51 protein-coding genes, 1 pseudogene and 1 riboswitch (1 of these 53 only partly in view) are annotated in these 57,410 nt (G+C 70.1%); of the genes and pseudogenes, 32 read left to right on the top strand and 20 right to left on the bottom strand.

Annotated elements, in window-relative coordinates; all coding sequences use genetic code 11:
- Positions 1-86 precede the first annotated feature (86 nt).
- From ACGFNV_RS17840 to ACGFNV_RS17855, 4 genes are all read left to right on the top strand, one after another.
- Entirely contained in the window at positions 87-1,436 is a 1,350-nt protein-coding gene (locus tag ACGFNV_RS17840; RefSeq protein WP_393623499.1) for a M16 family metallopeptidase, read from the top strand.
- Positions 1,433-2,821: a M16 family metallopeptidase gene (locus tag ACGFNV_RS17845; RefSeq protein WP_393623501.1), complete on the top strand. Its 1,389-nt coding sequence runs from the start codon at positions 1,433-1,435 to the stop codon at positions 2,819-2,821. The genes ACGFNV_RS17840 and ACGFNV_RS17845 overlap by 4 nt, the downstream gene beginning before the upstream one ends.
- Before the next feature lie 202 nt (positions 2,822-3,023).
- Positions 3,024-3,190: riboswitch (cyclic di-AMP (ydaO/yuaA leader) on the top strand.
- Positions 3,191-3,204: 14 nt separating this feature from the next.
- A complete protein-coding gene (locus tag ACGFNV_RS17850) occupies positions 3,205-3,978 on the top strand; it encodes a M23 family metallopeptidase (protein ID WP_393623502.1) in 774 nt (257 codons plus the stop codon).
- Positions 3,979-4,166: 188 nt separating this feature from the next.
- Positions 4,167-4,859, top strand: a complete 693-nt coding sequence (locus ACGFNV_RS17855) for a GntR family transcriptional regulator (protein ID WP_393623504.1) — start codon at positions 4,167-4,169, stop codon at positions 4,857-4,859.
- Positions 4,860-5,052: 193 nt separating this feature from the next.
- On the opposite strand, the gene ACGFNV_RS17860 is transcribed toward ACGFNV_RS17855, so the two are convergent.
- Complete coding sequence (locus ACGFNV_RS17860) at positions 5,053-5,334, bottom strand: HPr family phosphocarrier protein (RefSeq protein WP_016432192.1); 282 nt, start codon at positions 5,332-5,334, stop codon at positions 5,053-5,055.
- Positions 5,335-5,511: 177 nt separating this feature from the next.
- Between ACGFNV_RS17860 and ACGFNV_RS17865 the strand changes: the two genes are divergently transcribed.
- From ACGFNV_RS17865 to ACGFNV_RS17880, 4 genes are read left to right on the top strand one after another with little or no spacing between them, the layout of a single operon-like run.
- Positions 5,512-8,346, top strand: coding sequence for a GNAT family N-acetyltransferase (locus tag ACGFNV_RS17865; RefSeq protein ID WP_393623505.1), 2,835 nt, complete (start codon positions 5,512-5,514; stop codon positions 8,344-8,346).
- 42 nt (positions 8,347-8,388) lie between these two features.
- On the top strand, positions 8,389-8,985 hold the full coding sequence (locus tag ACGFNV_RS17870) for a DUF5998 family protein (protein WP_393623507.1): 597 nt from the start codon (positions 8,389-8,391) through the stop codon (positions 8,983-8,985).
- Entirely contained in the window at positions 8,985-10,181 is a 1,197-nt protein-coding gene (locus tag ACGFNV_RS17875) for an alkaline phosphatase family protein (RefSeq protein WP_393623508.1), read from the top strand. Before ACGFNV_RS17870 ends, ACGFNV_RS17875 begins: the two co-directional genes overlap by 1 nt.
- Before the next feature lie 49 nt (positions 10,182-10,230).
- On the top strand, positions 10,231-10,881 hold the full coding sequence (locus tag ACGFNV_RS17880; RefSeq protein WP_393623509.1) for a thymidine kinase: 651 nt from the start codon (positions 10,231-10,233) through the stop codon (positions 10,879-10,881).
- Positions 10,882-10,915: 34 nt separating this feature from the next.
- Here ACGFNV_RS17880 and ACGFNV_RS17885 read toward each other — a convergent pair whose 3' ends face one another.
- Positions 10,916-11,719 (bottom strand): VOC family protein, encoded by an 804-nt coding sequence (locus tag ACGFNV_RS17885; protein ID WP_393623511.1) that lies wholly within the window; start codon positions 11,717-11,719, stop codon positions 10,916-10,918.
- A gap of 295 nt (positions 11,720-12,014) precedes the next feature.
- Between ACGFNV_RS17885 and ACGFNV_RS17890 the strand changes: the two genes are divergently transcribed.
- On the top strand, positions 12,015-12,866 hold the full coding sequence (locus ACGFNV_RS17890; protein ID WP_393623512.1) for a sulfurtransferase: 852 nt from the start codon (positions 12,015-12,017) through the stop codon (positions 12,864-12,866).
- A gap of 65 nt (positions 12,867-12,931) precedes the next feature.
- Here the strand turns inward: ACGFNV_RS17890 and sepH are convergent, their stop codons facing one another.
- The 3 genes from sepH to ACGFNV_RS17905 all read right to left on the bottom strand — a co-directional run bounded on the left by sepH (position 12,932) and on the right by ACGFNV_RS17905 (position 16,960).
- On the bottom strand, positions 12,932-13,963 hold the full coding sequence (gene sepH / locus ACGFNV_RS17895) for a septation protein SepH (protein ID WP_393623514.1): 1,032 nt from the start codon (positions 13,961-13,963) through the stop codon (positions 12,932-12,934).
- Positions 13,964-14,442: 479 nt separating this feature from the next.
- A complete protein-coding gene (locus ACGFNV_RS17900; RefSeq protein ID WP_393623516.1) occupies positions 14,443-15,762 on the bottom strand; it encodes a D-arabinono-1,4-lactone oxidase in 1,320 nt (439 codons plus the stop codon).
- Positions 15,722-16,960, bottom strand: a complete 1,239-nt coding sequence (locus tag ACGFNV_RS17905; protein WP_393623517.1) for an MFS transporter — start codon at positions 16,958-16,960, stop codon at positions 15,722-15,724. The genes ACGFNV_RS17900 and ACGFNV_RS17905 overlap by 41 nt, the downstream gene beginning before the upstream one ends.
- Positions 16,961-17,178: 218 nt before the next feature.
- On the opposite strand from ACGFNV_RS17905, the gene ACGFNV_RS17910 reads away from it, so the two are divergent.
- A complete protein-coding gene (locus ACGFNV_RS17910; protein WP_393623518.1) occupies positions 17,179-18,306 on the top strand; it encodes a ferrochelatase in 1,128 nt (375 codons plus the stop codon).
- A gap of 8 nt (positions 18,307-18,314) precedes the next feature.
- Positions 18,315-19,130 carry an inositol monophosphatase family protein gene (locus ACGFNV_RS17915; protein WP_393623519.1) on the top strand — a complete coding sequence of 272 codons (816 nt, stop codon included), beginning with the start codon at positions 18,315-18,317 and terminating at the stop codon, positions 19,128-19,130.
- Positions 19,131-19,301: 171 nt separating this feature from the next.
- On the opposite strand, the gene ACGFNV_RS17920 is transcribed toward ACGFNV_RS17915, so the two are convergent.
- Positions 19,302-19,475 (bottom strand): hypothetical protein, encoded by a 174-nt coding sequence (locus tag ACGFNV_RS17920; protein ID WP_393623521.1) that lies wholly within the window; start codon positions 19,473-19,475, stop codon positions 19,302-19,304.
- Between the two features lie 415 nt (positions 19,476-19,890).
- On the opposite strand from ACGFNV_RS17920, the gene ACGFNV_RS17925 reads away from it, so the two are divergent.
- The 4 genes from ACGFNV_RS17925 to ACGFNV_RS17940 all read left to right on the top strand — a co-directional run bounded on the left by ACGFNV_RS17925 (position 19,891) and on the right by ACGFNV_RS17940 (position 23,445).
- Complete coding sequence (locus ACGFNV_RS17925) at positions 19,891-20,544, top strand: response regulator transcription factor (RefSeq protein ID WP_007385219.1); 654 nt, start codon at positions 19,891-19,893, stop codon at positions 20,542-20,544.
- A 6-nt stretch (positions 20,545-20,550) separates the two neighbouring features.
- Entirely contained in the window at positions 20,551-21,783 is a 1,233-nt protein-coding gene (locus ACGFNV_RS17930; RefSeq protein WP_393623523.1) for a sensor histidine kinase, read from the top strand.
- Between the two features lie 395 nt (positions 21,784-22,178).
- Positions 22,179-22,475 carry a DUF4193 domain-containing protein gene (locus ACGFNV_RS17935; RefSeq protein ID WP_003993510.1) on the top strand — a complete coding sequence of 99 codons (297 nt, stop codon included), beginning with the start codon at positions 22,179-22,181 and terminating at the stop codon, positions 22,473-22,475.
- Positions 22,476-22,488: 13 nt separating this feature from the next.
- Positions 22,489-23,445 carry a hypothetical protein gene (locus ACGFNV_RS17940; RefSeq protein ID WP_393623524.1) on the top strand — a complete coding sequence of 319 codons (957 nt, stop codon included), beginning with the start codon at positions 22,489-22,491 and terminating at the stop codon, positions 23,443-23,445.
- Positions 23,446-23,461: 16 nt separating this feature from the next.
- On the opposite strand, the gene ACGFNV_RS17945 is transcribed toward ACGFNV_RS17940, so the two are convergent.
- Positions 23,462-23,926, bottom strand: coding sequence for a DUF3093 domain-containing protein (locus ACGFNV_RS17945; RefSeq protein ID WP_393623525.1), 465 nt, complete (start codon positions 23,924-23,926; stop codon positions 23,462-23,464).
- Positions 23,927-23,984: 58 nt separating this feature from the next.
- Between ACGFNV_RS17945 and ACGFNV_RS17950 the strand changes: the two genes are divergently transcribed.
- From ACGFNV_RS17950 to ACGFNV_RS17980, 7 genes are all read left to right on the top strand, one after another.
- Complete coding sequence (locus ACGFNV_RS17950; RefSeq protein WP_393623527.1) at positions 23,985-24,569, top strand: PaaI family thioesterase; 585 nt, start codon at positions 23,985-23,987, stop codon at positions 24,567-24,569.
- A gap of 5 nt (positions 24,570-24,574) precedes the next feature.
- Positions 24,575-25,135 (top strand): dUTP diphosphatase, encoded by a 561-nt coding sequence (gene dut / locus ACGFNV_RS17955; protein ID WP_393624058.1) that lies wholly within the window; start codon positions 24,575-24,577, stop codon positions 25,133-25,135.
- Position 25,136: 1 nt separating this feature from the next.
- Entirely contained in the window at positions 25,137-25,901 is a 765-nt protein-coding gene (locus tag ACGFNV_RS17960) for a DUF3710 domain-containing protein (RefSeq protein WP_133933496.1), read from the top strand.
- 422 nt (positions 25,902-26,323) lie between these two features.
- Positions 26,324-28,897 carry an ATP-binding protein gene (locus ACGFNV_RS17965; protein ID WP_393623529.1) on the top strand — a complete coding sequence of 858 codons (2,574 nt, stop codon included), beginning with the start codon at positions 26,324-26,326 and terminating at the stop codon, positions 28,895-28,897.
- Positions 28,894-29,577 (top strand): response regulator, encoded by a 684-nt coding sequence (locus ACGFNV_RS17970; RefSeq protein ID WP_393623530.1) that lies wholly within the window; start codon positions 28,894-28,896, stop codon positions 29,575-29,577. The genes ACGFNV_RS17965 and ACGFNV_RS17970 overlap by 4 nt, the downstream gene beginning before the upstream one ends.
- A gap of 66 nt (positions 29,578-29,643) precedes the next feature.
- Positions 29,644-30,042 carry an OB-fold nucleic acid binding domain-containing protein gene (locus ACGFNV_RS17975; protein ID WP_133933493.1) on the top strand — a complete coding sequence of 133 codons (399 nt, stop codon included), beginning with the start codon at positions 29,644-29,646 and terminating at the stop codon, positions 30,040-30,042.
- Between the two features lie 3 nt (positions 30,043-30,045).
- On the top strand, positions 30,046-30,786 hold the full coding sequence (locus ACGFNV_RS17980; protein ID WP_393623532.1) for a DUF3159 domain-containing protein: 741 nt from the start codon (positions 30,046-30,048) through the stop codon (positions 30,784-30,786).
- A gap of 183 nt (positions 30,787-30,969) precedes the next feature.
- On the opposite strand, the gene ACGFNV_RS17985 is transcribed toward ACGFNV_RS17980, so the two are convergent.
- The 3 genes from ACGFNV_RS17985 to ACGFNV_RS17995 form a co-directional block, all read right to left on the bottom strand.
- Positions 30,970-31,647, bottom strand: coding sequence for a potassium channel family protein (locus ACGFNV_RS17985; RefSeq protein ID WP_393623533.1), 678 nt, complete (start codon positions 31,645-31,647; stop codon positions 30,970-30,972).
- Positions 31,647-32,315, bottom strand: a complete 669-nt coding sequence (locus ACGFNV_RS17990) for a TrkA family potassium uptake protein (protein ID WP_133933490.1) — start codon at positions 32,313-32,315, stop codon at positions 31,647-31,649. Before ACGFNV_RS17990 ends, ACGFNV_RS17985 begins: the two co-directional genes overlap by 1 nt.
- A 222-nt stretch (positions 32,316-32,537) precedes the next feature.
- Positions 32,538-33,368: a class I SAM-dependent methyltransferase gene (locus ACGFNV_RS17995; protein ID WP_393623535.1), complete on the bottom strand. Its 831-nt coding sequence runs from the start codon at positions 33,366-33,368 to the stop codon at positions 32,538-32,540.
- A 314-nt stretch (positions 33,369-33,682) separates the two neighbouring features.
- Here ACGFNV_RS17995 and ACGFNV_RS18000 point away from each other — a divergent pair, with 314 nt between their 5' ends.
- Together ACGFNV_RS18000 and ACGFNV_RS18005 are read left to right on the top strand one after the other, a co-directional pair.
- On the top strand, positions 33,683-35,728 hold the full coding sequence (locus tag ACGFNV_RS18000; protein WP_393623536.1) for an APC family permease: 2,046 nt from the start codon (positions 33,683-33,685) through the stop codon (positions 35,726-35,728).
- A gap of 73 nt (positions 35,729-35,801) precedes the next feature.
- Positions 35,802-37,145 carry a class I SAM-dependent RNA methyltransferase gene (locus ACGFNV_RS18005; protein WP_393623537.1) on the top strand — a complete coding sequence of 448 codons (1,344 nt, stop codon included), beginning with the start codon at positions 35,802-35,804 and terminating at the stop codon, positions 37,143-37,145.
- A gap of 560 nt (positions 37,146-37,705) precedes the next feature.
- On the opposite strand, the gene ACGFNV_RS18010 is transcribed toward ACGFNV_RS18005, so the two are convergent.
- Positions 37,706-39,286 (bottom strand): SpoIIE family protein phosphatase, encoded by a 1,581-nt coding sequence (locus ACGFNV_RS18010; protein WP_393623539.1) that lies wholly within the window; start codon positions 39,284-39,286, stop codon positions 37,706-37,708.
- Entirely contained in the window at positions 39,283-39,813 is a 531-nt protein-coding gene (locus tag ACGFNV_RS18015; RefSeq protein ID WP_393623540.1) for a methanogen output domain 1-containing protein, read from the bottom strand. Before ACGFNV_RS18015 ends, ACGFNV_RS18010 begins: the two co-directional genes overlap by 4 nt.
- A 268-nt stretch (positions 39,814-40,081) precedes the next feature.
- Here ACGFNV_RS18015 and ACGFNV_RS18020 point away from each other — a divergent pair, with 268 nt between their 5' ends.
- The 5 genes and pseudogenes from ACGFNV_RS18020 to ACGFNV_RS18040 form a co-directional block, all read left to right on the top strand.
- On the top strand, positions 40,082-40,486 hold the full coding sequence (locus ACGFNV_RS18020) for an ATP-binding protein (RefSeq protein ID WP_393623542.1): 405 nt from the start codon (positions 40,082-40,084) through the stop codon (positions 40,484-40,486).
- A 227-nt stretch (positions 40,487-40,713) separates the two neighbouring features.
- Positions 40,714-41,070 (top strand): STAS domain-containing protein, encoded by a 357-nt coding sequence (locus tag ACGFNV_RS18025; RefSeq protein WP_393623544.1) that lies wholly within the window; start codon positions 40,714-40,716, stop codon positions 41,068-41,070.
- On the top strand, positions 41,070-42,002 hold the full coding sequence (locus tag ACGFNV_RS18030; RefSeq protein ID WP_393623545.1) for an anti-sigma factor RsbA family regulatory protein: 933 nt from the start codon (positions 41,070-41,072) through the stop codon (positions 42,000-42,002). Before ACGFNV_RS18025 ends, ACGFNV_RS18030 begins: the two co-directional genes overlap by 1 nt.
- Positions 42,003-42,127: 125 nt before the next feature.
- Complete coding sequence (locus ACGFNV_RS18035) at positions 42,128-42,976, top strand: RNA polymerase sigma factor SigF (RefSeq protein WP_393623547.1); 849 nt, start codon at positions 42,128-42,130, stop codon at positions 42,974-42,976.
- 181 nt (positions 42,977-43,157) lie between these two features.
- Positions 43,158-43,786 (top strand): annotated as a pseudogene (locus ACGFNV_RS18040) (alpha/beta fold hydrolase); the annotation flags it as partial.
- Positions 43,787-43,884: 98 nt separating this feature from the next.
- Here the strand turns inward: ACGFNV_RS18040 and ACGFNV_RS18045 are convergent.
- The 3 genes from ACGFNV_RS18045 to ACGFNV_RS18055 form a co-directional block, all read right to left on the bottom strand.
- Positions 43,885-44,172 (bottom strand): hypothetical protein, encoded by a 288-nt coding sequence (locus ACGFNV_RS18045; RefSeq protein ID WP_393623548.1) that lies wholly within the window; start codon positions 44,170-44,172, stop codon positions 43,885-43,887.
- Between the two features lie 306 nt (positions 44,173-44,478).
- Positions 44,479-44,847, bottom strand: a complete 369-nt coding sequence (locus tag ACGFNV_RS18050; protein WP_030895169.1) for a hypothetical protein — start codon at positions 44,845-44,847, stop codon at positions 44,479-44,481.
- Positions 44,848-45,250: 403 nt separating this feature from the next.
- A complete protein-coding gene (locus ACGFNV_RS18055; RefSeq protein WP_393623550.1) occupies positions 45,251-46,480 on the bottom strand; it encodes a flavin-containing monooxygenase in 1,230 nt (409 codons plus the stop codon).
- A 195-nt stretch (positions 46,481-46,675) separates the two neighbouring features.
- On the opposite strand from ACGFNV_RS18055, the gene ACGFNV_RS18060 reads away from it, so the two are divergent.
- Both ACGFNV_RS18060 and ACGFNV_RS18065 read left to right on the top strand, forming a co-directional pair.
- Positions 46,676-47,311, top strand: a complete 636-nt coding sequence (locus ACGFNV_RS18060; RefSeq protein WP_393623552.1) for an ABC transporter ATP-binding protein — start codon at positions 46,676-46,678, stop codon at positions 47,309-47,311.
- Entirely contained in the window at positions 47,308-48,099 is a 792-nt protein-coding gene (locus ACGFNV_RS18065) for a hypothetical protein (RefSeq protein WP_393623554.1), read from the top strand. The genes ACGFNV_RS18060 and ACGFNV_RS18065 overlap by 4 nt, the downstream gene beginning before the upstream one ends.
- A gap of 335 nt (positions 48,100-48,434) precedes the next feature.
- On the opposite strand, the gene ACGFNV_RS18070 is transcribed toward ACGFNV_RS18065, so the two are convergent.
- From ACGFNV_RS18070 to ACGFNV_RS18080, 3 genes are all read right to left on the bottom strand, one after another.
- Entirely contained in the window at positions 48,435-50,201 is a 1,767-nt protein-coding gene (locus ACGFNV_RS18070; RefSeq protein WP_393623556.1) for a SpoIIE family protein phosphatase, read from the bottom strand.
- Positions 50,202-50,935: 734 nt separating this feature from the next.
- A complete protein-coding gene (locus tag ACGFNV_RS18075) occupies positions 50,936-53,497 on the bottom strand; it encodes a GH32 C-terminal domain-containing protein (protein ID WP_393623557.1) in 2,562 nt (853 codons plus the stop codon).
- Positions 53,498-53,671: 174 nt separating this feature from the next.
- Positions 53,672-54,043, bottom strand: a complete 372-nt coding sequence (locus ACGFNV_RS18080; RefSeq protein ID WP_393623558.1) for a hypothetical protein — start codon at positions 54,041-54,043, stop codon at positions 53,672-53,674.
- A 356-nt stretch (positions 54,044-54,399) separates the two neighbouring features.
- On the opposite strand from ACGFNV_RS18080, the gene ACGFNV_RS18085 reads away from it, so the two are divergent.
- Complete coding sequence (locus ACGFNV_RS18085) at positions 54,400-55,734, top strand: glycoside hydrolase family 68 protein (RefSeq protein WP_393623560.1); 1,335 nt, start codon at positions 54,400-54,402, stop codon at positions 55,732-55,734.
- A gap of 840 nt (positions 55,735-56,574) precedes the next feature.
- Here ACGFNV_RS18085 and ACGFNV_RS18090 read toward each other — a convergent pair.
- Entirely contained in the window at positions 56,575-56,934 is a 360-nt protein-coding gene (locus tag ACGFNV_RS18090) for a hypothetical protein (RefSeq protein ID WP_393623561.1), read from the bottom strand.
- A 352-nt stretch (positions 56,935-57,286) separates the two neighbouring features.
- A protein-coding gene (locus tag ACGFNV_RS18095) for an NUDIX hydrolase (protein WP_393623562.1) crosses the window boundary here: on the bottom strand, positions 57,287-57,410 show its 3' portion. It continues 584 nt past the right edge of the window; the window shows 124 of its 708 coding nt (coding positions 585-708); its start codon lies off the right edge, out of view; the stop codon is at positions 57,287-57,289.

A 57,410-nucleotide genomic window follows, 5' to 3' on the forward strand; every position in this document is an offset into this window, starting at 1 on the left:
CGACCCGCCGCACGCTTGCATAAAGTGGCAGGACCAGCAGGAAATCCGCGGTTGGAACGACCGCTCCCGCGATCGAAGGGATGTACATGCCCATGGGTCACACGGCCACAGCCCAGGCAGGCTCCGGCGGCCTGACAGCGACCGAGCACCGCCTGGCCAACGGCCTGCGCGTGGTGCTCTCAGAGGACCACCTGACCCCCGTCGCAGCGGTGTGCCTCTGGTACGACGTCGGTTCGCGCCACGAAGTCAAGGGGCGCACCGGCCTGGCTCACCTTTTCGAGCACCTCATGTTCCAGGGCTCCGGCCAGGTGAAGGGCAACGGCCACTTCGAGCTGGTGCAGGGCGCCGGCGGCTCGCTCAACGGAACCACGAGCTTCGAGCGCACCAACTACTTCGAGACCATGCCCGCCCACCAGCTGGAGCTCGCGCTCTGGCTGGAGGCCGACCGCATGGGCTCCCTGCTCGCCGCCCTGGACGACGAGTCGATGGAGAACCAGCGGGACGTCGTCAAGAACGAGCGCCGCCAGCGCTACGACAACGTCCCCTACGGCACGGCCTTCGAGAAGCTCACCGCCCTCGCCTACCCGGACGGTCACCCCTACCACCACACGCCCATCGGCTCGATGGCCGACCTGGACGCGGCGACCCTGGAGGACGCGCGCGCGTTCTTCCGTACGTACTACGCGCCCAACAACGCGGTTCTGTCCGTGGTCGGCGACATCGACCCGGAGCAGACCCTCGCGTGGATCGAGAAGTACTTCGGCTCGATCCAGGGCCATGACGGCAAGCCCGCGCCCCGCGACGGCACGCTGCCCGACGTCATCGGCGCGCAGCTGCGCGAGGTCGTCGAGGAAGAGGTCCCCGCGCGCGCCCTGATGGCCGCCTACCGGCTGCCGCACGACGGCACACGCGCGTGCGACGCGGCCGACCTGGCGCTCACCGTCCTCGGCGGCGGCGAGTCCTCCCGCCTCTACAACCGGCTCGTACGGCGCGACCGTACGGCCGTGGCGGCCGGCTTCGGCCTGCTGAGGCTGGCCGGGGCGCCGTCCCTGGGCTGGCTGGACGTGAAGACCTCCGGTGACGTCGAGGTGCCGGTCATCGAGGCCGCCATCGACGAGGAGCTCGCCCGGTTCGCCGAGGAGGGCCCCACAGCCGAGGAAATGGAACGCGCCCAGGCCCAGTTGGAGCGTGAGTGGCTGGACCGCCTCGGCACGGTCGCGGGCCGCGCCGACGAACTCTGCCGCTACGCGGTGCTGTTCGGCGACCCGCAGCTCGCCCTGACCGCCGTCCAGCGCGTGCTGGAGGTGACACCGGAGGAGGTCCGGGAGGTCGCCAAGGCCCGCCTGCGCCCCGACAACCGCGCGGTGCTCGTCTACGAGCCGACCGCCGCCGAAGCCCCCGCCGACCAGGACGAGAACGAGGAGGCGGCCCAGTGACCGAGCTCGCCACGATGGACTTCCACCCCCAGCCCCAGGCGGGCGACGCCAAGCCGTGGGCCTTCCCGGCCCCCGAGCGCGGCACCCTCGACAACGGCCTCACGGTCCTGCGCTGCCATCGCCCCGGCCAGCAGGTCGTCGCCGTGGAGGTGCTCCTGGACGCGCCCCTGGACGCCGAACCGGCCGGTCTGGACGGCGTCGCCACCATCACGGCCCGTGCCTTCTCCGAGGGCACCGACAAGCACTCCGCCGAGGAGTTCGCCGCCGAGCTGGAGCGCTGCGGCGCCACCCTCGACGCACACGCCGACCACCCCGGCGTACGCCTCAGCCTCGAAGTCCCGGCCTCGCGCCTGGAGAAGGCCCTCGGGCTGCTCGCCGACGCCCTCAGGGCGCCCGCGTTCGCGGACAGCGAGGTCGAACGGCTCGTCCGCAACCGCCTCGACGAGATCCCGCACGAGCTGGCCAACCCCTCCCGCCGTGCCGCCAAGGAGCTCTCCAAGGAGCTCTTCCCGGCCACCGCGCGCATGTCCCGCCCGCGCCAGGGCACCGAGGACACGGTCCAGAACATCGACTCCGCGGCCGTACGCGCCTTCTACGAGAAGCACGTCCGTCCCGCCACGGCCACCGCCGTGGTCGTCGGCGACCTCACCGGCGTCGACCTGGACGCGCTCCTCGGCGACACCCTGGGCGCCTGGACGGGCTCCTCGGCCCAGCCGCGGCCCGTGCCGGCGGTGACGGCCGACGACACCGGCCGTGTCGTCATCGTGGACCGCCCCGGCGCCGTCCAGACGCAGCTGCTCATCGGGCGCATCGGCCCCGACCGGCACGCGCGCGTGTGGCCCGCGCAGGTGCTCGGCACCTACTGCCTCGGCGGCACCCTCACCTCCCGTCTGGACCGCGTGCTGCGCGAGGAGAAGGGCTACACCTACGGTGTGCGGGCGTTCGGGCAGGTGCTGCGCTCGGCCCCCGACGGCTCGGGCGCCGCGATGCTCGCCATCAGCGGTTCCGTCGACACCCCGAACACCGGCCCCGCCCTGCAGGACCTCTGGACGGTACTGCGCACGCTCGCGGCGGAGGGTCTCACCGACGCCGAGCGCGATGTCGCCGTGCAGAACCTCGTCGGGGTGGCGCCGCTGAAGTACGAGACCGCCGCGGCTGTCGCCAGCACGCTGGCAGACCAGGTCGAGCAGCACCTGCCGGACGACTACCAGGCGACGCTGTACCAGCAGTTGGCCGCGACCGGCACCGTGGAGGCCACCGCGGCCGCCGTGAGCGCCTTCCCGGTGGACCGCCTGGTCACCGTCCTCGTCGGTGACGCCGCGCAGATCAAGGAGCCCGTCGAGGCCCTCGGTATCGGCACCGTCACGGTGGTGTCCGCCGAGTAGCGGCACACGAGCAGCGGCACACGGAGGGGCCCCTGGAGACGAAAAGGTCTCCAGGGGCCCCTGATGTCCGAATTGAGGGAAAGGTTGCCTGTCTGGCCTGTGGGATGCGCTACAAAAGCCGTGATCCGTTTGAGGATTGAAAGTGGTCCCGCTTAGCGTCGTCCGGGCTGTTCGTCGGGCAGTGCGCCGCAACCGCGGCACCGGACAGTCATCGCCGAGTCCCCGTACGGCGCGAGCCAGGGGAGCCGGGGACCCAACTAGGCAGTCCCTGGGGTGAATCGGACGCCCGCGCGTGTCGCGAGGGGGCCCGTAGGAGACCTTCCTGCTCCGAACCCGTCAGCTAACCCGGTAGGCGAGAAGGAAGGAAAGGACCGCTCATCTTCATGGCGTTCACCTGCGCCACCGGGAAGCACCGTCGTCCCAGCCGCATAAAGCGCACCACCGCCCGCGCCGCGGGCGTCGCCGCGCTCACCACCACCGGCGTCATCGGCACCCTGAGCGCACCGGCGCTCGCCGCCGACACCGCCGTCGAGCAGACCGGCCTCATGCCCGTCGTCACCGTCGGCCACTCGGTCGCCGACCGGGTCGACGCCCAGGCCGCCGCCCAGAAGGAGGCCGCCCAGCTGAAGGCGGCCGAGGAGGCCGCGCGCAAGAAGGCAGCCGCGGAGGCCAAGAAGGCGCGCGAGGAGGCCGAGCAGGCCCGCGCGGCCAAGGCCCGCGCCGTGCGCGCCGCCGAGCGCAAGCGCCTCAACGCCTTCGTGGCGCCGATCTCCGGCTCCTACATCTCCACCGGCTACAAGTCCGGCGGCTCTCTGTGGTCGTCCGGCAGCCACACCGGCGTCGACTTCCACGCCGCGAGCGGCACCACGGTGCACGCGGTCGGCTCCGGCACCGTCGTGCAGACGGGCTGGGGCGGCGCCTATGGCAACCAGATCGTGATCAAGATGAGTGACGGCACGTACACGCAGTACGGCCATCTGTCGTCCATCGGTGTCTCGGTGGGCCAGCAGGTCACCCCGGGCCAGCAGATCGGCCTCTCCGGCGCGACCGGGAACACGACCGGTCCGCACCTGCACTTCGAGGCCCGTACGACTCCGGAGTACGGCTCGGACATCGATCCGGTCGCCTACCTCCGCCAGCACGGCGTGAACGTCTGACGACACCTCGCAGGACATACCGCGGCCCCGGCTCCCCGAGCCGGGGCTTTCGCGCTTTCACGGGCCCCGCTGTCCAAAAAATATCCATGGATTCCGGACCGCCATCGGAAATTCCGGCTCATTGCCATAGAGTCACTGACCACACGTCCATCGTCGACGTTTCACGGGGATTAAGGCGGAGGTCGGTCATGCGTATTCCGGCGCATTCGGTATGCACGGCCATCCGGGACGACATCGTCGCGGGTGTCTACGAGCGCGGCAGCCGGCTCACCGAGGAACTCCTCGCGCGCCGCTACGGCGTCTCGCGCGTCCCCGTGCGGGAAGCCCTGCGCACGCTGGAGGCCGAGGGCTTCGTGGTGACCCGGCGGCACGCGGGCGCGTGCGTGGCCGAACCCACCGAGCAGGAGGCCGCCGACCTGCTGGAGATGCGCATGCTCCTGGAGCCGCTCGGCGCCTCCCGGGCCGCCCAACGGCGCTCCGAGGCCCATCTGAAGGTGTTGCGCGGGCTCGTCAGGATCGGCCAGGAGCGGGCCAGGCGGGGCAGCAGCGAGGATCTGCGCTCCTTGGGGAGCTGGTTCCACGAGACGCTCGCCCAGGCCTCCGGCAGCCATGCGATGACCTCCACGCTGACCCAGCTGCGTCACAAGATCGCCTGGATGTACGCGGTGGACGCCCCGGCCGACCCGGTGGAGTCCTGGGCGGAGCACGGCGCGATCGTGGACGCGGTGGCCCGCGGCGACGGCGAGCGTGCGCGGACGATCACGGCGCTGCACGCCGAGCGCACGACCGCCGCGCACCGGATGCGCTTTTCCGGCGGGGAGCGACCGGAGCGTGTGAGGACTTCGCAACCTCCCGTAAACATGTCGGGCCAGCGGCATTAACACGGGGGCCGTATACAAAGGGGAGATATTCGGTGGAGACGTATTTCCGCTGCCCTTTTTCGTGCGCGCCGAGAATTCCCGGTCGTGCGTCTCAGGTGTGCCCGCTGCAATTCTCCCGAAAGTGCCGTGAGAAACGGCGAAGCCGCGCCGCCCGGAAGGGGCGACGCGGCTTCGCGCGTGCTGCGAGCGACGCTCACACGGTCTCGGGCAGCTCCTCGAGGCCCTCGGAGACCAGCTTCGCCAGACGGTCGAGCGCGGCGTCCGCGCCCTCGGCGTCGGAGGCGAGGACGATCTCCTCGCCGCCCTGGGCGCCCAGGCCGAGAACGGCCAGCATGGAGGCCGCGTTGACGGGGTTGCCGTCGGCCTTGGCGATCGTCACCGGGATACCTGCGGCCGTGGCGGCCCGGACGAAGATGGATGCGGGGCGGGCGTGGAGGCCCTCGGCCCAGCCGACGTTGACGCGGCGCTCAGCCATGTGATGCTGCCCTTCGGTGCTCAGGTTGTCTAGACCAGTGTTCCACACGTGAAGCGTGGCAGGAACGGTCCTGCGTCCCGTTCCCCATGTGGTCGTCGAACCTCGGCCTCGATCCGACTTCCGTCCTCCACAGACTGCCTCGCGCCCTCGTCAGGCGCTAGCCGTACTCTGGGCCCCATGCAGAGCGCGTCGGACCGGCACGAGTACCCCGCCCACTGGGAGGCCGACGTGGTGCTGCGCGACGGCGGCACCGCACGCATCCGCCCCATCACCGTTGATGACGCCGAGCGCCTGGTCAGCTTCTACGAGCAGGTCTCGGACGAGTCGAAGTACTACCGCTTCTTCGCGCCCTACCCGCGCCTGTCCGCCAAGGACGTCCACCGCTTCACGCACCACGACTTTGTGGACCGGGTGGGACTCGCGGCCACGGTCGGCGGCGAGTTCATCGCCACCGTACGCTATGACCGCATCGGCGCCGACGGCATGCCCGCCTCGGCCCCGGCCGACGAGGCCGAGGTCGCCTTCCTGGTCCAGGACGCCCACCAGGGACGCGGCGTCGCCTCAGCCCTCCTCGAACACATCGGAGCGGTCGCGCGCGAGCGCGGCATCCGCCGCTTCGCCGCCGAGGTGCTGCCCGCCAACACCAAGATGATCAAGGTGTTCACGGACGCCGGGTACACCCAGAAGCGCAGCTTCGAGGACGGCGTCGTACGCCTGGAGTTCGACCTCGAACCCACCGAACGCTCACTCGCCGTGCAGTACGCGCGCGAACACCGCGCCGAGGCGCGGTCCGTGCAGCGGCTGCTGACGCCCGGCTCCGTCGCCGTCGTCGGCGTCGGCCGCGCGCCCGGCGGTGTGGGCCGCAGCGTCCTCGGCAACATCCGGGACGCCGGGTTCACCGGACGCCTGCACGCCGTGAACAAGGCGTTCCCCGAAGAGCTGAAGGAACTCGACGGGGTGCCCGCCCACCGCTCGGTGCGGGACATCGAAGGACCCGTCGACCTCGCGGTCGTCGCCGTCCCCGCCGACCATGTGCCCGAGGTCGTCGCCGAGTGCGGTGAGCACGGCGTCCAGGGGCTCGTCGTGGTCTCCGCCGGATACGCCGAGAGCGGCCCCGAAGGGCGCGAGCGCCAACGCCAACTCGTCCGGCACGCACGCGCGTACGGCATGCGCATCATCGGGCCGAACGCCTTCGGGATCATCAACACCTCCCAGGACGTACGGCTGAACGCGTCCCTCGCCCCCGAGATGCCCCGCCCCGGGCGCATCGGACTGTTCGCCCAGTCCGGCGCCATCGGCATCGCACTGCTCTCCCGGCTCCACCGCCGCGGGGGAGGCGTCACCGGCGTCACCGGCGTGTCCACCTTCGTCTCGTCCGGCAACCGCGCGGACGTCTCCGGCAACGATGTCCTCCAGTACTGGTACGACGACGCCGACACCGATGTCGTCCTCATGTACCTGGAGTCCATCGGCAACCCGCGCAAGTTCACCCGCCTCGCACGCCGTACGGCGGCCGCCAAGCCGCTGGTCGTCGTGCAGGGCTCCGGTTCCGCTCCCCAGGGGCACACCGTACGGGCGACGCGGTTGCCGCACGCCACGGTGTCCGCGCTGCTCCGGCAGGCCGGGGTGATCCGGGTGGACACCATCACCGAGCTGGTCGACACCGGCCTGCTCCTCGCACGCCAGCCGCTGCCGACGGGGCCGCGCGTGGCGATCCTCGGGAACTCCGAGTCCCTGGGGCAGCTGACGTACGACGCGTGTCTCTCCGAGGGGCTCCGGCCGCTGCCGCCGTTGGACCTGACGACGGGTGCGTCGGCGGAGGACTTCCGGGTGGCGCTGGCGCGGGCCTTGGCCGACGAGGCGTGCGACGCGGTGATCGTGACGGCGATCCCGGCGATCGGGGAGGCGTCGCCGGGAGACGCGGAGCTGGCGGAGGCACTGCGCACCGCCGCCTCCTCGGCGCCCGCCAAGCCGGTTCTGGTGGTGCACGTCGAGCTGGGCGGGCTCGCGGAGGCCTTGTCGGCCGCTGCCAGTACCGCACCACAGGCCGGTTCGAACGCATCCGGTGTCGTGGGCGGTGCCCATCCGTTCCGCGCCTTGGACCGATGGGCCACCCCGGCACCGGAACCATCGGCCACCCCGGCCGACTCCCGTCTCATCCCCGCCTACCCCGCCGCCGAACGCGCCGTCCGTGCGCTCGCCGAAGGCGTGAAGTACGCCCAGTGGCGACGCGATGCCGCCCAGCCCGGGAAGGTGCCCGAGTACGAGGACGTCGACGAGAAGGGAGCCGCCGAGCTGATCGGCGGGCTGCTCGCGCGCGGGCAGGGCCTCACGCTCGGCACGGAGGCGACCTGCGAGCTGCTGCGGATGTACGGCGTCCATGTGCACCGCGCGGTGGCCGCGCCCACCGCCGAGGACGCCGTCGCCGCCGCGCGCACCCTCGGCTACCCCGTGGCCCTCAAGGCCACCGCCCCGCACCTGCGCCACCGCGCGGACCTGGGCGGCGTACGGCTGGACCTCGCCGACGAGGAGCAACTGCGGCGGGCGTACTCCGAGTTGACCGGCCTGTTCGGAAAGCCGGAGGAGCTGCGGCCGGTCGTGCAGGGGATGGCCCCGCGCGGGGTGGACACGGTCGTCCGCGCGGTCATCGACCCGGCGGCCGGCGCGGTGGTCTCCTTCGGGCTCGCCGGCGCGGCCTCCCAGCTGCTCGGGGACATGGCGCACCGGCTCGTGCCCGTCACCGACCGGGACGCGACCTCGCTGGTCCGCTCGATCCGGACGGCGCCGCTCCTGTTCGGCTGGCGCGGCTCGACGCCCGTCGACACGCCCGCGCTGGAGGAGCTGCTGCTGCGCGTGTCGCGGCTGGTCGACGACCATCCGGAGGTCGTCGCGGTCACCCTGGAACCGGTCGTCGTCGCCCCGCGCGGTCTGAGCGTGCTCGGCGCCTCCGTACGCCTGGCGCCACCCCCGGCCCGCGACGACCTCGGCCCCCGGACACTTCCCGTGTACTGAGCGGCGACGAGCGGTCCCTCGCAGTCAGTGCACCCCCGTAGGATGGAGGACATGGCCAAGACCAGTACGACGACCCAGGGGCTGCGAGCGGCGATCGAGCGCAGCGGCTACTACCCGGCCCTCGTGGCCGAGGCGGTGGAGACCGCCGTGGGCGGCGAGCCCATCCGGTCGTACCTGGTCCACCAGGAGACGACGTTCGACCAGAACGAGGTGCGGCGGCACGTGACCGTGCTGGTCCTCACCGGCAACCGCTTCATCGTCAGCCACACCGACGAGCAGGCCGCCGACAGCACCTCCCCGACGCCGTACGCCACCACGTCCACGGAGTCCGTGAAGCTCGGCCGGATCTCCTCGGTCGTCGTCAGCCGTGTGGTCGCCAACCCGGAGTCGTACACGCCGGGCACGCTGCCCCGCGAGGTCGTGCTGACCATCGGCTGGGGCGCCGTCTCGCGCATCGACCTGGAACCCGCCGCCTGCGGCGACCCCAACTGCGACGCCGACCACGGCTACACGGGCAACTCGACCGCGGACGACCTCAGCCTCCGGGTCAGCGAGGCCGGGGACGGCCCCGAGACGGTGCGCCAGGCCCTCGCCTTCGCACAGTCGCTCTCCGAGGCGACCGCGGACCAAACCCGCTGATGGTCCAGTCCGCCCCCTGGGACCACCCGGAACCTCTCGCCCTCGGCTCCGCGCCGCTCCCCGAGTACGGCAGCGGCTCGCTCGCCGACCTGCTGCCCACGCTGGCCGCGGGCATGGGCGTACCGGCGATGAAGGCCGCCATCCAGGAGCTCACCCCCGCCGACCGGAACTGCGTGTTCCTGATCGACGGACTGGGCTGGGAGCAGCTGAAGGCGCACCCGGACGAGGCCCCCTTCATGACCTCGCTCCTCGCGAGCTCCCGTGGCGGCACCGGCCGCCCGCTCACCGCCGGCTACCCGGCCACCACCGCGACCTCCCTCGCCTCCGTCGGCACCGGCCTTCCCCCGGGCGCGCACGGCCTGCCCGGATACACGGTCCGCGACCCGGCCACCGGCGAGCTGATGAACCAGCTGCGCTGGCAGCCCTGGACGTCGCCGCGCGTCTGGCAGCCGTACCCCACCGTCTTCCAACTGGCCCACGAGGCGGGCATCCACGCCGCCCAGGTGTCGTCCCCCACCTTCGAGAACACCCCGCTCACCAAGGTCGCGCTCAGTGGCGGAACGTTCCTGGGACGGCTGGCCGGTGAGCAGCGCATGGACCTCGCGGCCGAACAACTGGCCGCCGGTGACCGCTCCCTCGTCTACACCTACTACGCCGAACTCGACGGCGCCGCCCACCGCTACGGCATGGAGTCGGACACCTGGCGCGGCCAGCTCATGTACGTCGACCGGCTCGTCCAGCGCCTGGCCGAGCAGCTGCCGCCGCGCACCGCGCTCTACGTCACCGCCGACCACGGCATGGTCGACGTGCCCTTCGACGAGCAGCACCGCATCGACTTCGACGAGGACTGGGAGCTGCGCGCCGGAGTCGCCCTGCTGGGCGGCGAGGGCCGCGCCCGCCACGTCTACGCGGTCCCGGGCGCCGAGAACGACGTCGTGACCTGCTGGCGCGAGGTGCTCGGTGAGCAGTTCTGGGTGGCCTCACGCGACGAGGCGATCGCGGCGGGCTGGTTCGGCCCGCCCGACCGTTTCGACGAACGCGTGTACGCCCGTATCGGCGACGTGGTCGCGGCCGCCCACGACGACGTCCTGCTCATCGCCTCCGAGCGGGAGCCCAAGGAGTCGGCGATGGTCGGCAACCACGGTTCCATGACCCCTGCCGAGCAACTGGTTCCCCTGCTCGAAGTACGCTCCTGACATACACGCCGCCTCACGCCCCCTTCGCCCGAAAGGTGCTCAACTCGCCATGCCCGAGCTGGTCTTCTTCTCCGGAACCATGGACTGCGGGAAGTCGACGCTGGCTCTCCAGATCGAGCACAACCGCTCAGCACGGGGCCTGCAGGGCGTGATCCTCACCCGCGACGACCGCGCGGGCGAGGGCAAACTTTCCTCGCGCCTCGGCCTGGTCACCGACGCGGTCGAGGTCGAGGACGGACAGGACCTCTACGCCTACATCGTCGACCACCTCTCCCACGGCGGCCGCGCCGACTATGTGATCGCGGACGAGGCGCAGTTCCTGGTGCCGGAGCAGATCGACCAGCTCGCGCGCGTGGTCGACGATCTCAGCATCGACGTGTACGCCTTCGGCATCACGACCGACTTCCGCTCCAAGCTGTTCCCCGGCTCCCAGCGGCTCGTGGAACTCGCCGACCGGGTCGAAGTGCTCCAGGTCGAGGCCCTGTGCTGGTGCGGCGCCCGCGCCACCCACAACGCCCGCACGGTCGGGGGCGTCATGGTCGTCGAGGGCGCTCAGGTCGTCGTCGGTGACGTCAACCAGGCGGACGCCATCGGTTACGAGGTGCTGTGCCGTCGGCATCACAGGCGCCGTATGACGGCCGCCTCGGCCCGCGCGGCGGCCCTGTCGCCGGACGTGCTGCCGGTGTCCTCGGTCTCCTAGAGGAGCGCCCCCGCCGGCGACGTCGCCCACGGCGTCAGTGGGGCCCCTGGATCAGGGAGAAGCGGGCGCCCTCCGGGTCGGCCACGGTGGCCACGCGACCGTGGGCGCTGTCGTGGGCACCCTGGAGGACATACCCGCCCAGGTCGACGAGCCGGTCCAGTGCCTCGTCGGTGTCGGCCACTTCGAAGTACGTCAGCCAGTGCGGCCCCCGGTCCCGGGGCAGGGCGTGGCCCACGCCGTGGACACCGGCGACCGGGCGGCCGTCGACATGCAGGGTGACGTAGTCGAAGTCGGCGGAGACCACCGGCTCCTCCTCGTAGCCGAACACCGTCTTGTAGAACTTGGTGACACTCACGGTCTCGAAGGTCAGCAGTTCGTTCCAGGCGGGCGTCCCGGGCACGCCGGTGACGCGGGTGCCACCGTGTGCTCCCGCCTGCCAGATGCCGAAGACGGCGCCCGAGGGGTCGGAGCCGATCGCGAGGCGCCCCGCCTCGGCGGCGTCCAGCGGTCCGACCCCGACGGTGCCGCCGCACAGCCGTACCGTTTCCGCCGTCAGGTCCACGTCGTCGGAGGCGAGGTAGGGCGTCCAGGCGATGGGCAGATGCCGGTCGGGGGGAAGCTGCCCGATGCCGGCCACCTCCCGGCCTTCGAGCAGGGCTCTTGCGTAGGGCCCGAGTTGTTGGGGGCCGGGCTCGAACTCCCAGCCGAACAGCTCACGGTAGAACTCCTGGGTCGCGGCCAGCCCGTGCACCATCAGACTCACCCAGCAGGGCGTGCCGGGCATGTACCGAGCGTGCGCTTCGCCGTTCAGGCCGGCCGACCCCCGTGCCTCGGTCATCGTCACTCTCTTCTCGGCCCCTCGCGGTGGCCGCGTTCTCGCTTCCGCTCTCCGAACCCGTGCCGATGCTTGCACCACCGGTGGTGCCGTGCGCTCGGGCGCGCCGCCGGTACGCCGACCCCTGACCGTGGAGTGCCCTGTGCGCGGTTCCCGGTCCGTTTCCGCGCTTGCCGACGGGTGTCGATCGGCTGTACCGCACGTGCCCGACACGGTACGCCCCGTGATCGGGCCTGTCCGGCGGAGCAGAGTAACCGGACCCGGACGATGCGGCCACCCCGTGCGCGAGGATGGGGCCATGAACGCCATCATCTCCGCATCCGAACTCGAGGGCGCCCTGGCGGGGGAGAACCCACCGGTGCTGCTCGACGTCCGCTGGCAGCTCAGTGTGGCCAAGGCGGCCGGGGAGCCGCCCTTCGACGGCCGGGCCGAGTACGAGGCCGGGCACATCCCCGGAGCCGTCTACGTGGACCTGGACCGCGAACTGGCCGGGCCGCCCGGCGAGCGGGGCCGCCATCCCCTGCCCGACGTGGCGCAGTTCGGCGCGGCCATGCGCCGGGCCGGTGTGTCGGCCGCGACGCCGGTCGTCGTGTACGACGGCGGGCAGGGCTGGGCGGCGGCCCGCGCGTGGTGGATGCTGCGCTGGACGGGTCACCCGGACGTGCGGGTCCTCGACGGCGGGTTGCCGTCCTGGCAGGAACAGTTGTCGGTGGAGGTGCCCACGCCCGCCGAGGGCGACTTCGAGCCGGTGCCCGCGCCCGCGGACCTGCTCGACGCCGATGACGCGGCGGCGCTGGCCCGCGCCGGAGTGCTCCTCGACGCGCGCGCGGGGGAGCGGTACCGCGGTGAGGTGGAGCCGATCGACCGGATCGGCGGCCACATTCCGGGGGCCGTCTCGGCGCCCACCACCGAGAACGTGGGGGCGGACGGCCGGTTCCTGCCCGCCGAGGAGCTGAGGGCGCGCTTCAAGGCGCTGGGGGCCGGTGACGGCACCGAGGTGGGTGTCTACTGCGGTTCGGGCGTCTCAGGGGCGCACGAAGTGCTGGCGCTGGCCGTGGCCGGGGTGCCGGCGGCGCTCTACGTCGGCTCCTGGTCGGAATGGTCCTCGGACCCCTCCCGACCGGTCGCCGTGGGACCCGATCCCCAGTAGCGCGGGAACGCACACGGACCGGGCCCGCGCTGCTTCGACGCGGGCCCGTCACCTCGTACGGTCGGCTACTCCTGCTTCTTGCGCCGGGTGCCGAACACGATCTCGTCCCAGCTCGGGACCGCGGCCCGGCGACCGGGGCGGACGCCGTCAGCCTCGGCCTGGCGGTCGGTGGAGCCGACCAGCCGGTCGCGGTGGCTGCCGACCGAGCGGGGCATGAGCACGTCCGCGTAGGCGGAACCGGCGGAGGCGGCCGGAGCCGGGGGCTCCTCCTCGGCGGCGGCCGGCTCGTCGGGCGGTTCCTCCGAGGTCTCCACCGGGCGCTCCGGGACGACCAGGTCGCCCCTGAAGCTGGGTACGGCTTCCAGCAGGCTGGTCAGCGAGTCCCGTTCACCCGTGCTCTCCTCGGCCGGCTCGGACGCCTGCGCCGGCAGACTGGGCCGGTCGGGAGCGCGCTCGAGCGTGCGGTCGCGCGGCAGCCGGGCGATACGCGGTACGAACGGAAAGCTGGGCTCGGGTGCGGCGAGGTCGTCGGACTCGCCGATCAGCGAGCGTGCCTCGTCGTCGACGGCCTGGACGAGTCTGCGTGGCGGGTCGTACGTCCAGCTGGCCGAGTGCGGTTCGCCCGCGACCAGGTAGACCAGCAGGACCTCCCAGGTGCCGTCGTCGCGGCGCCAGGAGTCCCACTGCACGGTGTCCTTGTCGGCGCCGCGCAGCAACAGTCGCTCCTGGACGGCCTCGCCGAGTTGGGGTCCGGCGTTCTCGCCGGGGCGGCGGACGGGTGTCTTGCGGGCCCGCTCGGCCATGAACGCCCGCTCGGCCAGCACGGGGCCCTCGAAGCGGCGTACACGATCGACGGGGATGCCGGCCATCTGGGCGACTTCTTCCGCCGTCGCACCAGCACGTATCCGCGCCTGGATGTCTCGGGGGCGGAGATGGCTCTCCACCTCGATCTCGATCTGGCCGAGGCGGGGACGGTCGCCGCGGACGGCGGCGCGCAGACGCTCGTCGATCGGAAGCGTGTACTCCGTGCTGTCCGCAGCCTTCAGCACCAGCCGTGTGCCGTCATTCGAGACGGCCACGACACGCAGTTCGGGCATGGGGACCTCCCGGGTGGTGCCTGCCGACGTCACGTGCGTCGCTGCTTCCGCTAGTCGAGTGTGGCCTGCCCGGGTGCAGCCTGCCACAACCTTGCCGAGTTGCCCGGCGTGTCGGGCGCGGGCCCTCGATCGCCGTTATGGCACGGTTACCTATCCGCAACGCTAAGTGACCAACTCCGTCACCCTGTGCAACGGGCCCCCCTCCCGGCGATCCAGCAAGGCCCGGGACACCCTGGTGGGAGACCGGGCCCAGGGCTCGCAACAGTACTCCATTTGGGCCACGTGCGTGGATTGGCGCGCCGCTCAACTTCGCACGAGACATGGGACCTGGCCGTCTGTCACGCGATTTTCGGGATCTTGAAAGTGGCGTACTTCACGCAATCGGCGGAAAGGGAGCGAATGTTGCGCCCCGGGGTGCTTCCTCACGCCCCCTCTGCTTCCCGCGCCCCCTCGAACCATGCGCGCCCCTCCTGGCTCTTCTACGCCCCCAAAACCCTGCGCAAGTAGTCGTTCTGGAACCGCCGGTCGGGGTCGAGCCGGTCCCGCAGTGCCGTGAACTCGCCGAAGCGCGGATACACCCCCGCGAAGTACTCCGCGTCCCGCGTGTGCACCTTGCCCCAGTGCGGCCGGCCCTCGTGCGCGGTGAAGATGCGCTCCGCCGCCGTGAAGTACCCCTGGTAAGGCGTGCCCTTGACCATGTGGACGGCGATGTAGGCGCTGTCGCGGCCCGAGGCCGTGGACAAGGTGATGTCGTCGGCGGGGGCGGTGCGCACCTCGACCGGGAAGCTGACCCGCAGGGGGGAGCGGTCGACCATGTCCTTCAACTCGCGCAACGCCTCGGTCACGGCCTCGCGCGGGACGGCGTACTCCATCTCCACGAACCGCACCCGGCGCGGAGAGGTGAACACCTTGTAGGGAATGTCGGTGTAGGTACGCGCGGACAGGGCCTTGCTGGAGATCTGGGCGATCGTCGGGATGGTGCCGGGCACTGCCCGGCCGACCCACTGGGCCACCTGGAAGACGCCGTTGGAGAGGAACTCGTCCTCGAACCAGCCCTGGAACTGCGGCACCGGCTTCTCCGGGCCCGCGCTGCGGTTGTTGCGCTTGGTGTTGGTGCTGCCGGTGTGCGGGAACCAGTAGAACTCGAAGTGCTCGTTCTCCGCCCAGAGTTCGTCGAAGTCGGCGAGGACCTTGTCGAACGGCATCGGCTCCTCGCGGGCCGTGAGCAGGAAGATCGGCTCCACGGCGAACGTGAGCGCGGTGACGATACCGAGGGCGCCCAGGCCGATCCGGGCGGCCGCGAAGACCTCGGGGTTCTCCTTCTCGGAGCAGGAGAGCACCGACCCGTCGGCCGTGACCAGTTCCAGCCCCTTGATCTGCGCGGCGATGGAGCCGGACTCGCGGCCCGTGCCGTGCGTGCCGGTGCTGGTAGCGCCGGAGACCGTCTGCTCCATGATGTCGCCCATGTTCGTGAGCGACAGGCCCTCCCGCGCGAGCGCCACATTGAGCCTCTTGAGCGGGGTACCGGCCTCGACCGTGACGGTCATCGCCTCCCGGTCGATGTCGCGTATGCCCGTCAACAGTTGAGGGCGGATCAACAGGCCGTCGGTGGCGGCGATCGACGTGAAGGAGTGCCCGGTTCCGACCGCCTTGACCTTGAGACCGTCCTCGGCGGCCCTGCGTACCGCCGCGGCCAGCTCCTCGACCGAGGCGGGCGTGGCCTCCCGCGCGGGGCGCGCGGAGACATTGCCTCCCCAGTTACGCCACGTGCCGTTCCTGCCGCTCGCTGTGCTGCTCAACGGTGCCTCCCCGACGCGGAGCCGGCCTGCTGAGCCGGCGGTACCCCAGGAAACCGACCGCGACCGCGACGGCTCCGGACACCGCCGGAACCCCGTACCCGGCCCGCGCACCGGCCGCGTCGATCACCCAGCCGGCCATGGAGGACCCGAGCGCGACCCCGACCGCGAGCCCGGTGCTCACCCAGGTCATGCCCTCGGTCAGTTGTGCGCGTGGTACGTGCTCCTCGATGAGGGACATGGTCGTGATCATCGTGGGTGCGATGGACAGTCCCGCAACGAAGAGCGCCACGGCCAGAAACGGCAAGTTTCCGACCAGTAGGAGGGGGATCATACTCACGGCCATCATGAAGACGCCCAGCAGCCAGCGACGTTCGGGCGCCCCCTTGAAGTGCATCAGCCCGAAGACGATGCCCGCGACGCACGATCCCGCCGCGTAGAGCGCGAGGACCACGCTCGCGGCGCCCTTGTGGCCCTGCTCGTCGGCGAAGGCGACGGTGACCACGTCGACGGCCCCGAAGATCGCCCCGGTCGCCACGAACGCGGCCACCAGGACCTGCAGCCCGACCGAACGCAGCGCCGAGCCGCCCCCACGGTGCTCGCGCGGATGCGGCGCGGGCTCGGTGGCACGCTGCGCGGTCAGCCAGAAGACACCGACGGCGAGGAAGCACGCCGCCAGCAGCGGCCCCGCCTCGGGGAACCAGGCCGTCGACAGACCGATGGAGATGATCGGCCCGAAGATGAAGCACACCTCGTCCACCACGGACTCGAAGGAGTACGCGGTGTGCAACTGGGGGGTGCCCCGGTACAGCGCGGCCCAGCGCGCGCGGATCATCGCCCCGAGGCTCGGCACGGAGCCGACGCCGGCGGCGCAGACGAACAGCACCCAGTCCGGCCAGCGGTGGTGCGCGGCGAGCAGCAGCACGGCCGCCGAGGTGAGCGCGACCAGGGTCGCGGGACGCAGCACCCTGCGCTGCCCGTACTGGTCCACCAGCCGTGAGATCTGCGGCCCGAGCACCGCGGCGGCCAGCGCGATGGTCGCCGACAGCGCGCCCGCGAGCCCGTAGCGTCCGGTCAGCTGGGAGATCATCGTGACCACGCCGATGCCCATCATCGACAGCGGCATCCGGCCGATGAGCCCCGCAGCGGAGAATCCCTTGGAGCCGGGCGCGGCGAACAGGGCGATGTAGGGGCTGGGCACGTGGCTCTCCGATGGGTCCGGTCACGCGCGCGACAGGCTCGGCGGGGCGTGAACGAAGGTGGCTCGTAAGGTCCGTACGCGACGGATACGGCTTACGAGAGTTAGGCAACCCTAACTCATGGGCGCCAGGCCGGTACGGCTACCGAGCAAACGGGCCGGTACCCGACTGGTCACCCCGCCGTTTCCCGGCTGTCGGTGCCGGGTGGCAGGATCGACTCATGCCAGACGCGCTCGATGCCACCCCCTACGACGCCCTGCTCCTGCTCTCCTTCGGCGGCCCGGAAGGCCCGGACGACGTGGTCCCCTTCCTGGAGAACGTGACGCGAGGGCGCGGCATCCCCAAGGAACGCCTCAAGGAAGTCGGTCAGCACTACTTCCTGTTCGGCGGGATCAGTCCCATCAATGACCAGAACCGTGCCCTGCTGGACGTCCTGCGCAAGGACTTCGCCGGCCACGGCCTGAATCTGCCGATCTACTGGGGCAACCGCAACTGGGCCCCGTACCTGACCGACACCCTGCGCGAGATGGTCGCCGACGGCCGCCGCCGCGTCCTCGTCCTCGCCACCAGCGCCTACGCCTCGTACTCAGGCTGCCGCCAGTACCGCGAGAACCTCGCCGACGCACTGGCCGCCCTCGATGCCGAGGGCCTCGACCTGCCGAAGGTCGACAAGCTGCGCCACTACTTCAACCACCCGGGCTTCCTCGAGCCCATGATCGACGGCGTGATCGAGTCCCTCGCCGACCTCCCCGAGGAGATCCGGGACGGCGCCCACATCGCCTTCACGACCCACTCCATCCCCACGGCTTCCGCCGACACCTCAGGCCCGCTCGAGGACCACGGCGACGGCGGCGCGTACGTCAGGCAGCACCTGGACGTGGCACAGCTCGTCGCCGACGCCGTCCGCGAGCGCACCGGCGTCGACCACCCCTGGCAACTCGTCTACCAGTCCCGCTCCGGCGCCCCCCACATCCCCTGGCTGGAGCCCGACATCTGCGACCACCTCGAGGAGCGCCACGCCGCCGGAGTCCCCGCCCTCGTCATGGCCCCCATCGGCTTCGTCTCCGACCACATGGAGGTCCTCTACGACCTGGACACGGAGGCCACCGCCAAGGCAGCGGAACTGGGGCTGCCGGTGCGCCGCTCGGCCACGGTGGGTGCCGACCCCCGCTTCGCCGCCGCGATCCGCGAGCTGGTCCTGGAGCGCGCCGCGGTCGAGAGCGGCCGCCAGGCCACGCCCTGCGCCCTGGGCGCCCTGGGCGCGAGCCACGACCTCTGCCCGGTGGGCTGCTGCCCGGCCCGCGCCCCCCGCCCCGCCGCCGCGGGTGCCGACAGCCCCTACGCCTGAGGAGCCCCGTGACCGACTCCCCGCACTCGGACCTGCTCAAGCTCGCGCACGAGGCCGCCCGCCGGGCCGGCGAACTGCTGCGCGACGGCCGCCCGGCCGACCTCGCGGTCGCCGCGACCAAGTCGAGCCCCATCGACGTGGTCACCGAGATGGACATCGCCGCTGAGCGGCTGATCACCGGTCTCATCGCCGACCACCGTCCCGACGACGGCTTCCTGGGTGAGGAGGGCGCCGCCACCGAGGGCACCACCGGCATCCGCTGGGTGATCGACCCCCTCGACGGCACCGTGAACTACCTCTACGGGCTCCCCACCTGGTCCGTCTCCATCGCGGCCGAGGAGCACGGCGAGACCGTCGTCGGCGTGGTCGTCATCCCGATGCGCGGCGAGACGTACCACGCCGTGCGCGGCGGCGGAGCCTGGGCCACCGGCGCCTGGGAGGGCGAGCGCAGGCTGGCCTGCCGCCCGGCCGCGCCCCTGGAGCAGGCACTGGTCTCCACGGGCTTCAACTACGTCACCGAGGTCCGCGCCCACCAGGCGGAGGTCGCCCACAAGCTGATCCCCCTCCTGCGTGACATCCGCCGAGGCGGCTCGGCCGCGGTCGACCTGTGCGACGTCGCCGCGGGCCGCCTGGACGGCTACTACGAACGGGGCCTGCATCCGTGGGACCTCGCCGCGGGTGACCTCATCGCCCGGGAAGCGGGCGCCCTGACCGGTGGACGCCCCGGAGAGCGCCCGTCACGCGACCTTGCAGTCGCGGGCACCCCCGGCGTCTTCGAGCCCCTCCAGCGCCTCCTGGAGGACTTCGGGGCCTGGCACGACTGAGGGGTGTGACGCGGGGCCCACTGGCCGACGGGGGCGCGCGCCGGCACGGGGGACTTCCCAGGCCACCGCCGACCCGGGGCGAGCACAGCGGGGCAGAGCGCCCCGCAGGCGACCGGGCAAACAGCGGGGCCCCGGCGCTGGATTCGCCGGGGCCCCGTTGTGCTGCGCCGATCAGACGCTGAACGCGCCGACTTCCACACCGTGGTCGGCGGCGAGGCGGCGCAGGTCGTCGAGCTCGCCCTGCTCCACTTCGACGAGGAAGTCGTCGCCCTCGTCGAGAGCCCGCGTCAGGTCGGACTCGGTCGCCCTTATGCGCTGCAGAAGTCCTGCGGTGAATGCGTCCATGCTGCGCCCCCTCGTCCTGGGTCGTGGGTCGATGGCACGGGGGTGTGCCGTTGGGAAGGGGCGATCACGTCTCCAGTAGGTGCCCAGCGCTGCCCAGGCCGGGCGGCGACGGTGCCGGACACCCACGCCCACTCTGCTGCAAGCGGGTCGCGGAGTGCCGCATGGTGGTACGGCACATGCAGAGCGTGATCGCGGGGTGTAAAGCCGTCCTCCCCCCGCTTCCTTCCGCGGAAACCTCAACGCAACGAGAAAATCCCGCATTCCCCTGCCTCATACCTGTCCTTCAGACGGCGCTCACCGTCTTACAGCCGACTTATGGCCGAAAAGGGCAGGATGGAGCCACACACCCGTCAACACTCCTGCCCTCGTGCGCTCGTCGAGCGCTACGCGGGTGGACACAGGAAGGACAAGCGACGTGCGCGTACTCGTCGTCGAGGACGAGCAGCTGCTCGCCGATGCGGTGGCCACCGGACTGCGCCGGGAGGCCATGGCCGTCGACGTCGTGTACGACGGTGCGGCCGCCCTGGAGCGCATCGGCGTCAACGACTACGACGTGGTCGTCCTCGACCGCGACCTCCCGCTCGTGCACGGCGACGACGTCTGCCGCAAGATCGTCGAGCTGGGCATGCCCACGCGCGTGCTGATGCTCACGGCGTCCGGCGACGTCAGCGACCGTGTCGAGGGTCTGGAGATCGGCGCCGACGACTACCTTCCCAAGCCCTTCGCGTTCAGCGAGCTGACGGCACGCGTGCGTGCCCTGGGCCGCCGTACGAGCGTGCCGCTGCCGCCGGTCCTGGAGCGCGCCGGGATCAAGCTCGACCCGAACCGCCGCGAGGTCTTCCGCGACGGCAAGGAGGTCCAGCTCGCTCCCAAGGAGTTCGCCGTCCTGGAGGTGCTGATGCGCAGCGAGGGCGCGGTCGTCTCCGCGGAACAGTTGCTCGAGAAGGCCTGGGACGAGAACACCGACCCGTTCACCAACGTCGTGCGCGTCACCGTGATGACGCTGCGCCGGAAGCTGGGCGAGCCTCCGGTGATCGTCACCGTCCCCGGCTCCGGCTACCGGATCTGATCCCCCGTGGCAGCGACACCCGCGCCTCCCAAGGCGCCCCCGAAGCCCACCTGGGACCCCAGGAGGCCGCAGCCCCCGTTCCCGTGGCTGCGCCCCACCATCCGGATACGGCTCACACTGCTCTACGGCGGCATGTTCCTGATCGCCGGCATCCTGCTGCTGTCGATCATCTACCTGCTGGCCGCGAACGCGCTCAACGTGGGCAGTGAGCTGCCCTTCAAGATCCTCTCGGGTCAAGTGGCGAGTGACGTCTGCAACTTCCCGTCGTCACCGACCGCCAACGAGCTCAACCGCGCCATGAACGAGTGCGTGAACGAGCAGCGTCGGCACGCTCTGGACGACCTGCTCAGCCGCTCCCTGCTGGCCCTGCTGGGCCTCGCGATCATCGCCTTCGCCTTCGGCTACGCCATGGCCGGGCGGGTGCTGTCCCCGCTGGGCCGGATCACCCGCACCGCGCGGGCGGTGGCGGGCTCGGACCTGTCCCGTCGCATCGAGCTGGACGGCCCGGACGACGAGCTGAAGGAGCTGGCGGACACCTTCGACGACATGCTGGAGCGGCTGCAGCGGGCCTTCACGGCTCAGCAGCGCTTCGTCGGGAACGCCTCGCACGAGCTGAGAACACCGCTGGCGATCAACCGCACGCTGCTGGAGGTGCATCTGTCGGACCCGAACGCGCCCGTGGAGCTGCAGCAGCTCGGCAAGACGCTGCTGGCGACCAACGAGCGCAGTGAGCAGCTCGTGGAGGGGCTGCTGCTGCTCGCCCGCAGCGACAACCAGATCGTCGAGCGCAAGCCGGTTGATCTGGCGGAGGTGGCTTCCCAGGCCATCGACCAGGTGCACGGCGAGGCGGAGGCCAAGGGCGTGGAGATCCGCGGCAAGCGTGAGCCCGCGGTCGTCCAGGGCAATGGCGTGCTGCTGGAGCGCATCGCCCTGAACCTGGTGCAGAACGCGGTGCGGTACAACGTGCCCGAGGACGGCTGGGTCGAGGTCTTCACCGAGATCCAGCACGGTCAGGCGGTTCTGGTGGTCTCGAACACCGGGCCGGTCGTGCCGGCGTACGAGATCGACAACCTCTTCGAGCCGTTCCGGCGGCTGCGTACGGAGCGCACGGGCAGCGACAAGGGCGTCGGCCTCGGCCTGTCCATCGTCCGGTCCGTGGCCCGGGCGCACGGCGGGCACATCGCGGCGACACCGCGCGAGGGGGGAGGGCTCATGATGCGAGTCACCCTGCCCATCTGAGATCATGTCGCGACACACGCGAGGGTGTTCGCTTTGCGCGGAATTTTCGGGACCCCGTCCCGACGTCCTCGTGTGTGATCGATCACAAGGGCGATTTTCTGGCCATCTACTCTCCGTGATCATGAGGCCTGCCGGAAAGCCGGGAAAATCCGGGTTTTCGGGGGTCCTGATCACGGGAAGTACACGGTGAGACGCCTTTGAAGTGCGGCATTCGGACCGTGTACGGTCCCGATCGCCATCCATGCCGATCACTCTTGAGGAGTCGGGTTGGGTGTCGATTGAGTAACAGACCTTGATGTGAGGCAAAATCTCCGCCTCGGGTCGGGCACAAGTCCGGCCTCTCACGCGTTACGTGCGCTGGAGACACCGCAGACACCCAGAGGGGGAGAGCGACAATGGCAACCGATTACGACACCCCACGCAAGACCGACGACGACGTCGACTCGGACAGCCTTGAAGAACTCAAGGCCCGTCGTAACGACAAGTCGGCCTCCGCGGTCGACGTGGACGAATTCGAGGCCGCCGAGGGCCTCGAACTGCCGGGCGCCGACCTCTCCAACGAGGAGCTGGCCGTCCGGGTGCTGCCCAAGCAGCAGGACGAGTTCACCTGCATGAGCTGCTTCCTGGTGCACCACCGCAGCCAGCTGGCCCGGGAGAAGAACGGGCAGCCGATCTGCCGCGACTGCGACTGAGGACGGGTCGGCCGTGACTGGCTCGACCCCTCCTCGGAAGCGCCGCTTCCCCCTGTGGGGAGCGGACAAAGGGCCGTCCGACGGCCCTCACGGCGTGCGTGACGACGAGCGGGGCTCATCCCGCGGGGAAGCGGTCCCCGGGGGACAAGCCTCGCTCGAACCGGCGAACGACCGGGTTGACCTCCCGGTGCCGGTGCAGAGCCCCGCGCCCGTCGCCAGGCGACGGGCCGCGGTGATACGGGGCAAGGCCGGAGAAATGGCCAGAGAAGGCGTCCGTAAGGGCGGGGACCGCGCGAAGGCGGGTTTGGCGTACCTCGCCGACCGGATCATCGAACTCGCCCCACGCGTGCCCGTACGCGACCTGGAGGCGCTCCGCAGGCAGTTCCCGGGCCTGGGGCCCGAAGAGCTCGCGGACAAACTCGTGGCGGGCGCGGCGAGCGCCACGGCGACGGTCGGAGCGGGCGTCGGGGCGGCGGCGATGCTGCCCGTGCCACCCGCGATGCCGGCCGAACTGGCCGCGGAGATCACCGGGGTCGCGGCGATCGAGCTGAAACTCATCGCCGAACTGCACGAGGTGTACGGCCTGCGGCCGCCGGGGAACCTGAAGGACCGCAGTACCGCCTATCTCGGCTCGTGGTCGGGAGAGCGCGGGATCGACGTGATGAAGCCGTCGTCCTTCAACTCGGCCCTCGGGGGCCCGATGAAGCGCGAACTCCGCCAGCAGATCATGAAGCGGATGGTGCGCGACCTGCCGAATCTCATGCCGTTCATGGTGGGAGCCGCCGTCGGGGCGGTCATGAACCGACGGGACACGAAGAAGGTCGCGGCGCGCATCCGGACGGACCTGCGGAAGGTGCAGGTGCCGTGGGACGAACTGCCCGCCCTGCCACCGCTGGAGACACCGACGGACCCTCTGGCGATGGGGGAGATCCCCAAACAGCTCGGCCGGCGCAGGAACCACAAGGGCTGACGGCGCGCGGGCGGTCCTACGCGGTGGCCGCCCGGGCAGCCGCGAGGGCCTCCGCCAGGCGTTCGGGCTCCCGCGTCGACAGATACAGGTACGGCGTCGGGTCCTCGGGGTCGGTGACCTCCACCCGCAGGGCGGTGGGGATGTAGGAGCGCAGCAGCAGGAACGCGCGGGTGTCCGCCTTGTAGGTGCGCCAGGCCCGGGCCTCCTCCGCGTCCATGACCTCCGCCTCACCCAGGGCCGAGACCGGGATCTTCGCCTCGCCGGCGAGCAGGGAGTCGCCCACGACCCGGATGCGGATCGAGCCGTACGAGCTGGCCGCTACGGCGGCGACCGCGGTGCCGCCGGCCAGGCCGCCGAGCATCGGCAGCGTGCCGAAGGGAAGCAGGATGAGGGCGAATGAAACCCCCACCAGGAAGGAGATCAACCACCAGGAGCGGGGAGCGGTGAGGCGTTCTTCGTACGGGGTGGCGGAGGGCTGCATGGAGCCAAGCTTGGCACGGTGTCCGGACAGGGCCGACGCGCGGGTAAGGTCTGCGGCTGTGAGTGGTACTTCCGCAGCTGTCGATCCTCCCGCCGACGCCGTTCGACCGGTGAGGCACCCCGACGCTCCCGCGCCCGGTGAGCTCCTCGGTGCCCACTACGAACAGTGTTTCGGGTGCGGCGCTGAGCAGCCCCACGGGCTGCACGTCGAGGCACGGGCCGGGGAGGGGGTCACCGTCACCGCCGAGTTCACGGTGCAGGCCGCCCACCAGGGGGCTCCCGGGCTCGCGCACGGCGGAGTCCTGACGAGCGCCCTCGACGAGACCCTCGGCTCGCTCAACTGGCTGCTGCGCACGATCGCCGTGACCGGCCGCCTCGAGACCGACTTCGTGCGGCCCGTGCCCGTGGGCGCCACGCTGTACCTGGAGGCCGAGGTGACCGCCGTGGCCGGGCGCAAGATCTACTCGACCGCCACCGGCCGCGTCGGCGGCCCGGACGGGCCCGTGGCCGTGCGGGCCGGCGCCCTCTTCATCGAGGTCGAGGTCGAGCACTTCGTCGACCACGGCCGCGAGGAAGAGATCAAGGCCGCGATGAGCGACCCGGACCAGGTCCGGCGCGCCCGCGCCTTCGAGGTGAACCCGTGAGCGCCGTGAGCCCCGTCGGCCGTGAGTCCCTGAACGTCCTGATCCGGCGTGTCGACCCCGAGGTACCGCTTCCGACGTACGAGCATCCCGGTGATGCGGGAGCCGATCTGCGGACCACCGAGGGCTGTGAACTACGGCCGGGCGAGCGGGCCGTGCTGCCCACGGGGGTGTGCATCGCGCTCCCCGAGGGGTACGCGGCCTTCGTGCACCCGCGTTCGGGGCTCGCCGCCCGGTGCGGTGTCGCCCTCGTGAATGCCCCGGGGACGGTTGACGCCGGGTACCGTGGGGAGATCAAGGTGATCGTGGTGAATCTCGACCCGCGCGAGTCCGTGCGGTTCGAGCGCTTCGACCGGATTGCCCAAGTGGTCGTTCAGCAGGTCGAGAGGGTCCGCTTCCAGGAGGTCGCGGAACTTCCCGATTCGGCGCGGGCCGCGGGGGGCTTCGGGTCCACCGGTGGCCACGCCGCGGTGGACGGCGCAAGTGGCACAAGGGGTCAGGCCGCCGAGAGCGGCGCGACGGGTGGGAATCGATACGCATCGGTCGTATCCGACCGGGAAGGACAGTGACGTGTTCGGACGTCGCAAGAAGAGGGATGCCGCCGAGGACGCGGCCGGCGAGGCCGAGCAGGTCGTCGACAGTGTCGACACTGAGGCGGACGAGGAAGACGGCGAGCGCGAGCGTGTGAGGCTCGAGCCGGAGCCGCGGCCCGACGGGCCGTGGGACAGCTCCGAGGTCCGTGACCCGGCCGAGGGCCGGGTGGATCTCGGCGGTCTGTTCGTGCCGGGGGTCGACGGCATGGAGCTGCGGGTCGAGGTCGCGGGCGACGCGATCGTCGCGGCGACGGTCGTCCTGCGCGACAGCGCCATCCAGCTCCAGGCCTTCGCCGCGCCCAAGCGCGAGGGCATCTGGGGTGAGGTGCGCGAGGAGATCGGCGCCGGGATCACTCAGCAGGGCGGCATCATCGACGAGGTCGAGGGCCCGCTGGGCTGGGAACTGCGCGCTCAGGTGCCGGTGCAACTGCCGGACGGCACGGGCGGCTTCCAGGTGGTGCGGTTCGTCGGTGTGGACGGGCCCCGCTGGTTCCTGCGCGGTGTGATCTCGGGCCAGGGCGCGGTGCAGCCGCAGGCCGCGGGTCTGCTGGAGCAGATCTTCCGGGACACGGTCGTGGTCCGCGGTGAAGGCCCGATGGCGCCTCGCGACCCGATTGTCCTGAAGCTGCCGAACGACGCGCAGATGGTGCCCGAGGGCGTGCAGCAGGACGAGGGCGGGTCGCGCTTCTCCGGCGGCATGGGGCAGCTGCAGCGCGGCCCGGAGATCACCGAGGTCCGCTAGCAGGCAGAAGCGACACAGGGCCGTACCTCTCGTGGGCGCGGCCCTTTCGCATGCCCGGCTCCGATCGGGCTCGGGCCGATGACGTCTTCCCCGTCGGAGGCTCACGTTCCTCCTCTGGAGGCGCTCACGCACGGTGAGAATTTCGTGTGAACCGATTCGGTGGGCTCGTCCGATGAGGGAGTGACGGCGGAGAGACCGCCAGAGGGGCCGGCCGCCAGTCGCGAGCACGGGACTGGCACCGGCGAGGGGGAACACGGGGAGAGCACATGAGGCGGGGGATCGCAGACGGGCACCGGTTCACGTCCGGGGCGTCAGGGTTGCGTCAAAGGTGCCCCCTGAGCCCTTCGGTACCCCCTTTGTCCGCATCGTTGGCCGTAGGGTCGACGCTGCGTTGGCAGGGGTTACCGGAAGACAATGAGGCCATGGCACGCGGCAAGCTTCGGATCTATCTCGGCGCGGCACCGGGCGTGGGCAAGACCTACGCGATGCTGTCCGAGGCGCACCGGAGGGTCGAACGGGGCACGGACTGCGTGGTCGGCTTCGTGGAGCACCACGACCGGCCGCGCACCGAGGTGCTGCTGCACGGGCTCGAGCAGGTCCGTCGCACGGAGCTGGAGTACCGGGGCACGGCCTTCACCGAGATGGACGTCGACGCCGTCCTGTCCCGCCACCCCCAGGTCGCCCTGGTGGACGAACTCGCCCACACCAACGTCCCCGGCTCGCGCAACGCCAAGCGATGGCAGGACGTGGAGGAACTGCTCGTCGCCGGGATCGACGTGGTCTCGACGGTGAACATCCAGCACCTGGAGTCGCTGGGCGACGTGGTGGAGTCGATCACGGGGGTAAGGCAGCAGGAGACCGTGCCCGACGAGATCGTCCGCCGTGCCGACCAGATCGAGCTGGTGGACATGTCGCCGCAGGCGCTGCGCCGACGCATGGCGCACGGCAACATCTACAAGCCGGACAAGGTCGACGCGGCCCTTTCGAACTACTTCCGGCCGGGCAATCTCACCGCGCTGCGGGAGCTGGCGCTGCTGTGGGTGGCCGACCGGGTCGACGAGTATCTGAAGCAGTACCGCAGCGACCACCGGGTGTCGGCGATCTGGGGGTCACGGGAGCGGATCGTGGTCGGTCTGACCGGCGGCCCCGAGGGGCGCACGCTGATCCGGCGGGCGGCCCGGCTGGCGGAGAAGGGTGCCGGTGGCGAGGTGCTGGCCGTGTACATAGCGCGCAGCGACGGGCTGACCTCGGCCTCACCCAAGGAACTGACCTTGCAGCGCACTCTGGTCGAGGATCTGGGCGGTACGTTCCACCATGTCGTCGGCGACGACATACCGGCCGCGCTTCTGGAGTTCGCCCGCGGGGCCAACGCCACGCAGATCGTCCTCGGTTCCTCGCGCCGAAAGAGCTGGCAGTACGTCTTCGGACCCGGTGTCGGCGCGACGGTCGCACGGGAGTCGGGGTCCGACCTCGACGTGCACATCGTGACCCACGACGAGGTTGCCAAGGGGCGTGGCCTGCCGGTGGCGCGCGGCGCCCGGCTCGGGCGGGCCCGGATCATCTGGGGGTGGGTGGTCGGCGTGGCGGGACCGGCGATCCTGGCGGTGCTGTTGAACACCGTCCACCTCGGTCTCGCCAACGACATGCTGCTGTTCCTGACGCTGACCGTGGCGGCGGCCCTGCTCGGCGGGCTCCTGCCGGCGCTCGCCTCGGCGGCCTTCGGCTCGCTGCTGCTGAACTACTTCTACACGCCGCCCCTGCACCGGCTGCTGATCGCCGACCCCAAGAACATCGTCGCCATAGCGATCTTCGTGGGCGTCGCGGTGTCGGTGGCGTCGGTGGTGGACCTGGCGGCCCGCCGCACCCATCAGGCGGCGCGGTTGCGCGCGGAGTCGGAGATCCTCTCCTTCCTCGCCGGCAACGTCCTGCGGGGCGAGACCAGTCTGGAGGCACTGCTGGAGCGGGTGCGCGAGACCTTCGGCATGGAGTCGGCGGCCCTGCTGGAGCGGCGCAGCGATGTCGCCCCGTGGACCTGCGCGGGACACGTCGGCCTGGGGCGGCCGGTGGACCGGCCCGAGGCCGCGGACGTGGACGTGCCGGTCGGGGACCACATGGCCCTGGCGCTCACCGGCCGGGTGCTGCCCGCCGAGGACCGCCGGGTGCTGGGCGCGTTCGGCGCGCAGGCCGCCGTGGTGCTGGACCGCCGCCGCCTCCAGGAGGAGGCCGACCGGGCCCGCGCACTCGCCGAGGGCAACCGCATCCGCACCGCGCTGCTGGCCGCCGTCAGCCATGACCTCCGTACGCCCCTGGCGGGGATCAAGGCGGCGGTCTCCAGCCTGAGATCCGACGACGTGGCCTGGTCGGAGGAGGACCAGGCGGAGCTCCTGGAGGGTATCGAGGAGGGCGCCGACCGGCTCGACCACCTGGTGGGCAACCTGCTGGACATGTCACGGCTCCAGACCGGCACCGTGACCCCGCTGATCCGGGAGATCGACCTCGACGAGGTGGTGCCGATGGCGCTCGGCGGGGTGCCCGAGGACAGCGTGGACAGTGTGGACCTGGACATCCCGGAGACCCTGCCCATGGTCGCCGTGGACCCGGGACTGCTGGAGCGGTCGGTGGGCAACCTGGTCGAGAACGCCGTGAAGTACAGCCCGCCCCGCGGGACGGTCCTGGTCGCCGCCAGCGCCATCGCCGACCGGGTCGAGGTGCGGGTCGTCGACCGGGGGCCGGGTGTGCCGGACGAGGCCAAGGAGCGCATATTCGAGCCCTTCCAGCGCTACGGTGACGCTCCGCGCGGTGCGGGCGTGGGCCTCGGCCTCGCGGTCGCGCGCGGGTTCGCCGAGGCCATGGGCGGCACGCTCAACGCCGAGGACACACCCGGCGGCGGCCTCACCATGGTGCTGACGCTCCGTGCGGCGGGATCGCGTACGGAGCCTCTCGAAGGGGACGCCGTACAGGCACATCCCGTGGAACAGGAAAGGCAGGTCTCATGACCCGGGTGCTCGTGATCGACGACGAGCCGCAGATCGTGCGCGCCCTCGTGATCAACCTGAAGGCGCGCACGTACGAGGTCGACGCGGCGCACGACGGCGCCACCGCCCTGGAGCTGGCGGCCGCACGCCACCCCGATGTGGTCGTCCTCGACCTGGGTCTGCCCGACATGGACGGTGTCGAGGTGATCAGGGGCCTGCGCGGCTGGACGCGGGTGCCGATCCTGGTGCTGTCGGCACGGCACTCCTCCGACGAGAAGGTCGAGGCGCTGGACGCGGGCGCCGACGACTACGTGACCAAGCCCTTCGGCATGGACGAACTGCTGGCCCGGCTGCGCGCCGCGGTCCGCCGCGCCGAACCGGCCGGGGCCGATGAGGACGACGTGATGGTGGAGACCGGCGAGTTCACGGTCGACCTGGCGGCGAAGAAGGTGAACCGGGGCGGGAAGGACGTACGGCTGACGCCCACGGAGTGGCATCTGCTGGAGGTGCTGGTGCGCAACACGGGGCGGCTGGTCAGCCAGCGGCAGCTGTTGCAGGAGGTGTGGGGGCCGTCCTACGGGACGGAGACCAACTATCTGCGGGTCTACATGGCCCAGCTGCGAAGAAAGCTGGAGGCCGATCCGTCGCACCCGAAGCACTTCATCACCGAGCCGGGAATGGGGTACCGGTTCGAGAAGTGAGCAGCGTCCTACGAGGGCTCGGCCCGGGAGTGCGTTGCTGTCGGCGGCCCCCGGTACGCTTCAGATATGACTGCTGTTCCTCGTTCCGAAAAGCCGGTGGGCCGGTTCCGGCGCATGCTCGACCGGCTTTCCTCGTCCCAGGAGGACCTGGAGTCGGAGGAACTGCGCGAGGACGCCGAGACCACCGGATGCACCCGTATCGGGGACTGCCATGACCGGCAGATCGTCACGGTTACTGGTACCTTGCGCACGGTCACCCTGCGGCCGCGCGCGGGCGTCCCGGCCCTGGAGGCCGAGCTGTTCGACGGCTCCGCCGCGCTGGACGTGGTGTGGCTCGGCAGGCGTTCCATAGTGGGGATAGAACCAGGGCGCAGGCTGATCGCATCCGGCCGGATCTCGATGAGCCGCGGTCGCCGGGTGCTGTTCAACCCCAAGTACGAACTAAGGCCCCTCGGACGGGAGTAGCCGGTGACGTCGCTCGACAAGCCGACCGAAGAGACTCAGCAACAGGATGCCCGGGCGGTGACGGAGGCAGCGCTGTTCGAGGCGTTCGGCGGGGTGCGGGGCATGGTCGAGACGGTGGTCCCCGGCCTCCTCTTCGTCACCATCTTCACGATCAACAAGGACCTCCACATGTCCGCGATCGCCGCGCTCGCGGTGTCGCTGGTCCTGGTCGTGGTCCGGCTGGTCATGAAGGACACGGTGAAGCACGCCTTCAGCGGTGTCTTCGGTGTCGCCTTCGGCGTGGTCTTCGCGATGATGACCGACAACGCCAAGAACTTCTACCTGCCGGGCATGCTCTACACCCTGGGGCTGGCGCTGGCGTACATCATCACGGCGCTGTGCGGTGTGCCGCTGATCGGGCTGATGCTCGGACCGGTCTTCAAGGAGAACCTGTCCTGGCGCACGCGCAATCCGGGGCGCAAGAAGGCGTACACCAAGGCCAGCTGGGCCTGGGGTCTGATCCTGCTCGCCAAGTGCGCGATCCTCTTCCCGCTGTACTGGTGGGCGAACACGGCGCAGCTGGGCTGGGTGCTGGTGGCGCTGAAGATTCCGCCGTTCCTGTTGGCTGTGTGGCTGACGTGGGTGTTCCTGGCGAAGGCGCCCGCGCCGATCGATGTCTTCGCCGAGATGGAGGCCGCGGAGAAGGCGGAGGAGGAAGAGAAGGCTGCCGCTGAGGCCGGTGGGCGGCACCGTCGGGAGGGGTAGTTCCCGGTGCGTGTGTGGGCGCCCGGGGGCGGCCGCCCCGGACCCCCGCTTCGGCCCTGACCCCGGACCCCTGCTTCGGCCCTGAACGGGCCTCGTCCTCAAACGCCGGACGGGCTGAGAAGGTACTGCCCGACCGGCGTCAGAAGATCCCACAGGGTCAAAAGATCCCTCGGCGTCAGCAGATCAGCTCGACGCGTCTTCCCGTCGTACCGACAACAGGTCCTCCAGCTGCTCCTCCCGGGCCTGCGCGGCCACGAAGAGCAGTTCGTCGCCCGCTTCCAGGGAGTCCTCCTGGGACGGGGTGAGGACGCGGGTGCCGCGGATGATCGTGACCAGGGAGGTGTCCTCGGGCCACTCCACGTCGCCGACCTGGGTGCCCGCCAGGGCGGACTCCTCGGGAAGGGTGAGTTCGACGAGGTTGGCGTCGCCGTGGCTGAAGCGGAGCAGCCGGACCAGGTCGCCGACGCTCACCGCCTCCTCGACCAGGGCCGACATCAGGCGCGGGGTGGAGACGGCGACGTCCACGCCCCAGGACTCGTTGAAGAGCCACTCGTTCTTGGGATTGTTCACGCGGGCGACGACGCGCGGCACGCCGTACTCCGTCTTGGCCAGCAGGGAGACGACCAGGTTGACCTTGTCGTCGCCCGTCGCGGCGATCACGACGTTGCAGCGCTGGAGCGCCGCCTCGTCGAGCGAGGTGATCTCGCAGGCGTCGGCGAGCAGCCACTCCGCCTGCGGGACGCGCTCGACCGAGATGGCGGTCGGCGCCTTGTCGACGAGGAGAACCTCGTGGCCGTTCTCCAGGAGCTCGCCCGCGATCGAGCGGCCCACCGCACCGGCTCCGGCAATGGCGACCCTCATCAGTGACCGCCTTCCTGCGGGCCCTCGGCGAACGCCGCCTCGATCTTCTCGACGTCGTCCGTACGCATCATCACGTGCACCAGGTCGCCCTCCTGCAGCACCGTCTGAGAGGTGGGCAGGATCGCCTCGCCGAGGCGGGTCAGGAACGCCACGCGGACGCCCGTCTCCTCCTGCAGCTTGCTGATCTTGTGGCCGACCCAGGCGGCCGAGGCGTGCACCTCGGCGAGCTGGACGCCGCCGGTGGGGTCGCGCCACAGCGGCTCGGCGCCGGACGGCAGCAGGCGGCGCAGCATCTGGTCGGCGGTCCAGCGGACCGTGGCGACCGTGGGAATGCCCAGACGCTGGTAGACCTCGGCCCGTCGGGGGTCGTAGATGCGGGCGGCGACGTTCTCGATGCCGAACATCTCGCGGGCCACGCGCGCGGCGATGATGTTGGAGTTGTCGCCGCTGGAGACGGCGGCGAACGCGCCGGCCTCCTCGATGCCCGCCTCGCGCAGCGTGTCCTGGTCGAAACCGACTCCGGTGACCCGGCGGCCGCCGAAGGAGGAGCCCAGGCGTCGGAAGGCGGTGGGGTCCTGGTCGATGACAGCGACCGTGTGCCCCTGTTGCTCCAGGTTCTGGGCGAGAGCGGAACCCACTCTGCCGCAGCCCATGATCACGATATGCACGGCCTTACACCACACTCCCCGCAGACCGTCCGGCCTGCGTCAACGTCTTGCTCATGTCCCTCTCTCGGCTTGCCGGGCAACGGGCGCGGCCCGTGCGGGCCGCCAGGCACCATCATGCCGGTGATTCTCGGGCGTGCTCCTGCTCGGGGCCGGGACACCGCCGCCGACTGTCCGGTTCCAACGTATCGGTAGGGCGGAAGCGGGGCCGAAGGGCCCGAAGGATCAAGGCTGCGGAGGATTGGTCCACACGCGTACGTCCGTGCTCGGCAGACCGACCTCGAAGCCCCCGTCGACGGCGTGGCGTGCGAGCAGCGCCCGCAGGCGGGCGTCGAACTCCGGAAGGGCCTCGCCGAACAGGTGCGGCGCCGAGAACGACATGGAGTACTGCTCCGCGACGACGTCGTCGACGGTCCGGTGCAGCGTTCCCTTGCCCTTCACCACGATCCGGCGCGGGCCGACGAAGCCCGCCCGCGCCAGTACGGCCTCCTCCCCGCCGGGAGTGCCCTGGGGCAGCAGATGGCGGCCGGCGCGTCTGACCTCGCCGAGGAACTCGCGTACCAGTGCGTCGATCTCCGTGCGGGGGATGCCCCCGTCCTCCCGCCGCTCGGTCTTCACATCGGCGATGTGCACGAGGTGGCCGCCGGTCCGCAGGGCCCGACGCAGGTGGTCGGCGACGCGGGCACGGTCCATCCAGTGGAACGACTGCGCGAAGACGGCCGCGTCGAGCTCACCGTCGTCGAACGAGACGTCCTCGGCCTGCCGGGTGAGCCAGGTGATGGTGGTGATCCCCGCCGCGGCCGCGAGCTCGCGGCCCCGCTCGATCATGTCCGGGTCGGGATCCACGGCCACGACCCGCGCGAAGTGCGCCGCCAGAGGGCGGGCGAGGGTGCCCGGTCCGCAACCGAGATCCGCGAGGGTTCCCGTGCCGTCGAGACCCAGCTCGTCCGCCAGGACGCCGGCGAGCCCATCCGCGTACGGCAGCCGGCCGCGCTCGTAGTGCTCGGCCACTCCTTTGAACAGGAGGTCGTCCCACGCGCGCTCCTGATCCAGCACAGCTGTCCCTCCCGAGCGGGGCCGCCCGCCGCCGCTTCCGTAACGGGCCTTCCCCTTCAGCGGCGAGTGATGCTCCGCACGCTCCACAGAGTCAGGAGTCCGAGACCGAGGAGCGCGGCGCCTGCGCCGACGAGGACGGCGATCGCGGGCATGGAACCTCCCGAGGGCGAGGACTGGCAGGGTCCAGACATCTAGGCACGGGGGCGGCCGTGACCCCGGAATTCCCCGCGATCCGGGTCCCGGATTTCACTCGTGAGGCAGAACAGGGACGGCAGGTGGGCTTGCCCGTGTTCGACGCCGTACGATCCTCTGTTGTGTCCAAACTGACCGACGTGCCCAAGCGGATTCTGATCGGGCGCGCGCTGCGCAGCGATCGGCTCGGGGAAACGCTCCTGCCGAAGCGCATCGCCCTACCCGTTTTCGCCTCCGACCCGCTGTCCTCCGTCGCGTACGCGCCGGGCGAGGTGCTGCTGGTCCTGTCCATCGCGGGCGTGTCGGCGTACCACTTCAGCCCCTGGATCGCACTCGCCGTCGTCGTGCTGATGTTCACGGTGGTCGCCTCCTACCGGCAGAACGTCCACGCCTACCCCAGCGGTGGCGGCGACTACGAGGTGGCGAACACCAACCTCGGCCCCAGGGCGGGCCTGACGGTCGCCAGCGCACTGCTCGTCGACTACGTCCTCACCGTCGCCGTGTCGATCGCCTCGGGCATCGAGAACCTCGGCTCCGCGATCCCGTTCGTGGTCGAGAACAAGACGGCCTGCGCGGTCGCGGTGATCGTGCTGCTGACGCTGATGAACCTGCGCGGGGTGAAGGAGTCCGGGAAACTCTTCGCGATTCCCACGTATGTCTTCGTCGCGGGCGTCTTCATCATGATCGCGTGGGGCGCGTTCCGCGGGCTCGTGCTCGGCGACACCATGCGGGCGCCGACGGCACAGTTCCACATCGAGGCCGAGCACCAGGGGCTCGCCGGCTTCGCCCTCGTCTTCCTGCTGCTGCGCGCCTTCTCCTCCGGCTGTGCCGCGCTCACCGGCGTCGAGGCGATCTCCAACGGTGTCCCCGCCTTCCGCAAGCCCAAGTCGAAGAACGCGGCGACCACGCTGGCCGCGATGGGCCTGCTCGCCGTCACCATGTTCTGCGGCATCATCGTGCTCGCCCTGGCCACCGACGTGCGGATGGCGGAGAACCCGGCCACCGACCTGCTGAAGAACGGTGTCGCCGTCGGCTCCGGCTACGTCCAGAACCCGGTGATCACCCAGGTCGCCGAGGCCGTGTTCGGCAAGGGCAGCTTCCTGTTCATCGTGCTGGCCGCGGCGACGGCCCTGGTGCTGTTCCTGGCGGCCAACACCGCCTACAACGGCTTCCCCGTGCTCGGCTCGATCCTCGCCCAGGACCGCTACCTCCCGCGCCAGCTGCACACGCGCGGCGACCGCCTCGCCTTCTCCAACGGCATCGTGCTCCTGGCCGGCGCGGCCACGCTGCTGGTGTGGATCTACGGCGCCGACTCGACCCGGCTGATCCAGCTGTACATCGTCGGCGTGTTCGTGTCCTTCACGCTCAGCCAGACCGGCATGGTCCGGCACTGGAACCGCCATCTGGCTACGGAGACGGACCAGGCCAAGCGGCGCCACATGGTGCGCTCGCGTGCCATCAACGCCTTCGGTGCCTTCTTCACCGGCCTGGTCCTGGTGGTCGTCCTCGTCACCAAGTTCACCCACGGCGCCTGGGTGGCCCTGCTCGGCATGGTGATCTTCTACGCGACGATGACCGCGATCCGTCGCCACTACGACGGGGTCTCCGCGGAGCTCGCCGCACCCGAGGGCCCCAGCGACGACAGCGTCCGCCCCTCCCGCGTCCACTCGGTGCTGCTCGTCTCGAAGATCCACCGCCCCGCCCTGCGCGCCCTGGCCTACGCCAAGCTGATGCGCTCGGACTCCCTGGAGGCGCTCACCGTCAACGTCGACCCGGCCGAGACGAAGGCGCTGCGCGAGGAGTGGGAGCGGCGCGGCATCGACGTACCGCTGAAGGTGCTCGACTCGCCGTACCGCGAGATCACGCGGCCGATCATCGAGTACGTCAAGAGCCTGCGCAAGGAGTCGCCGCGCGACGCGGTCTCCGTGATCATCCCCGAGTACGTGGTCGGCCACTGGTACGAACACCTGCTGCACAACCAGAGCGCCCTGCGCCTGAAGGGCCGGCTGCTGTTCACACCGGGCGTGATGGTGACGTCGGTGCCGTACCAGTTGCAGTCCTCCGAGGTGGCCAGGCGGCGAGCCCGCAAGCAGGCGGAGTGGAACGCGCCGGGGTCCGTGCGGCGAGGGCCCGCGGAGCGGGCGAAGGAGTCCAGCGGCAAGAACTGACGTGTTCGGGAGCACGTAGACTGGTGGGCTGTTGTCCGGCCGTACCCCCTTGACGTTGTGGAGTCACCCCGCCATGCAGGCAGAACCGAAGAAGTCGCAGGCGGAGAACTCCCTGGTCGGGGAGGAGTACGAGGTCGAGATCGGCCCCGTCGCCCACGGCGGCCACTGCATCGCCCGTACGTCCGAGGGCCAGGTGCTGTTCGTCCGGCACGCCCTGCCGGGTGAGCGGGTCGTGGCGCGGGTGACGGAGGGCGAGGAGGGGGCCCGTTTCCTGCGCGCGGACGCGGTCGAGGTGCTGACGGCGTCGAAGGACCGCGTCGAGGCGCCCTGTCCGTACGCGGGCCCCGGCCGCTGCGGCGGCTGCGACTGGCAGCACGCCAAGCCCGGCGCCCAGCGCCGCCTGAAGGGCGAGGTGATCGCCGAGCAGCTCCAGCGGCTCGCCGGCCTCACGCCCGAAGAGGCCGGCTGGGACGGCACGGTCATGCCGGCGGAGGGCGACAAGCTGCCCGCGGGTGAGGTGCCCGCGTGGCGGACGCGCGTGCAGTACGCCGTCGACGCCGAGGGCCACGCCGGGCTGCGCCGGCACCGCTCGCACGAGGTGGAGCGGATCGACCACTGCATGATCGCCGCACCGGGCGTCGACGAGCTGGGCATCGAGAAGCGCGACTGGACCGGCATGGAGTCGGTCGAGGCGATCGCGGCGACGGGTTCCCAGGACCGCCAGGTCATCCTGACGCCCCGGCCGGGCGCCCGCCTGCCGATCGTCGAACTGGACCGGCCCGTGTCGGTCATGCGGGTCGGAGAGAAGGACGGGGGCGTGCACCGCGTCCACGGCCGCCCCTTCGTCCGCGAACGCGCGGACGACCACACGTACCGCGTCGGCAGCGGCGGCTTCTGGCAGGTCCACCCCAAGGCCGCGGACACCCTGGTGAGGGCCGTCATGCAGGGCCTGCTGCCGCGCAAGGGCGAGATGGCGCTCGACCTGTACTGCGGGGTGGGCCTGTTCGCCGGCGCGCTGGCCGACCGCCTCGGCGAGAAGGGCGCCGTCCTCGGCATCGAGTCCGGCAAGCGGGCCGTCGAGGACGCGCGCCACAATCTCGCCGCCTTCGACCGCGTGCGGATCGAACAGGGCAAGGTCGAGGCCGTACTGCCGCGCACGGGAATCAGCGAAGTCGACCTGATCGTCCTGGACCCACCGCGCGCGGGGGCGGGCCGGAAGACCGTCGAACACCTCGCTTCCCTCGGGGCGCGCCGGATCGCCTACGTGGCGTGCGATCCGGCGGCGCTGGCACGGGACTTGGCGTACTTCCGGGACGGGGGGTACCGGGTGCGGACGCTGCGGGCGTTCGATCTGTTTCCGATGACGTCGCACGTGGAGTGCGTGGCAATTCTCGAGCCTGCTACAAAGGGGCTCTGACCTGCAGATTTCGCAGGTTGCTCAGGCGCGTTCGGGTGCGCTCGACGTGTTCCCCGAAATGCACGATGTGGAACGTGTCCTGGTGCCGGGGAGTGGGTTTGACCTGCGGCTTCGTGGGACGTCTCGCGAGGTGATGGACGCGTTTTCCTCGGTCCATGGGGGCGTAGGGGAAACCGTCCCGACGCTCATTTGACGCTGCTTCCGACGGACCATCAGGTGGGTGGCACGCGGGCTGCCTGGTCAGAACTGGCCCCGACCCACTCGTCTGCGACTGCTCTGTCCCGCGTCGGGGCAGCCGGCCCGCTCCCCGTCGGAACGGCCTCCGCCCGCCACAGGACAGGGGCGAGGTCTACCGGCCGCCTCGTCGAGGAGCGGCCCGTCGCCGTCGGCTGACGAGGGAAGGCGCCGGAAGACACTGGTCGGCATGGCGACTCAGGAGGCCAGGGAGTGTGTCGACGGCGCTGAGCGTTCTCGTTCTGCCAGGCACCGGCCTGCCGTGGGCAACGGCTCACGCTCTCCTCGGCGCCCCTATGCCCTGCTGTCGCTGAGCGGAGGCGCGCTCAGGAGGGTGAGGGGAAGCGGGCGGCGAGCAGGGCGCGGTCGTCGGGGAACGCCGCTTCGGGCTGGTGGTGCAGGAACCTGTCGCACAGCTCGGTGATGCTCAGGCTGCTGGTGGTGTGGGCGAACTCGGTCAGCCGTTCCATTCCTATGGCGAGGTCCTCGCGACGGCGCTCGATCAGGCCGTCGGTGTACAGCAGCAGGGTGTCGGTCTCGGTCACGGTGGTGTCGGCCTGACGGTAGCGGACGTTCCGGACGGGGCCGAGAGGCGGGGAGGTGGCGTGGTCGAGGTAGGCGCTGGTGCCGTCGGAGTGGATGAGCAGCGGCGGCGGATGGCCTGCCCTGGCGTAGGTCAGGGTGCGTGTCCGGCGATCGAAGACCAGGTAGCAGGCGGTGGCCATGCGGTTCGGATGGTAGCGGCTCAGGAAGGTGTTGAGCTCGTCCAGGACGGCGGTGGGGTCGGTGCCGCAGCGCGGCACGATGTTGCGCAGGGCGGCGGTGATCTGTGCCATGACGGTCGCTTCGTGCAGTCCGTGACCGGCGACGTCGCCGATGCTCAGGCCGATGTGATCGGAGTCCACGTCGTAGACGTCGTACCAGTCGCCGCCGACCGAGAGCAGGTCACTGCCCGGGGCGTAGCAGGTGGCCGACTCCAGACCGGGCAGCTGTGGCAGTTGGGGCAGCAGACTGAGCTGCAGGCGTTCGGCGACCCGGTGCTCGTGCTCGTGCAGCCCGGCCCGGCGCAGAGCCTGGGCGATCTGCTGGGCGACCGCTGTCACATGCTCGGGAGCGGTGGCGCTGAGCGAGCCGTAGACGATCAGCATGCCCAGGTGGACGCCGTCCGCCTCCAGGGACAGGGCCACGGGAACCGCGTCCGCGGCTTCACGAGTGAGCGGGCCGTCCGAGGAAGAGGGCCGGTCCAGGTCGGTCCAGCCGCCCGCGCCGACCGGAAGGCCGTTGTCCTCCGGCTGTAGGGGCGGTACCAGCCGTGACGAGTGCAGATAGAGCTCCGCCGCGGTGGCCCCCAGGGCTGCCGGCGCCACCTCGCTGACAGCGCGGGAGACCTCCGCGAGAGTGATCGCTCCGGCCAGGGCGGCGGTCAGGTCGTACAGGTGCTGCAACCGGGCACGGGCGGCCTGTTCGGCGGCCAGCAGCCGCGCCCGGTCCACTTCTGTGGCCCGGCGGAAGGCCACCTCCCGGTTCAGCGCCTCCACCTGCTGGCTGAGCACGACGAACTGGTCCGACGCCCCGGCCTCGACGAGATGCAGCTGCACGGCCGGCTGCGGGCCGTCCCACCACGTGGCCCGCGCCCCGTGACAGCGGAAGCGCCGCGTGCGGCCGTCGGCGTCCTTGAGGACCAGCGCGCCGGGCACGGGACTGCCGCTGCGCAGCCACACAGCCAACTGCTGACGCAGCTGCGGGGTGTCGTCCGGCCGTAGATCGAACACGCTGGCGCCCGGGCGCAGCCGGTCGTCACAGCGGCGGGCAGCCGGGTTGGCGGCCAGCACGCGGCCGTCGGCCCCGCACAACAGCACCGGATGGGGCAGCGGTCTGGTGATGGCCCGGAAGAGGCCAAGGGTCATGGAGCCACAGCCCGGTCGCCGAAGTACTCACGGCCACTCACCGTCTCGACATCCACGTCGGGCACCAGGTGCACCACCACCCGGCAGCCCGCGTCGCCGCGCGCGATGGTCTCCTCCAACTCCACGCGCGCGTAGCCCAGATTGCGGGCGGCGACGGTGCCGAAGACGTTGGACGTCATCATGCACATCGACTCCCGGCCCACCACCTTCTCCGCGAACGGGCACACCCGGTTGCCCAGCACGATCTTCGTCTCGTCGTGCTCGATGACGTAGAAGTCACCCTTGATACGACGCTTGAGGTCCACCAGCGCCTCGGCGACCTGCTCACCCATGAGACGGTCGGTTCCCAGTGCCTTGAGGTACATCTCGTCGATCTGCGTGCCGACGGCCTGCCCCACCAGGCTGACGTAGCCGGACGCCTCCTCCAGACCGATCACCGACTCCAGCGACGTCGCCAACTCACGCACCAGAGTGCGCAGGAACACATCACGGTCCAGCGGAATCTCCACATCCGAAATCTGTTCCATGCCGGCTCCCTCGTCCTCGGACCCCGGTGGCAGCGCGACCGGCGTGGCCTCATGTCGTGTGCGGGAATGATTCTGCCAGCGCACTCCAGGCCGCCACCACCAGTCCCGTCGACAGCGGCGATCAACCCTTCACAGGATCAGCCCGTCACCCGACGGACACAGATGGTTCACCTGGCAGACAGGGGTAACCCGGCAGACGACTGCGACCGGCTGTACGCAGCGCCAGCCGGCGGCAGAGCAGGGCCGCCACCCAGGCTGGAGGAACCTCGTGAACGGCGAACCGACCATCCCATCCTGCGAGTCGCGCTTCCCCGCTGTTACTGCGAGCATCGCGGCCGCCCGGCACTGGGTCCGCGACTGTGTGAAAGGTTTCGGCGGTCCGCTGCACCAGCACCGGATGATCCAGACCGCCGAACTGCTCGTCTCGGAACTGATCACCAATGCCATCCGCCACGGCGTCGGCCCACCCCTGATCCGGCTCACCTGGAACGGCCGGCTGCTGCGCATCGCGGTCAGCGATGACAGCGACCGCTGGCCGCGCATGCGTGCCACCAAGACCCCCGAGCCCGGCGGCTTCGGCATGCAGCTCCTCGAACGGCTCGCGCACCGCTGGGGCGTCACCCCGCGCCACCCCGGCAAAACGGTCTGGGCGGAACTCAGCCTCGCTCCCTGAGCTCGCCCTCCCGCCAAGCCTGAGTTGGCATGGGCGCCACTACAGGAGGACACGTACTCGGTCGCATGAGCTCCACCAGCTCACGTCATCGGGACCCGCGCAGGTCAGGCCCGGTCCGATTCTCTCGCGTGGCCGGACTGGGCGTCCGCCGTGCCTGACCGGGTATCGCGCAAGGCGATCGATATGAGCCGCCGTGCGGCCGAGCCCGGGGAACTGGGGGCAAAAGCGTGGATGTCGCACCTGGCGTGGGCGGGCCCTCCGCCGCGCCGCCACGTGAGGCGGTACTGCAGATCAATCCGTTGCCCGACAGTTCGGGGCTGGGGGCGATCGGGGAGATCAGCATGAACACACGGACGGTCTGGCAGCAGGCGCTGCAGCAACTGGTCGAGCGTGGCACGGACGTGTATCACGTGGATCTGTCCCGGGTGCGCTTCGTGGATGTGGCCGGCGTGACGGACCTTGCGGTCACCGCCCAGCGTCTCCCCGAGGGACAGCGGATCGTACTTCACCGACCTCCGGCGCAGCTGCCGCGCATCCTCGAACTCTTCTGGCCCGGGCTTTCCGTGATCGAGGTGGCTGCGTGATGACCACAGTGCCCTCGCACGAGCCGTTCGTGCACCCGGCGCTCTTCTACGAGGGGACCGACCAGTACGTCGCGGGAACGGTTCCCTTCCTGCGGGAAGGGCTGGACGCCGGTGAGCCCGCAGCCGTCGCAGCTCCGCCGGATCGTTTGAAGCTGATCCGCGAGGGGCTCGGTGAGCGAGCGGCACAGGTCCGTTTCATCGACATGACCCAGGCCGGCCGCAACCCGGGCCGCATCATCGCCAACGTGCTGCGCAAGTTCGCCGACGCCCAACCCGGCGCCCGCCGGGTCCGTATCATCGGCGAGCCGATCTGGCAGGGCCGTTCCGCCGACGAGTACCCGGCGTGCGTCCAGCACGAAGCGCTGATCAATGCCGCTTTCACCGGGCGCGCGGTGACCATCCTCTGTCCCTACGACGCTGGGCAACTAAGGCAGCAGGCGCTCCGTGACGCCCTGGCGACCCACCCGGTCGTCATCGACGCCGACGGTGAGAGGCAATCCACCGCCTACAGCCCCGAAGAGATCATTGCTCGCTACAACGAGCCCCTGCTCGCTCCACTCGATGCTGCGGCCTGTACCTTCGCCGCACCGACACTGCCCGAGACTCGCGACTTCGCCGTGTCCCGGGCGCGGGACCTGGGCGTGTCCGGCGTGAGCCTGGGCGACCTGGAACTCGTGGTGGCCGAGCTGACCACCAACAGCGTCGTCCACGGCGCCGGCTCGGGGACGCTGCGGATCTGGGCCGAGAGCGACCGCATCGTCTGCGAGGTCCACGACGGCGGACAGTTGACCGATCCGCTGGCCGGCCGCCGCCCGCCGAATCCCACGCAGCCCGGCGGCCGCGGACTCTTGCTGGTCCACCAACTCGCCGACCTCGTCCGTGTCCACACCGGCCCCGACGGCACCACCATTCGCTGCTACCTCCCCAGCTGACACGACCACGTAGCGAGCCTGCTCAACACAGCACAGGTATGGGTGCGGGCAGGCGGGGTAGGCGCTGCGCCGTCGGCCGTTTTGCAGGCGGTAGCGGTCGGCGCGAACTTTGGGAGGGGCACAGCATGGCGCTCATGAGCATTCCGGCGGCACTGGACGCACGAACGAGCGAGCTGCCGGAGGTCGCCGACCCCTCCCGGGTTGCGCCCAAAGACGCTCGCCAGCTCTCCAAGCTGTTCTTCGAACAGCTGACGGTCCTGGAAGAGGGCACGCCCGAGTACAGCTACGCCCGCAGCACACTGATCGAGATGAACATGTCCCTGGTCCGGTACGCGGCCGGCCGTTTCCGCAGCCGTGGCGCAGAGGAGATGGAGGACATCGTCCAGGTCGGCATGATCGGCCTGATCAAGGCCATCGACCGGTTCGAGCTGACGCGCGAAGTGGAGTTCACCTCCTTCGCGATCCCCTACATCGTGGGCGAGATCAAGCGGTTCTTCCGTGACACCACCTGGGCCGTACACGTGCCGCGCCGGCTGCAGGAAGCCCGCGTCCAGCTCGCCCGCGCCACCGAGGAACTGCGCAGCCGGCTCGGCCGCACCCCCACGGTCAAGGAACTGTCGGAGCTGATGAGCCTGCCCGAGGACGAGGTACGGGAAGCCCGACTTGCCGCCAACGGCTACAACTCCTCCTCCCTGGACGCCGCGATCGGCGGCAGCGAAGACGGCGAGAGCGCTCTGCAGGACTTCATCGGCGCCGAAGACCAGGCGCTGGAACTGGTGGAGGACTTCCACACCCTCGCCCCGCTTCTCGCCGAACTCGACGAGCGAGACCGGCAGATCATCCACATGCGGTTCGTGGAGGAACTCACCCAGGCCCAGATCGGCGAACACCTGGGCGTGTCCCAGATGCACGTCTCCCGACTCCTGGCACGGACCCTGGGCCGCCTGCGCGAAGGCATGCTCACTCAGCGCTGAGACCACCGGCAAAAGCGACGCCAGGTCCGCAAAGTCCGCCGAGGGACGTCGGCCAGAACCGGGCGACTGTGCTGCCGTCGAGGTGGGCGGTTGCCGAAGTCGGCCGATGAAGACGCCGGACGAAATGTGGATGATTCTGGGCGCAATAGGACTACCCGACTGGTCTGAGAGACTCCCGATCATGCATATCGCCCGCAGGAACAATGTCACCGTCACCGGTAACCCGCACGGGCGGACGGTGATGCTGGCTCATGGCTTCGGGTGCGATCAGGGCTGACACTGCCCGCGCTGGTGGAGGACTACCGGTTGGTGCTGTTCGACTACGTCGGCTCGGGTCGCTCGGATGCGGCCGCGTTCTCGGAGGACCGCTACGCCTCTCTGACCGGTTACGCCCAGGACGTGGTGGAGGTCTGCGAGGCGCTCGATCTGCGCGACGCTGTGTTCGTGGGACATTCGGTCAGCGCGATGATCGGCGTGCTGGCGGCCGGCATGGCTCCGGAGCGGATCGGGGCGCATGTGATGGTCGCTCCGTCTCCGCGGTACATCGACGATGACGGCTACCGGGGCGGGTCCAGCGCCGAGGATATCGACGGGCTGCTCGAGTCGCTGGACTCGAACTATCTGGGCTGGTCGGCAGCGATGGCCCCGGTGATCATGGGCAACGCCGATCGGCCCGACCTCGTCGACGAACTCAAGAACAGCTTCTGCGCCACAGACCCGGACATGGCGCGCGTCTTCGCCCGCACCACGTTCCTCCTCAACTCGCGGGACGACCTGAAGGGCGTGCACGTGCCCACCCTGGTCTACGAGGGCGCACCGTGCGGATACCTGTCCACAGTGTGACCAGTGTTCCTGGCACTGCCTCGGAAGGGCGCCACCGACGAGTTTCCCGGGGAGGCGATGATGCCTTACTTTCCGTTGACGTTGAGGATGCCCGAAGCGATCGCGAAGATGCCTGCGTCGAGGTCTTGGATATCAGCGAACGACTTGGTGATGCCGTATTTCCGCAGAACTCCTTCTGTAATCGCGACGAGTTCGCTGAGACCGGGGCCCACCGGGCCTTCGGCGACCTGAGCGGGAGTCGCTGGGGCGCCGCTGAGGGACATCGGGGCTTCGGGTCCGGCCTGGGCGGGAGTCGCCAGGAACAGGGGCATGGACGCGAGGGCCAGGGCCCCCAGTGCGGTGCGTGGCTTCATGGTGTGATCAACGGTCCACGGGACCGAGGGACACGCATCCCGCCACCGACTCTTGCAGGTCAAGCCCGGGTCGTTTGGTGCCGTGCATCGCAAGGCAGAGCGGCCCTTTCTTGTACGCGCACGGAGACAGGGCCTCTCGGTAGCTCGGGCATGCAAATCCGACCGAGCAGTGGGGGGAAGATCTGGTGTCCTTGTTGTACGTGTCCGAGCCGGTCCAGTTCAACTCGGCCGCTACGGCCACCACTCCCGATGCCCGGTCCGGCCCAGCAGGCCGGACCGGGCATCGGGTCATAGGGGCTGCCTGGGTCACGCCTCGGCCACTTGGAGCAGCCAACTGACCGGGATGTCGTCCTCGGTGTCGCTCGCGCTCTTCCTGACGCGGCCGATGGCGATCTTTTGCGTGCTCGTCGGGAGCTTCGCGCCGTTGTGGACCCGGCCGCCTGCCTGCGTGACGTTCAGGTCCACGGCGGCGCTCCAGTTGGAGCCGTCGTGCCAGTTCACCTTGATCTTTGCATCTCCCCAGGCGGAGCCGAAGCTGATCCACATGTCGCCCGACCAGCCGGCCTGGTTGGCCGCCGGGACTGCCAGGACGATGCCGTACTTGTAGTGGATGAGCCCGCCGCTCTCAGTGAACGCGAAGCCGGGGGGAATCTCGCCGGTCTGGAAGTTCGCCATTCAGTGCCCCTTGCTTGTCGCTGCTCCGGTGCCGCGGGAAGCGACGCCGCACCGCAGCCCGCAGACCACGGCACGAACCACGCTAGGGACGCATTCAGGTCCCTCCTCAACTCCCGCGGCCAAACCACCAGTTGAGTGGTAGTGCAAGCATGCCCAGATCATCCGCTCCGCTCCTGCGCTCCCGGATGCCCCCTGCTGCACCCCAGGGAGCGGCTGGCCCCTTCGGCCGTCGGACGGGGCCCAGGGTCTGCTGCGGAAGCGGATCTTGGTTGTGGATGATCACGCATCGTGGGCACGGTGAAGCTGCTCTCCGCCGAAGCGCGCAGCCCTGTCTCCACCGTCACCTCGGCGTCCAATCGCCCTGCGGGGAACGCCGCAGAAGGGCCAGGCTTGCGAACCGCCGTCAGCTCGACGCGCGCCCTTTGTTGAGTGCGTCGGCCGGGCGGTCGCCAAGCCGGGGGGCGGGGAGGGTGGCCCGCGCCTTCTCGTGGCGGAACGCGCGGGCGATGGCGCGCGCCTCGATGCCCGCCTGGCGAAGGACACCCGTGAGGGGATTGGTGAATCCGGCGAAGTACAGGCGCGGGGCTTCAGGATGGGTCCGTGCCCCTGCGGCGAGGGGATGCCCGGCCTCGTCGAGCACGCCCAGGGACCCGACCAGGTCGTGCAGGTCGGGCCGGTAGCCGGTGGCGGCGATGACCGTGTCGGGTCGCAGGCGTGTGCCGTCGGCCAGCACTACCTCGGGGCCCTCGAACGCCTGGACGGCCGCGACCGGCTCGACCCGACCGGACCGGACGGCGTCCACGAAGCCGTGGTCGAGCACGGGGTTGACCCCTTCGCGGGCATTGCGGGTGTACAGGCCGATGCGGGGCCGGGGCAGTCCCCGTGAGGTCAGGTCGGGCACCGCGAGACGCTGGGTGAGCAGGGAGGTGCGATCGCGCCACGCGAGGGGGAGGGCCTCCGTAAGTCGGCCGGCAGCATGCCATCGGGCGCTGGAGCGGGGCAGGATGTTGGGTGGGGTACGGACTGCGATCCGTACCCGCCCGGCTCCGCCCCCGGCCAGGACACTCGCGATCTCGGTACCGCTGTTACCGGCGCCGACCACCAGGACGTCCTGCCCGCGGTAGGGGGCCGGAGAGCGGTAGTGGGCCGAGTGCAGCAGGGTGCCGGTGAACGTCGAACGCCCGGGCCAGCGGGGGAGGTCAGGGGTATGGCAGCGGCCGGTGGCCACCACGACCGCGCCAGTGGGCACGGGTCCGGCGGGGGTGTGGACCAGCCACTGTGCTCCCGAACCGGGCTCGGCCCGTTCGACGCGCTGCACCGGGGTGGTCACACGGACGTCGAGTCGGTGATGGGCTGCGTAGCGCTCCAGGTATCGCACATAGTCGTCCCGGCTCACCCACGGGCCCGCCTGGCGCGGCACCGGCAGGCCGGGGAGCTTCGACGTGCCGGGAGTGGTGTGCAGGCGTAGGTGGTCATAGCGCTGCGCCCAGCTCGCTCCCACGCCGTGCGACCGTTCCAGGATCACGGTCGGTTCTCCGGAGCGGTTCAGTAGCGCGGCGACCGCCAGGCCGTGGGGGCCGGCTCCGATCACGATCGTGGGAGCGCTGAGGTCTCGTTGGGGTGTCTGCGGCATCGCCTCCTACAACGGCAGACCGCGGCGTACGTCACGCCCAACTGGCTGGTACAGAGGACCGGGTGACCGCCGTTACACCGGCGGTACGGACTCGTTGGACACCGGGCAGCAGACGTTGTGCGGAGGATCGGTCCGCCCAGGGCCGGACCGTCCGGGTCGGCTCGTTACATCTGTCCGATCTTTCGAGGGGCTCATGTGCAGGCAGTAACGACGCGCCACCGGCCACGGCTGCGGATCAGCGGAGTCTGCAAGGCGTTCGGCGGCAGGCAGGTCCTGCGCGATGTGGATCTTGACGTGTATGCCGGAACGCTGGTGGGAGTCGTCGGCGAGAACGGGGCGGGAAAGAGCACTCTGTTGCAGATCGCCGTGGGACACCTCGCACCCGACCGCGGAACGGCGGCACGGACCGGGGTGGTTGGGTACTGCCCGCAACGGGCGGTACTGAACGACGGGTTCACCGTCGGACAGCATCTGCGGTTGTTCCAGATGGCCTATCGGCTGCCGACACTGGAGCGCGCCGGCGAGCTGATGGAACTGCTGGCGTTGACCGGCTGCCGACGACAGCAGGTCGGCGAACTCAGTGGTGGCACGCGGCAGAAGCTGAACCTGCTGATCGCCCTCATGCACGATCCGCAGTTGCTGGTCCTGGACGAGCCCTACCAGGGCTTCGACTGGGACACCCATCAGCGGTTCTGGACCCTGGCCGCCGACCTGCGTGATCAGGGCCGGTCGATCATCGTGGTCTCTCACCTGCTGCACGACCTGCACCACTTCGACGCGATCGCTCACCTGCGCCAGGGCCGTCTGCACTTCGAGGAGACCGACCGTTGAGGCTCTCCTGGACGGCATTCACCGAACTGCTGCGCTGTACTCTGCTGGGTCACCTGCGCAACCGGCTGGCCCTGGTTCTGGCGGTCGCGTTCATCCCCATCTGGATCGCTGTGGCACGCCTGTGCACCTCCGACCAAGTGGTGCGCATCCGGCTGGACGCCATCAGCGCCCCCCTCTCCGCTCCGGCCAGCCAGGTGGGGCAGGTGGCCAGCGCGCTGGGCGCCGTCACCATGGTCGCCGGCTTCATCACCTTCACCGAGACCTTCCAATCGCGGCAGATGGACCGCCGTCTGCTGCTGGCCGGTTACCCCCGGCTGCCGATGCTGCTGGCGAAGCTTGCCGCCGTCGCCCTCACCGCCGCCCTGTTGGCCTTCTACACCACGATCGTGCTGTGGGTCTCGCTGCCCGTACGCCACACATCACCCCTGGCGCTGGCCCTCGCGGGCGCCGGCCTCGTCTACGGCGGGATCGGCCTTCTGCTCGGCTCTCTGGTCCGCGGCGAGCTGGAGGGCTTCTTCCTCATCATCATGCTCAGCCTGGTCGACACCGGCCTGCAGAATCCCGTCTTCAACACACTCATGGATGTGGCGGGCGTATCCGCCCTCCCTCTGTACGGCGTGAACCAGCTGGCGCTGAGCTCAACCCTCACTCCCCAGAGCGCCTGGTCCCCTGGCTTGCTCTCCCTCGCCTGGTCCGCAGCGACCGGCGCCCTGGCACTACTCGTCCTCCACACTCACCGCCCTTCCCGCGCCCCGTGGTCCCGCAGGACGAGAGTCCAGGCAGGGTGATCACGGTGAGGACGGTCTTCCTCGATCAGTGTCCTGCTGCGCCGAGTCGCCGTCGAAGGTGATGCCCATACGCCGGAGCAGACCTGGACACCAGGGCGCCCGATACCCGCGCGCAGCGCAAGGACCTGCCGTACCCCCTCACCAACCAGTTTCTCCTGACCGCCCCCGACCTACACGGCGCCCGTCCTCCTCGGCGAACGGCCATGCGGACACTGCGTTCTGGCCCCGCTCACCGGCGGGGCAGTGCAGGGCCTCCCGCCGCGCGAAGCTTTCGCGCGGCGGGAGAGAGGCGTTCGAAGCCTCAGCCCCCCGGCTGAGGAACTTCGACGGCCCCCTCAACCCCACTCGATCTGCCTCCCGCGCGGGTCAGGCGGGTCATACGGAAGGGGGGTACGCAGCGCGATCATGGCGACGTCGTCATCGTTGTCGCTGGGGCGGACCTGGTCCAGCAGCAAGTCGCAGAATGAGTCGAGGGGGCGGTGGGCGAGGGAGGCCGCGTGTCGGCGCAGCCGGTCCAGTCCATGATCGATGGAGTGGTGCGGGGATTCGACCAGTCCGTCGGTGTAGAGCAGGAGTGTGGCCTGGGGTGGCAGGACGGTGACGGCGTCGGGGCGAGGGCCGGTGACTCCGGTGCCGAGGAGTATGCCGTGAGCCTCGTCGAGGTAGCTGGTCTGACCGTCGTGGGCGATGAGCAGGGGCGGCGGGTGCCCGGCGTTCGTCCAGCGTAGGCGCCACAGTGTGTCGTCGCCGAGTGTGAGCCTGGCGAGGATCATGGTGGCCATGGGTACCTCGGCTATGTGCATCACTGCCTCGTCGAGCCGAGTGACGACGGCGCTGGGTGTGGCCTCGGGGTGGGACCAGGCGAAGGCGCGCAGCATGTTGCGGACCTGCGCCATGCCGGCTGCGGCGTCGAGATCGTGCCCGACGACGTCGCCGATGGCCAGTGCGTGGGCGTGGGCGGCCAGAGCGAACGCGTCGTACCAGTCACCGCCCACGGATGAGGCGTCCGGAGCGGGTACGTAGCGCGCGGTCATCTCCAGTCCGGGCAGGACGGGAAGCTGGGGCAGCAGGTGGCGTTGCATGGTCTCGGCGACTTTGCGCTGGCGCTGGTACAGGCGCGCGTTGTCCAGCGCCAGGCCCGCCCGGCGGGTGAGGTCCTCCAGCAGCGGCAGGTCGGCAGGGGTGAAGGCGTCATGACGCTGGGCGCGGCCCAGGGTCAGGGCGCCGAGTACGTCGCGCAGTCCGCGAATGGGTGCGATGGCGGCGGAGTGCATTCCTGTCGCGGTGAACAGGCGCTGCTGCTCGACCGCTATGCCGGAGTCGGGCGGACCTTGGTAGGTGGCGGGGCCGGCGAGTGAGGAGGCTGCGCCGCGCAGGGCCCGTGACAGGGGCATCGGTGACTCTGCCGGCACGGGAGGCATCGGGCCTTGCAGGTCGTCCCGCTCGACGAGAATGCCGTCCTTGTGCTCCATCACGAGAACGCGTCGCACTTCATCACGTTCGGTGAGCAGGTCGAACACGGCCCAGTCCGCGAGCCGGGGCACGGTAAGGGCCGCCAGTCGGTGCAGCGCCTCGTCGACGTCCAGGGTGGATGTGAGCTGCGTGGTCGTCTCCGCCAGCAGGGCCAAACGGTCCAGTTCCGTCAGCGGCGCGGAGTGCCCGCCCTCGCTGTGGCGAACGTCCGGCTGCTCCGGCGCGTACAGCATCGCCAGTGCACCTGTCCCGCCCGGAGCGGGTGCGTAGGGCGTGACCAGCCAGGACAGCTGGACGAGAGTGCCGTCCCCGCGGGCGAACCACTCGGCGTCGCCATGCCTGGTGTCCCCCGTGAGGAGCGCCTTCCTCATCCGGCAGCGCGTGCGCGGCACCGAGTGCCCGTATCTGTCCCGGTGCAGCAGGTCGTGGAAGTCCTGACCGACGAGTTCTGAGTCTTCCCTGCCCAGCAGGCTTCGGGCTGCGCTGTTGACCGCGACGATGAGGCCGTCATCATCGACCGCGATGGCGGCCTCCTGCAGGTTTTCCAGCGTTCCGCCGAGCAGGGTGCCAGAACGCGCCTGATCCCCGGACAGGCCACTTTCCCTGCCGGGTGCGGCGACGTCGTCCATGTCTCTCCTCCGCTCAAGCCCGAATCGGCTCGCGTACCCCGATCGGATCCCGGCATGCATCGACGGCTCGTTTTCCCTGCTGTGACTGTTCGGATCACCTCCTGGTGGTGCAGGAGGAAGCTGTCCTCGAGGTCCTGAGAGCCGGTCGCGAGTGATCAATAACAGTCCCTGAGCTGGCGTTCTTCGTGACTCTTCCGGGCCGACCTCTGAACGCTCTGCCTCGGCTTCGTGAGGGGCGGTGGGGGACATGTCTTGCGCTCGTTCGACGCTGCTTCTGATGGGGCGTCACGCGGCTCGTTCGACTGGCTGTCAAGCCCGCGAAGGTCCTGTTCGGCGTTCGCGGTGTCGGTCTCCGCGGTTTCCGACGCGCGGTTGAGGCGCAGGGCCAGTAGGACCAGGAGGTCAGAAGACGTCCCCGAGGCCGGTGACCGGGGCGCGCGTATCGAGTCGTGATCAACTGTCTACTTCGCCCGCCGCCCATCGCGGTCTCGGCTGAGCCTGGTTCGGCTCGAGGGCAGACGGTGGCAGTTCCGGACTCCGCTCTCGCGGCGGGGTCTGGTCCGGTAGGTCTCCTTGTGTGACGCGAGTGCAACTGACGGACGCGGAGTGGGAGTTCATCGGGCCGTACCTGCCGATCGGCGAGTACGGCCCCGTACCCCGAGCGGCTGCGGCAGCAGTTCTAGGGTGTGATCTGGCGGTTCTTCACGGGCCCGTGTCCTTGTCGGTTGTGGGTATCACTTGTGGGCGGAGCCGAGGTGCCAGACGACGGCCTTGTCCAGCTTCACCGTGCCGTTCTCGGCGAAGACCTGCACGCCCTGGCTGGCGGGGTCGGGGAAGATCTGATCGGTGATCACGGCCTCGCCACTGCCGCCGAAGACCTCGACGGACGACCAGTCGACGAGGATCCGCAGCCTGACCTTGCCGTCCTTCGCCTTCAGCGGTGCGGTCTGGACGCCGGGGAAGGTGCTGTTGAAGTCGACTGCGCCGGAGCGGCTGCGGTCGACGTACAGCTCCTGTGTCGTGGTGTCGTAGCCGATGACGGTCTCCTCACCGTTCGCACCCGTGCGCACCTTCAGGCCAAAGCGTTCGGCGTCCTTGGGGGAGAAGGTCGCCTCGATGTCGAGGGCCTTGCCCTTCGCCGCTGGGCCGATCAGGGTCTTGGAGGTGTCCTCGACGGTGGTGCCGATCGCGGACGCAGGGTGTCCCTGCCGCAGGGACGTCACGCTGTTCACGGGCTGGCTGGTCAGCCGGATGCGGCCGTCGACGGTGCGCAGGGCCATCTCCCGGGGGATGCTCTGGGCGCCGCGCCAGGGCGAGGTGGGGATGGCGCCGCTGTAGTCCCAGTTGTTCATCCAGCCGATCATGTACCGCTTGCCGCCCGGCGCGTTCTCCCAGGAAACGGCCGCGTAGTAGTCCTTGCCGTAGTCGGCCCAGCCGGCGCGCTGGACGACGGACTTCGCGGGAGTGTCGGATTCGGTGAACCGGTCGGCGAGGATGTGGCCCCAGCCGGCGGTGTTCCTGTCGACGATCTGGATCTGCGCCTCCTTGCCGGCGTAGGGGCGCATGTCGAAGGAGGCCCAGTCCAAGGTCTCGCTGTTGGCGCCGGTGGCGCTGCGGACGACCTTGCCGTCGACGATCAGGTTGACAGACGTCTCCTGGGAGACGGGCTGGGCCTGGGCGTCCGAGAGCATGATGTGGTCGACGTCGAGGTGGCCCCAACCGCCGCTGTTGTCGTCGACGATCTTGATCTGGGCCTTCTTGCCGGCGAGGTCCTTGACGTCCCAGGAGGCCCAGTGGAGTGCCTCGCCGTCCTGTCCGGTGGTGCTGCGGACCACCTGGCCGTCGACGAGGAGTTCGACGGCGGTCGGGTTGTCGGAGCCGACGGGGTGGTTGCCGCCGCCGACCAGGAAGTTGACGTGGTCCTTGTCGATGGTGAACTCGGGTGAGGTGAGGGTGCCGGTGGTGGAGTCGCCGTTGCGGTGGGTGTTGACCAGGCCGCTTCCCAGGAAGCCGGAGACCTCCTGCTGGTTGGGAAGGGTGCCGGTGGCCGGTGCGGTGCCGAAGGCGTCCCCGGTGGCCGTCCAACCACCGTAGGTGCCGCCCTCGAAGTCGGCGAGGACCGTACCCGCGGGTGGCGGACCCTGCTCCATCTCGGTTCCGTCCACGTGCGGGTGCCGACCACCGCCGACCTTGAAGTTCAGGTACTTGCTGTCGACGGTGAAGGAGGGCGACGTCAGGGCGCCGGTGGTGCCGTCGCCCGAGTGGAAGCTGTTGGCGAGGCCCTTGCCGTCGTAGCCGGAGACGGCCCCCTGTCCGTCCACCGCCCCGGCTGCCGGCGCCGTGCCGAAGGCGGTGCCCGTGGTCGTCCACGATCCGAAGTCCGTGCTCTCGAAGTCCTGCACCACCGTGCCGGTGGGCGGGTTGTAGGTGCCCTTGTCGTCGGCGGTGAACCTCTTGCCGTCGTAGTCGCCGACGAAGTACTGGGCGGCCGAACCGCCCGCGATGCCACCGGGGTTGACGTTGACGACCAGGACCCACTTGGTCTTCTTCGGGTCCCCGTCGACCGCGAGGGGGAACAGGTCGGGGCACTCCCACACGCCGCCCGTCGCGCCGGCCGGCCCGAACTCGCTCTGCAACCTCCAGTCCTTGAGGTTCTTCGACGAGTAGAACTGCACCTTGTGCTCGGCGGACAGCGACACCGTCATGAGCCAGCTCTTCGTCGGCTCGTACCACTGGACCTTGGGGTCGCGGAAGTCCTTGGAGCCGATGTCGATGACGGCGTTGCCCTGGTACTTGGTCCAGGTACGGCCGCGGTCGGTGCTGTAGGCGATCGACTGTGCCTGGACGCCTGTGCTCTTGTTGTGACTGGTGTAGATCGCGACCATGGGCGGGTTCTTCTTCGTGCCGAACCTGGTGGTGTTGTCCCAATCGACGACCGCACTGCCGGAGAACACCATCTCGTTGTCGTCGTACGACAGGGCGAGCGGCAGCTGCTTCCAGTGCACCAGGTCCGTGCTCACCGCGTGGCCCCAGGAGATGTCACCCCAGGAGTTGCCGTTGGGGTTGTACTGGTAGAAGAGGTGATACTCGCCCTCGTAGTACACGAGGCCGTTGGGGTCGTTCAGCCAGTTCCGCTCCGCGGTGAAGTGGAACTGGGGTCGGTAGGTCTCGGAGTACGGCGGGGTGTCGGCGGCGAGGTCCTGAGGGGTGAGCGGAGCGGCGGACAGAGCGCAGAAGGTCGCCACCGACGCCATCATCCGCACGCAAGCATCCCGGGACACACGTCCAGAACTCATGGTGTCTCCTGTGCTGTGGCTCCACTGGGCCGAGCCTGGAGCTCGGCGCGGACCGACCGGAGGTGACGCCCTGGTCGGCGTCGACGTCCACGTAGCCGACCAGGAGTGTCATCGTGGACTGGTGTCAACGATGACATCGAGTGGCCCGATGATGCGCGGGATCCCGCCAGCGCGTCAACGGTTCAGGCGGATTCGGCCGACGCGGCCCGCCCGCCTGTCAGGCACCACCGGCGTTCGCCCACTGCGCCAACCGGTTCGGACACGGCGGGTTGGGCCCCGCCTGATCCGCTGGTGGTCCGCAGGCAGGACGGACGCTGCCATCGCCTCGGCCCGTCGCGGAACCACCGACCCCGCCACCGCGCTCCTCACCGGCTCCGCGGCCACAGAAGGCGGCTCGGCCAGCACCTCGGCCGCCGTCACACGGGCATCCGCCAGACGCTGAAGTGCGGGTTCCTCCTCACCCAGCGCGGCCTGCACCCGCAGCCGTGCCATCTTTTCCCGGACCTTCTTCTCCCGGGCCTCCAGCAGACCGAGCACCGACGGCACCAGCCACCTCCACAAGCGAGACGAACGGACGAACCACGCCCACCTGTTCCACAAAGGCCGAAGTTCATTCCCAGTCAAACCGAATCAAACGATCCCGTTCGGAAAGCGGAAGGCGTCTGGCTGGTGGGCGTGCCTCGCCGCACGACCACCACCGCGGCCCGATCGTCGGCAGCGGAACCGTTCCACGCCATCCCGGGACTGTCGTGTCGGGAAGTTGATTACCTGTCAGACCTGAAACCACATGTTCATCGCCAGTGGCGAGAGGTGAGGGAGTGCGTCGCGAGAAGGGGGGTAACCGCGCATTCGATCGCTTCCGGTTCTGTCCCACTCGATCACCCCCTTTGGAAGGACGACGCATGCGCAGAGCACGAAGAGTGCTGCTCCGGCTGGCCACGGGTTTAGTGGCCCTCACGGCGCTGGGCGGTGTGGCGACACCGGCTTCCGCCGACACACCGGCCTCGTCCCGGATGGGAACGCGGCAGTACAGCGCGGACGACGACTACACCGCCGTCTGGTCCCGCGCGGACGCGTTGAAGCTCCGGCAGGACAAGACCAACACCGCCCCCCGTGTGTCGCCCGACTTTCCGGTGATCAGCGACAAGGTGTGGCAGTGGGACACCTGGCCGCTGACCAAGCTCAACACGAAGACCGCCACCTACAAGGGCTGGCACGTCATCTTCGCGCTCACGGCCCCGCGCTCGGTCCCCTTCGGTGACCGGCACTGGTACGCGAAGATCGGCTACTACTACTCGCGTGACGCCAAGAGCTGGAAGTACGGCGGCGACCTGTTCCAGCCCGGCACCGCGTTCGGCTCACGTCAGTGGGCCGGCTCGGCGGCGCTCGTCGGCGACAAGGTGTACTCCTTCTACACCGCCTCCGGGCGCGACAACGGTGGGGTCGACCCCAACGATCCCCTGCAGCGCCTGGCGATGGCGAGCGGTCGGATCCACGCGGACAGGACCCATGTGTGGTTCGACGGGTTCAAGAACCACCGCATCATCGCCGAGGCCGACGGCAAGCTGTACCAGACCATGCAACAGTCCCAGGCGGGCCCGATCATCTACGCCTTCCGCGACCCGTTCGTCTTCCGAGACCCCCGGGACCGCAAGATCCACATCTTGTTCGAGGGCAACACGGCCGGTGTCGCCGGCAGCTACCAGTGCACCAAGCGCGACATAGGTGACGTCCCGGCCGGCCATGAGGTGCCGGAGAACGCGAAGTACTACACGGGCAACATCGGGCTGGCCACGGCTGACAGCGACAGCATGGGCAACTGGCGGCTGCAGCCCCCGCTGCTCTCGGCCAACTGTGTGAACCAGCAGACCGAACGACCTCACCTGGTCATCCGCAACGGCAAGTACTACCTGTTCACCATCAGCCACAAATTCACGTTCGCGCCGGGGCTGAGCGGCTGGGACGGCCTCTACGGGTTCGTCGGTCCGTCCCTGCGCAGCGACTACAAGCCGCTCAACGGCAGCGCGCTGGTCCTGGGCAACCCGGAGGACGCCCCGACGCAGCAGTACTCGCACTACGTGATGCCCAACGGGCTGGTGGAGAGCTTCATCGACACAGTACCGACCGCCGACGGCGGGACCCGCTTCGGCGGCACCCTGGCACGCACGCTCGTGCTGTCCCTGAAGGGCGACAAGACCAAGCTCACCAAGCAGTTGGACTACGGCTTCATCCCGTGACCAACCCACAGTCGAGCAACCCGCGTGGCGGGCCACGTCCATCGTGGCCCGCCACGGCCGTGTTGAGCGGTGTCGCCCGACAATCAATCCTTCTCGGACTGCACCTGCCGGGGATGCTTGCCGTGTTCGAGGTAGTAGCGGCCGTCCGCGGTCACCACCGCCACGTGCCTGCTCCCGCGCCACGTCGCTTGATCAAGCCACGCTTCTCAGCGCCCAAGCCGTTGGACTGCTCCCGGAGCAGGAGCGACGGCGTCGGCAGCGGACGCGATCTCGCGGAGCAAGGCAACCTGCGGCTCCCCCGTATGGATGCCTCAGACTGAACTCGGGCCCGGCGAGTGCGGCAGCAGGGGTACTGCTCGCCGGGGCACGCTGCACGGCGTCACCGCTTCTCCGCCGTGACGCTCATTCGACGCTCCGCACGCCTGACGGCCTGCCTCTGGAATCAAAAACCGTATCTGGCCTGCACTTTCATCGCCTCCGCCCAGACTGACATGTTTCCGATGACGCATCACGTGGAGTGTGTCGCGATCCTTGAGCCGACCGCTAAGGGCTCCTGACCCGTCTTTGTAGGAACTTGAAGGAGACTAAGCCGAGTTCCTGCATGCCGTAGTTCGGCGGGCCGGGCGCTCAACAGGTCGGTCCGTAAGAGCTCCAGTGCCCGAGGAAGGGCCGTAGGTCGTCGGCTCGCGGTTCGGGGACGTCGGGCAACCGGGGTGGTGAGCTCAGCGGGGTGAGGCGCTCGACGGTGGTCGCCGTCCAGATGATCCATGCTTCGGCGTCGGTTCTGGCCTGCCCCGGCGGCATGGCCTCGACTCGCGCGCACAGCGCTAACGTACTCGGTCAATCGGGTGGCGTGGCGCCAAGCCGCTTCTTGCGCTTCGAAGTGCCTGATGCGGTACGCCTCCGCGTACCGGATGGGGCTTCGATCTCGTCCTGGCGTCTGCGTTCAGCGGCCTCGCCGCGAAGAGTGACCTCTTGTGCGATCTCGGCGAGTTGCTTTTCGAGGGAGCGGCCGGGGGTGTCGGCCCATTCGCTCGCCCGGTGCGGCTGGCCCCCGCTGCGGACGAAGCGGAGCCGTTCGGACGGGGTGTAGTCGAAGCGGGGGATCCTGACCCAGGAGTTCTTCTTGGCCGCGGCAAGTTCCTTCTCGGTGGCGACGTGCTCGGTCCGGTCTTGCTCCTGGAGGACAAGGAACCCCACGGTCTGGCCCCGTGTGGTGATGGTGAAGTGGGGAGATGCCCTGCGGCGGCGATGAGAGGGGGGAGCGAAGCCGGTCTGTCCAGCAGAGGTGGAATGTCCTACGGCCTCGGCAGCGGTGATCAGCGCCTGGATGAGCCGGAGGGCACGTCCTTGGACGGGCTCCGTGAGGCCCAGCGGCTGGGTTTCGCTCTGCATGGCCCGGACCACGGTGTGCGGCCGCGCGAGCCGCGACGGCACGGAGATGGGTTTGAGGACGGCAAGGCGCCAGGCGGGGATGTCGACGAGCTTGATCTCGTATCCGCCACGGCACCAACCCCCGTATAGCTCCTTCGTCTCCGGGACCCTTCCGGACCTACGTGCCGCGGCGACGCGGGATGGCCGCTTCTCCAAGTCCGGGCCGCTGCCGCATTCCTTCACGCTGGTCCCGCAGGTGAAGCAGGTATCGGCCGTGGCCGTCGTGGATCAGCGCGGAGGCG

Source organism: Streptomyces sp. NPDC048751 (genome assembly GCF_043198595.1).
GTDB lineage: Bacteria > Actinomycetota > Actinomycetes > Streptomycetales > Streptomycetaceae > Streptomyces.

Bases quoted from the DNA above. Each gene is read 5' to 3' on its own strand.
- ACGFNV_RS17840 (WP_393623499.1), top strand. From the start codon at position 87: ATGCCCATGGGTCACACGGCCACAGCCCAGGCAGGCTCCGGCGGCCTG.
- ACGFNV_RS17850 (WP_393623502.1), top strand. From the start codon at position 3,205: ATGGCGTTCACCTGCGCCACCGGGAAGCACCGTCGTCCCAGCCGCATA.
- ACGFNV_RS17855 (WP_393623504.1), top strand. From the start codon at position 4,167: ATGCGTATTCCGGCGCATTCGGTATGCACGGCCATCCGGGACGACATC.
- ACGFNV_RS17860 (WP_016432192.1), bottom strand. From the start codon at position 5,334: ATGGCTGAGCGCCGCGTCAACGTCGGCTGGGCCGAGGGCCTCCACGCC.
- ACGFNV_RS17865 (WP_393623505.1), top strand. From the start codon at position 5,512: ATGCAGAGCGCGTCGGACCGGCACGAGTACCCCGCCCACTGGGAGGCC.
- ACGFNV_RS17870 (WP_393623507.1), top strand. From the start codon at position 8,389: ATGGAGGACATGGCCAAGACCAGTACGACGACCCAGGGGCTGCGAGCG.
- ACGFNV_RS17875 (WP_393623508.1), top strand. From the start codon at position 8,985: ATGGTCCAGTCCGCCCCCTGGGACCACCCGGAACCTCTCGCCCTCGGC.
- ACGFNV_RS17880 (WP_393623509.1), top strand. From the start codon at position 10,231: ATGCCCGAGCTGGTCTTCTTCTCCGGAACCATGGACTGCGGGAAGTCG.
- ACGFNV_RS17885 (WP_393623511.1), bottom strand. From the start codon at position 11,719: ATGACCGAGGCACGGGGGTCGGCCGGCCTGAACGGCGAAGCGCACGCT.
- ACGFNV_RS17890 (WP_393623512.1), top strand. From the start codon at position 12,015: ATGAACGCCATCATCTCCGCATCCGAACTCGAGGGCGCCCTGGCGGGG.
- sepH (WP_393623514.1), bottom strand. From the start codon at position 13,963: ATGCCCGAACTGCGTGTCGTGGCCGTCTCGAATGACGGCACACGGCTG.
- ACGFNV_RS17910 (WP_393623518.1), top strand. From the start codon at position 17,179: ATGCCAGACGCGCTCGATGCCACCCCCTACGACGCCCTGCTCCTGCTC.
- ACGFNV_RS17920 (WP_393623521.1), bottom strand. From the start codon at position 19,475: ATGGACGCATTCACCGCAGGACTTCTGCAGCGCATAAGGGCGACCGAG.
- ACGFNV_RS17935 (WP_003993510.1), top strand. From the start codon at position 22,179: ATGGCAACCGATTACGACACCCCACGCAAGACCGACGACGACGTCGAC.
- ACGFNV_RS17945 (WP_393623525.1), bottom strand. From the start codon at position 23,926: ATGCAGCCCTCCGCCACCCCGTACGAAGAACGCCTCACCGCTCCCCGC.
- ACGFNV_RS17965 (WP_393623529.1), top strand. From the start codon at position 26,324: ATGGCACGCGGCAAGCTTCGGATCTATCTCGGCGCGGCACCGGGCGTG.
- ACGFNV_RS17970 (WP_393623530.1), top strand. From the start codon at position 28,894: ATGACCCGGGTGCTCGTGATCGACGACGAGCCGCAGATCGTGCGCGCC.
- ACGFNV_RS17975 (WP_133933493.1), top strand. From the start codon at position 29,644: ATGACTGCTGTTCCTCGTTCCGAAAAGCCGGTGGGCCGGTTCCGGCGC.
- ACGFNV_RS17985 (WP_393623533.1), bottom strand. From the start codon at position 31,647: ATGAGGGTCGCCATTGCCGGAGCCGGTGCGGTGGGCCGCTCGATCGCG.
- ACGFNV_RS18005 (WP_393623537.1), top strand. From the start codon at position 35,802: ATGCAGGCAGAACCGAAGAAGTCGCAGGCGGAGAACTCCCTGGTCGGG.
- ACGFNV_RS18010 (WP_393623539.1), bottom strand. From the start codon at position 39,286: ATGACCCTTGGCCTCTTCCGGGCCATCACCAGACCGCTGCCCCATCCG.
- ACGFNV_RS18015 (WP_393623540.1), bottom strand. From the start codon at position 39,813: ATGGAACAGATTTCGGATGTGGAGATTCCGCTGGACCGTGATGTGTTC.
- ACGFNV_RS18030 (WP_393623545.1), top strand. From the start codon at position 41,070: ATGACCACAGTGCCCTCGCACGAGCCGTTCGTGCACCCGGCGCTCTTC.
- ACGFNV_RS18035 (WP_393623547.1), top strand. From the start codon at position 42,128: ATGGCGCTCATGAGCATTCCGGCGGCACTGGACGCACGAACGAGCGAG.
- ACGFNV_RS18045 (WP_393623548.1), bottom strand. From the start codon at position 44,172: ATGAAGCCACGCACCGCACTGGGGGCCCTGGCCCTCGCGTCCATGCCC.
- ACGFNV_RS18050 (WP_030895169.1), bottom strand. From the start codon at position 44,847: ATGGCGAACTTCCAGACCGGCGAGATTCCCCCCGGCTTCGCGTTCACT.
- ACGFNV_RS18055 (WP_393623550.1), bottom strand. From the start codon at position 46,480: ATGCCGCAGACACCCCAACGAGACCTCAGCGCTCCCACGATCGTGATC.
- ACGFNV_RS18070 (WP_393623556.1), bottom strand. From the start codon at position 50,201: ATGGACGACGTCGCCGCACCCGGCAGGGAAAGTGGCCTGTCCGGGGAT.
- ACGFNV_RS18075 (WP_393623557.1), bottom strand. From the start codon at position 53,497: ATGAGTTCTGGACGTGTGTCCCGGGATGCTTGCGTGCGGATGATGGCG.
- ACGFNV_RS18085 (WP_393623560.1), top strand. From the start codon at position 54,400: ATGCGCAGAGCACGAAGAGTGCTGCTCCGGCTGGCCACGGGTTTAGTG.